This window comes from bacterium, from assembly GCA_035528375.1.
Taxonomy (GTDB): domain Bacteria; phylum RBG-13-66-14; class RBG-13-66-14; order RBG-13-66-14; family RBG-13-66-14; genus RBG-13-66-14.
Genome location: DATKYS010000118.1, coordinates 1 through 57,671 on the forward strand (window position 1 = coordinate 1; position 57,671 = coordinate 57,671).

Consider the following 57,671-nt stretch of genomic DNA (forward strand, 5'->3'; position numbering starts at 1 on the left):
CAATCCCATCCAGGAAGCCGAGAGCATCCGCCATGCCACCTCGGTGCAACAGGCCAGCGACTCAAACGCGTTCACCGTGAGCGTTTCCCACACGGACCCGAAGATGGTGTCCAGGCTGGCGAACACCATCGCCGAGGTCTACGTGGATGAAAATCTGCGCTGGAAACAGGAGCGCGCCCGAAAGGCCCGGGAGTTCATCGGGCAGCAGATCGAAGTGGCCGAAGTCAAGCTGCGGCTGACGGAGGACCTCCTGAGGGAGTACAAGGAAGAGCTGGGCATCGTTTCCTTCACCGAAGAGGCGAGGAACTTGATTCAACGTTTGAGCGGTGTCGAAGAGAGCAAGAACAACCTGGAACGGGAACTCGCCGAGCTCCAGGAACAGCAAAGAACCGCCGAGAACTACCTGAATCAAGGCGAGGTAAACCTCGACACGCTGACTGCCATCAGTTCCTGGCCCGAATTCCAAACGGACCAGATGTTGAAGGAGATCATCCGGACAACCGGGGAGCTCACGATCGAGAAAGAGCAGTTGAAGCAAACCTCCGGTCAACTCAACCCCAGGCTGGCCGAGATTGATGGGGAGTTGGGCGCCCTCGAAGATGACATAGAGAGGCGGCTCGCCTACATCATCACCGCCGGCGCCCTCGGCATATCTATCGAAGGCGTCAAATCCAAACTCGTAGAAACGTCGAGCACCATCTCGGAGTTGACTTCGGAGCTTTCCACCATGCCGCGGGAGGAGATGGAACTCTCCATCCGGGAGCGAAAGAGCGAAGTCGCGTCGAAAATCCACTCACTGCTCCTCGAGCGATACGAGGAGGCGCGCATCAACGAGAGCATGGAAACGGGTGACGTCCGCATCATTGACCGGGCGATACGGCCCACGGCGCCGGTAAGCCCCAACCACGCGTCGGATCTTCTCCTCGGCTTGGCCGTCGGCCTCGTCATCGGAATCGGCCTGGCCATGATCGTCGAAATGAACGACACGACGGTGAAATCGGCCGATGAAGTCACCAGTCTGACCGGGCTCACAGCGATCGGCACGATCCCGAAAGCGACCGAGGAGTTCGAAGAGCTCGGTGAAGGTCGCCTGATCGTCTTGGAAAATCCGCGTTCCCCCATCGCCGAAACGTACCGCATCATTCGAACGAACATCCAATACTTCAGCATCGACAAGCAAATCCGCGTTCTTTCCATCACGAGTCCCAGCAAGGGTGAGGGGAAGACCACGACCACGGCGAACCTGGGTGTATCCATCGCCCAGCAGGGTTATAAAACCCTCCTGGTGGACACCGATCTGCGCAAGGCGAAAATGCACCGTTTCTTCAACATCCCCAACACACCCGGTTTCACCGAGCTCATTCTCGGGGACAGAACCGACGAGGAAGTCATCCGACCCACCCGGGTCGAAAACCTCTTCATCCTCCCCTCGGGGCACCCGCCGCCGAATCCCTCCGAACTCCTGTCCAGCCGCCGGACACAGGATATCCTCGAACGATTCCGTCAGGAGTACGAGAAGGTGATTCTGGACACATCCCCCGTCCTGGCGGTGACCGATCCCGCCATCCTGGGAACCCTGGTTGACGGAACCATCCTGGTCATCGAAGCCGAGACGAGCGAGGCCGAGGCCGTCAAGGAAGCGGTGAGCCTCCTGAAAAACGCGCGGGCTCAGATCCTGGGCTTCGTTTTGAACAAGGTGGATCTCACCAGAACGTACAAATCGCACAGGTACTACCACTATTACCACCACGACGACGAAGCGGAGCGGTCTAAAGGTTCGATTTGGAAACGTTTCCGGGGCAAAAAGTAACCCTTTTCACCGCGCTGACGAGTCGAGATCCCGGCGATCTGGCTCGTCACATTGTGGAAACACCGAACGCCCAGGAATGGCTGAAGGAGGAGCGACTCGCCCCGCTGGCGGATTGGAGGCTGGGCGGCGGGGGTTTGGCACGGGGCTTGCAAAATAACATGCTGATCCCCCTGAAGGAAGAAAGGCGTCGAGAGGCCCGCTGGGAGTTGGTCCAAACCGCCCCGCTCCTGGACCTTCTGTCGGAGACGGCGGCGCTGCAACCGCTGGCCCTCAAGGGTTTGGATTTCCGCGCGCGGCTGTACCCGCCCGCCACCCGACCGGCGGTGGACCTGGATCTCTACCTCGAGCGCAGAAAGACAGCCCGGTTCGCCGAGGCGGCGGAAAAAACGGGCTGGAGACTGGCCACCCGGGGGCGGCTGGGGCGCCGGCTCTGGCGGCGCTGGAATCACCTGATCTGGGGCAAGGACCAAACCATCTTAGAAGTCCACCATGACCTCACCGCGCCCGGGAGATACAACGCCCGGTACAGGTTCGGCGAAGAGCCTACACCTCTGGACCTGTACGGGGTCACGCTCTGGGTGCCATCGAGGGAGGACGCGGCGCTCTTCTGCATGGTCCACCTCTGCGGGAACCACTTCTTCGATCCCCACCTCCTGTCGGTGTACGATATCTGGCTGTTGTGTCCCGGTCTGGATTGGGGTAAACTTTACACGCTGGCGCGCAAGGCGGGATTGGAACGGACGGTCTCCTTCGCCCTGGCCTACCTGAGGTGCTACCCGACGATGAGGAGGCTCGTCCCACCCGGAGAACCGCTCAGGCCGGGAAGAAGCGGGATGAATTTTTTCAGGCAGAGGGCGGGAGGGGTGCGGACACGATCCAGGCTGCTGGGCCTCTACCTCGCGGACCCGCGGATCCGTTCACTGACCTACATCCTCGGCCACCTCGGGGAGAGGCTCGATATTTTCTGATGAAAACCTACGATCCCGACGCGGTGCCCGTAAAAGCGGGGCTGATACCCTCCCAGAATGTGGACGGCGAAATTTTCGCCATCACCCCAGAAGACGGGGTACTCCACAACTTCAACGAGGTGGGGAGTTTCATCTGGAACCTGATTGACGACGAAAAAAGCGTGAGAGAAATTGCAAGTAAGGTGTTGTCGGAGTACGAAGTCGCTCCAGACGCGCTAAAACAGGACATGATAGAATTCTTTTCACAATTGCACAAAAAAGGCCTTATCGAGTACCGCCGGTGAAAAAACAAGTGACACAAACCGAGAATATAAACGCTTTCGATAAGCTGCTGTGGAAAGCGATTCGGTACCACATACCATACATCGTGACGTTCGAACTCACTTACAGCTGCAATCAGAAGTGCGTGCACTGTTACCTGACCCATGATGACCCCTATCAGAAAGAGATGCCCGTCGAGGAATGGTTGAGGGCAATCGGAGAGTTGAAGGAGCTCGGAACTTTCTATGTATCCGTCACGGGCGGTGAACCGACTCTCTACCCGGGATTTTGGGAGATAATCGAGGAGCTTCACAGGCAAAACATGCTCATCCGCGTTTTCACCAACGCGACGACATTTACAAAGGACGACATTGACCATTTAATTCGATGCGGCGTGCAATATGTAGATATATCCATTCATGGATCAGATCGTGATACCCACGAAGAAATTACCGGTGTGCCGGGTAGTTACGACCGTACGGTCAATGCAATAAAGCAATTGAAAGCCGCTGGAATTCATGTGATGTTGAAGGGCAGCCTGTTAAAAAGCAATTATAAAAAAGTCAACAATTTAAATAGGCTGATGCTGTCTTTAGGAGGATATCCACATATCTCACATAACATTACACCGGACAACAACGGGGGTCAGCAACCACTTGAATATGCAATTTCCGAAGTTGAATTCTGTTATGTTTTTGATAATTTTTATAAAACCGATTACGACTTGCCCGATGTAGAGGAAGATCACATACCTTTGGCTATAAGGTGTACGGCTGGTTTCTCAACGATGACGATAACCCCGAATGGAACCGTTATCCCCTGCGTTCAGTTCAGGGCTCCCCTGGGGAACATCCAAAGAAACAGCTTGAGAAGGATATGGCATCATTCCCCTTTGTGCCAGTATTTAAGCGGATTAACACGCCTGTCGCCCTCTGAATGTACCGGGTGCAAATTTATAACCTTTTGTATTCGATGTCCCGGTCTATCGTTCATCGAAACGGGGAGTCTGTGGAAACCATCACCCAACGCCTGTAGAGCTGCCGAGCACTACTTCAACGCCTACTACAGAAGTCGAGGAAAAAGGAGCGCAAGTGCTTAAAAAAACGTATACGGCACCCTTCATCTCGAGCAAGCTCATCTTTCAGGAAGCATCGTTGAAGTGTGTGTACGCACAAAGCTCCGTCAGCAAGTGCCAAAAACATACAACAAGCTGCAACTATCCCACTCCTGCGAGTACGTCCGGGTGTTGCTTGATCTGGCCCTTCGATTCTTAGCGGGGAGATTCGACACCTTGGGGCGGCGTTAAGCACCGTCGAATCCCTTGAACCAACGAGGGTTGGATCAAACAAAACCTGAAAGCCGGGCTCATAGCGGAGGCGCTGCGCGCGGGCGGCCCCCGATGGGTGAAGAGCCGTGGCCGATGCCACGGTGAATTGATACCCGACGGGGCCGAGATTCTTCTCGAGCCTTTCGGGGAAACACCTCCGCGGGTCGGCGAGATAGCAGCCTATTTGAATCCCGACGGCCTCGAGGTCGTCCACCGCCTCTGCCACCGGGACGCCGACGGCTGGTGGGGCAACGCGGACACCGTGCTGGCGATGGAACGCGCCGGGAGCCTTATCGGCCGCGTCACGGCCCGCCGGTGGAAAAGCTCCGTCCGCGGCGTGAAACCGATGCCCGCCCGGGCCAGGCTGGCCTGGTTCGTCCACCGGCTCTACCGACGCTCCCACGGTCTGGGCGGCGCCTGGGGGCGGATTACCCTGCAACTCGTCCAACGGCTCAAACCACGACTCTACCCCACCCGATGAGGACATGAACCACAACGAACTCGTGAAAAAACTGACAGGGGGTCCGGCGGTTTTCGGCGTCATCGGACTGGGCTACGTGGGGCTGCCCCTCGCCCTGGAGTTCGCCGAGGCCGGCATCCGCGTCGTCGGCTTCGACATAGACCCGTCAAAAGTAGAGTTTCTCCGAAAAGGCGAGAGCTACATCCAGCAGATACCGGCCGGGCGGATCAAACCGTACGTGGACGGCGGCCTTCTCGACGCGACCGGCGACCTCGGCCGCCTGGGCGAAGTTGACGTCATCGCCATCTGCGTGCCCACGCCGCTCGACGATCACCGGCAGCCGGACCTGAGCTTCATCGAGGCCACGTCCCGGGACGTGGCCCGTCGGCTCGGGAAGGGACAGGTGGTGATTCTCGAGTCCACCACCTACCCCGGCACCACCCGGGAGGTCGTTCTGCCCATCCTCGAGGAGGGATCGGGCCTGAAAGGCGGGTCGGACTTCTTCCTCGCCTTCTCCCCGGAGCGGGAGGACCCGGGCAACAAGGAGTATCGGACCCGGACGATTCCCAAGGTCATCGGCGCGCTGACGCCGGCGGGGCTGGACCTGGTCAAGGGCTTCTACGACCGGGTCTTCGAGCAAACGGTCCCGGTGTCCAGCCTGGAGGTGGCCGAGATGACCAAAATCTTCGAGAACACCTTCCGGGCCGTGAACATCGCCCTGGTCAACGAGCTGAAGATGCTGGCGCTGCGCATGGGGGTCAACCTGCACGAGGTGATAGACGCCGCCTCGACGAAGCCCTTCGGGTTCATGCCCTTCCGCCCGGGGCCGGGCCTCGGGGGACACTGCATCCCCATAGACCCCTTCTACCTCACCTGGAAGGCCCACGAGTACGAGTTCAGCACCCGATTCATCGAGCTGGCCGGCGAGATAAACACGGGGATGCCCCGTTTCGTGGTGGAGCGCACCGCCGAGGCGCTCAACCACGCGGGCAAGCCGCTCCGGGGCTCGAAAATTTTAATCCTCGGCATCTCCTACAAGCCGGACATAGACGACATGCGCGAAAGCCCGGCCGTGCCGGTCATGGAGGGCCTCCTGAAGCGCGGGGCGGAGGTGGATTACCACGACCCGTACATCAGGAAGATGCCCGCCACGCGCCAGACCAAACTGCGCCTGGAGAGCATCCCCCTGAAGAATTACTCCGAGCTCGCGGCCTACGACGCCGTGGTCGTCGTGACCAACCACTCCGCCTACGATTACCGGGAGGTGGTCCGCCGCGCGGCCCTGGTGGTGGACACGCGGAACGCCACCGCGGGAATCCCCAACGATGGGAACGTGTGGCTGGCCTAGGATTTTTCACATCGCAGACTGATAAAGCGGCGAGAAGGGCGGTCTTGCGGGGGGGACCCCCTTTTTGTATCATCACCTGGATAATACGGCCTCAACCGCCGCGCGGTCGTTGAGAAGGACATGGAGATACTCGCCGTCATCCCCGCCCGGGGCTCATCCAAGGGCCTGGAGCGGAAGAACCTCGCTCCCCTGGGAGGGAGGCCGCTGTTGGCCTACACGGCCGACTGCGTCCTGGGGGCCGTCCATTCACTCCGGGCGGTCCTGTCCACCGAGGACGACGAAATAGCGAGCCTGGGACGCCGCCTGGGCCTCGAGGTTCCCTTCCGGCGCCCCGTCGAGCTGGCGGGAGACGCATCCACCTCCCTGGAGGTCCTCCAGCACGCCCTGGCAGGCCTGCACGCCGACGAGGGGTACGCCCCGGAATGGGTGGTGCTTCTGCAGCCGACCTCGCCGCTGCGGACCGCCGCCCATCTGGACGCCTCGCTGGACCTGCTTCTTTCCGGGGGGTTCGATTCCCTGATTTCGCTGACCCCCATGCGTCAGAACCCGGCCTGGGCTTACCGCATCACCGACGGGCTGGCCGAGCCCATCGAGCGGGAACGACCCGACCGCCGGCAGGGGTTGCCCGATTTTTACTACCCCAACGGGGCGATTTACGCGACCTCCCCGGAGCTTTTAGCCGCCGACCGCATCCTCGGCGACCGCTGCGCCGCCTTCGTGATGGAGCCCCGGGAGTCGGTGGACGTGGACGACTCCTGGGACATGGCGGTGGCCGAGGCCGGTCTCATCCACGCCAAAAGAGCCCCGAGATGGTAGCCGCCTTCCGTGTGGGTGGGCGCCTGTTGACGTCGGGCGAACCGGTGTACATCGTCGCCGAGGGTGGGGTGAACCACGACGGCGACCCGGAGAAGGCCCTTGAACTGGCGGCCGCCGCCGGGGAGTGCGGCGCCGACGCGGTCAAGTTCCAACTCTTCACCCCCGAGAACCTCGTCGCCGCCGATGCGCCCCTGGCGCGCTACCAGAGGCATAACGCCGGCGGGAACGACCAGTTGGCCATGCTCGAGCGATTGAAACTCTCCGAGCGGGACTTCGCCCGGGTGAAATCCCGCTGCGACGGACTGGGCCTGGATTTCACCCTCTCGGCCTTCTCCGCGGGGGACGTGCGCGCCGCCGCGGAGCTGGGCGTGCCGGTGCTGAAAATCGGCTCCGGCGAGCTCACCGATCCTTTCGTGCTGGACGCCGCGCGGGATACCGGCCTCCCGCTCATGGTCTCCACGGGGATGGCGAATCTGGAAGACGTCGCCTGGGCCGTGAACCGCCTGGGGAAGGCGGAAATTCTCCTCCTCCACTGCACCAGCGCGTACCCCGCCCCGGCGGAGGAGCTGAACCTGCGCGCCCTGACCGCCCTGCGCGAACGCTTCGACCGTCCCGTGGGCCTCTCCGACCACAGCCCGGGCACCCTGGCCGCATGCCTGGCCGTGGCCCTGGGCGCCTGCGCCGTGGAGAAACACTTCACCCTGGACACGGGCGCCGCGGGTCCCGACCACGCGGCCAGCCTGGACCCGACCGGTTTTCGGGAACTAGTCCGCGGGATACGCAACGCGGAGCGCATCCTGGGCGATGGAGAGAAACGCTCCACCCCCTCGGAAGAGGACACCCGGTCGGTCTCGCGGAAGGGCCTCCGAACGACCCGGAGGCTGGAGGCGGGTCACCGCCTGGCCCCGGGTGATTTAACCGCCAAGCGGCCGGCGGTGGGCCTGGACCCCCGCGGGGTCGAACGCCTGTACGGGAGAAAACTGAAAGGGACGCTGGAGCCGGATCAACCCCTGACCAAAGACGATCTGGAATAATCGAAGCCTTTTAAAGAGGGGTGAGCGTGGAGTACGAAATCTACGATACCGCGCCCGATTCGCTGCCCACCGAGGCCATCCGGAAGAGGAGCGTGGCCTCGATCCACCGGCGCTTCGGAAACGCGGACCTCGCCGGTTGGACCATCGCCAACCTGGGGCTGGCCTCGGGGGAAAGGGTCATAGACATCGGCTGCGGGGTGGGGCAAATAACGATCCCGCTCGCCCGGGCGGTGGCGCCGGACGGCCACGCCAAGGGGATAGACAACGAGCCGGACTACGCGGCGGCCTGGGACGCTCTCGAAAAGGACGACCTGCCCGTCTCCTTCGACCTCTGGCGGTGGGAGGCTCCCTGGCCCTGGCCCGACGGCTCCTACGACGCGGCGGTGTCCAACTTCACCCTCACCATCCTGCCCGATCTCGACCTCGCCCTGAGGGAAATCGGGCGTATCCTCCGCCCCAACGGTCGGTTGCTCGTCACCGGTTCCGCCCCCGACGACCAGGCCGAGTTCATGCAGATGCACTGGGAGCTGGTGGGGGAGCACCCCACCGCCGAGATGGCCGCCCGGGGGAGGGACTTGACCGCCGAGGTCCTGCCGCTTTTGGACGAAAGCCTCGGCCCCGGCAAACGGATCGAATTCGCCAACGACCTGAGCTTCCCCCGGCCCCAGGACGTGGCCGAGTTTTACGCGACCGGGAAGCTCTACGGGCTCCTGGCCACCGATTCCCGCACGCGCGACGATCTCTTGGACCTGATTTTCCACGCCGCCGAGGCGCACATCGCCAAGTTCGGCACCTACGTCGTCAAGCGAAGGCTCCTGGGCGGGCTCTACATCAAGAAGCCCTGACTTGACGCACCGGCGGATAGCCATCCTCACCGGTTGCCGCTCCGATTACGGCCTGCTCCGCCCCTTCATCCGGCGGGTGAAGGGGGAACCGGGGGCGGAGCTGGTACTCTATGCGGCGGCCGGTCACCTCTCGCCCTCCCGCGGGATGACGGTGGAGGAGATACGCCGGGACGGGTTCGAGCCGGTGACCCTGGCCCCCGTGGTCGAGGATGACGACACTCCGGCGGGCATGGCGGAGCTGGCCTCCCGGGTGACCGGGGAGCTGGCGCGCCTGTGGATCCGCGACCGGCCGGACTGGCTCGTTGTGCTGGGGGACCGGGTCGAGGTGCTGGGCGCCGCCGTTGCTGCTTGGTACTGCCGCGTCCCCCTGGCCCAGTTCCACGCCGGGGACCTGTCACTGGTGGACGACGGGCCCCGGCACGCCGTCAGCCGTCTGGCCCATCTTCTATTCCCCGCCACCCGGTCCGCGGCCCAGAGGCTGCTCGGATGGGGGGAGGAGGCCTGGAGGGTGCACCCGGTGGGCTCCCTGGCGGCCGACCACGCCCTTTCCAGCCCACCCCTCGGCCCCGGGAAGCTCCGCGCCCTGGGCGAACGGGTGGGCCTGAACCTGGACGGCGATTTCCTGGTGCTGGTATACCACCCCCTCCCCGGGGAGCCGGAGAAGACGGCTAAGGGGCTTGCGGCGTGCCTGAAGGCGCTGGACGCCGCCTCGCTCCCCGCCCTCGTCCTCCACCCCAACGCCGACGCCGGGGGACGGCCGATCGCCCTGGAACTGGAACGGTGGGTGGGACGTGGGCCGCACCGCGCTCTCCAGGCCAGCCTGGCGCCGGAGTCGTTCACCGAAATCCTGCGCCGGACGCGGGCCCTCGTGGGCAACTCCTCGGCGGGGCTCATCGAGTGCTCCGTCCTGGGAACGCCGGCAGTCAACGTAGGACCAAGACAGATGGGTCGCGAGCGCGGGGCCAACGTCCTCGACGCCGACGCGGACTCGGGAGAAGTGCGGGCGGCGCTCGAAAAAATCCTCGCCGAGGCGGGCATCCGCGAACGGCTCCTACGGCAGCCCTCCCCTTACGGTGACGGCGGTGCGGCGCCCAGGGCGCTCAAGAAAATATTGGAAACACCGACCGACGATACCCTCCTGGATAAATCGCTGAGGTGAAAACCCGAGAGGTGCGCGATGGCCGGAAAGGAGACAACGGGGGGCGGAACAGGGGATTTAAACCCCTCGTCGAACCCCTTGCCCGTGAACAACCTCTTCCTATCCCCCACCGACGGGCTGCGTCGGGCGATGGAGGTGATAGACGCCGGACGGTTGGGGATGGCGCTGGTGGTGGATACCGACGGCCGGTTGCTGGGCACGCTCACCGACGGCGACGTTCGGCGCCACCTGCTCGGGGGAGGCGGCCGGGACGAGAGTGTGGAAAAGCTGTACTGCCGCAAGCCGCTGACGGCGACGACGGGGTACGACCGCGCCGGGCTCGCCCGGATCGCCCGGGAACGCGGAATCAAGCTCATCCCCTTCATCGAGGACGGACGGCCTACGCGGCTCCTGACCCCGGACGATAGGTCGGGGAAGGACCGGCCGGCGATACTGGGCGGCGCTCCGGCATTCCGGGAGCCCATACCGGTGGCCAGACCCACCCTGCCCAAGTTCGGGGAGATTTCCGACGAGCTGGAGCGCGTGCTCGCGAGCGGGATCATAACGAACGGTCCGCAGGTGGAGGCCTTCGAGCGGGAAGCGGCGGAGTGGATGGGGACGGAGCCGGAGAAGGTGGTCGCGGTCTCGAGCTGCACCACGGGGCTGGTCCTGGCACTCTCACGCATCGAAGCGCCCGGCGAGGTGGTGATGCCCAGCTTCACCTACTTCGCCACGGGGCTCGCGGCGACGTGGAACGCGCTGACACCGGTGTTCGTGGACGCAAGGCCGGACGACTTCAACGTGGACGCGGGGGCGGTGGAAAGGGCCGTCGTGGATAAAACGAACGGCGTGCCGAACGGCGCGCCGTTGGCCATCGTCGGCGTGTACGTCTTCGGCTGCCCGCCACCGGTCGTCGAACTGCGCAAGCTGGCCGACGCTCACGGGATACCGCTGATCCTCGACGCCGCACACGCCTTCGGCGCCGGACAGGACGGTACGCCGGCCGGGCGCTTCGGTGACATCGAAGTCTTCTCCCTCTCGCCCACCAAACCGGTCACCTCCGGGGAGGGCGGCCTGATCGTCTGTCGCGAAGAGGCGACCGCCGCCGACCTCAGGCGTCGCCGGAACCTCGGCCTCCTGGACTCGGCCACCGATCCCACCCGGGGCTTGAACGGCAGGATGAGCGAGTTCAACGCCGTGCTGGGAAGGGCCTCCCTGCGACACCTGGAGGAAAACCTCCAGACGCGCCACCGGCTGGTCCAGGTCTACCGCGACGAACTGGGGGACACACCCGGCCTGGGGTTCCAGAAGCTGCCGTCGGGCGCCGTCTCGACCTTCAAGGACCTCGCCCTCGTCGTGGATTCCGACACGTTGGGGATGACTCGCGACGACCTCGCCGAGGGGCTCGCCGCGGAGAACATCGGCACCAAGAAGTATTTCTCGCCGCCGCTGCACCTCCAGCGCCGCTTCGCCGGCCTATCCCGGACACAGGGACCGTTGAAGGTCACCGAGAAACTCGCGGACGGCGTGCTCTGTCTCCCACTCTACTCCCACCAGGAGGAGGAGGACGTCCGGCGGGTGGCCGCGGCGTTGAAACGTCTCGTTGCGCACGGGGAAGAGGTCAACCGACGGCTGACCGAGTTACGTAGAGAATGGGAGTAACCATCAGCCTCTTTGAGCCGGAAGCCGGGAGACCGCTTTCGGCCGTTTTTTCCCCCAGGGACCCGTATTCCGGGGAACCCTACGATTGAGGTCGGGATTGCCCACGGGTAAAGTCAAGGCGAGCCACCTCTGGAGCGACACGTTTTGGATGTCCACCGCCGGTCTGGTCAGCGCCGGTCTGAGCATCCTGCGCGCCCTCCTTCTGCCGAAAATCATCGCCAATCCGGCACATTACGGGCTGTTCCTCGTCATCAATCTCATCGTGGGCTACGGGGCCTACGCCCATCTCGGCGTGACGCTGGGCATCTACCGCCAGATTCCCTACCTGCGGGGGGCGGGGACCCCGGAGGAGGAAATCGCCGACCTACGAAACGCCTCCCTGGGCTTCATACTCCTGATGGGTCTCGTGGCCGTCATTGCCGCCTTCCTCCTCGGCTGGACCCAGATAGAAGAAGGCACGCTCCTCGGATTCGCCATCCTTGGCGCAGGAGCGGCCCTGGTCCCCATACGGAATCTGACGGCCATTTTAACGAACTTCTACCAGGCCGAGGGGCGGTTCCGCTTCCTGGCCATCCTGGAATTCTTCTACTTCCTGTCGTCCGTCGGCCTCAGCCTTCTGGGGGCGCAGCTCTACGGGGTTCTCGGCGCCGCCGGGGCCCTGATAATCGTGGAAATCGTCTTCGTCGTCATCTACTGGAGCCGAACCGGCTACCCCCGTCGGCTGCGGTTGGTTCCCCGTCTCGACTGGGCGAAAATTTTCCGGGTGATGCGCGTCGGGCTGCCGCTGACCATCGTCGTATTCCTCCGTTTTTGCCTGGAAAGCGTGGACAAGCTGTTCATCGCCCGGTTCATCGGCGGGGTGGACCGGGGTTTTTTAAACCTCGCCGCCACCATCGGTATGCTCGTCATCCTGGTCCCGGGCAAGCTCGGCGTCGTCCTCAACCCGGAACTGGCCCGCAGCACCGGCGCCGGAGAAATCGGTGAGCTCCGGCGTCGTCTGGTAAGCTACACCGAGGCGGCCGCCTACGTCGGCGCCCTGGTGGCCGGACTGGCGGTCATGGGTTCGCGGACGGTTTTGGCGGCCTGGCTGCCGAATTACGCCCCGTCCCTGGCGCTCATAGACCTCTACGCGCCCCGGATGGCCTTCTACGCCATCATTACCATCGCCGGAAACACCCTCATCAATCTCCTCATCGAACGCCGGCGCGTCGGGCTGTGGATCGGGATGCAGATCGGCATCCTGCTCCTGGCCGTCTGTGGTTGCACCCTGGCCCTGTTCCGCTTCGGCTCCAGCTGGTCCATCGTGCTGGCGAGCACGGGCGCCATCATCGTGAACTCCCTCATCATCAACCACTTCGCCGCGAAAGAGGTGGGGATGAATCTGCGGGAGCGGCTGGGCTTCCTCCTGCGACTCCTCCTGCCTTTGGGCTACGTCGGCGCGCTCGTGGAAGGGTTGAAGTTTGGATTGACCTACATCGAACACTGGCCGCCCTTTTTACGCCTGATGGCCGGAACCGGTGCCTTTCTCGTCCTCGCGCTGCCCCTCATCGTTTACGGTGAGCACCGGTTGGGGCTTTTCAAGATGCTGAAGACCCGGCTCCGTGAACGCCTCTTTCAATCCCGCGGTGAGTTGGATGATTAGGGCGCCATCTCTTCTGGGTCTGGCCGGATACGTCTCCCCGAAGGCACTCGAGCGGGAGATTGACCGCCAGAGGCGCATAAATCGCGAACCGACCGTGACGGACCTTCTCCCGGGCGTGCTCGGCGCGTCGTTGTTGAAGGTCTGCCGGGACAAAGGCGTCACCGTGACGACCTCCGAGGCGATTCTGGGGCGGGAGGGAATACGACGGGTGGACGCCGAGTCCAAGGAGCTCACCGACCGCGCGCTCGAGACCCTCGGTCGGGACGACGTGACGCGGGTCATCTGGCACCTCTTCTACTGGTACCGCCTGCGCCGGGCATGCCTCGGCGCAGCGATTCTGGACTCGGCGCTGACGGAGAGCTTTTACGCGACGACCCTTCTGGGCGGGGAAGAGCTCCTGGCCGGGGTTCTCGACGAGGTTTGCCGGGGTAAAGGCGTCCGCCTCACCGCGCCCGGCATGGTCCCCACTTCCTTCACCCGCCGCCTGCGGACCTCCCGGGTCGGCGCTGGACCGAGCATCACACTGAACGAAGGGCTGGCCCGCTGGCTCAAGCTGGCGGTGTCGCTCCTGCGTTCCTTAGGTAAAAGAGAGAGCCCCACCCCCGTGGATGGCCTGATTCTGACGACCCTTCCCTCCGAAAGGGCGACCTGGCGGTCCGTATTGGATGGGATACCCGAAGGGTTGCGGGTCGGGCTGGCGACGACATACCGGGTGAGGCCCCGCGATCTCCCTCCCGCCGTCCGCCGGTACAGCCTCGACGTGCGGGTCCGGTCGAAACGCCTCGACGAATGGATAGGGACCTACCGGAGTTACTGGCGGATCGGACCGGAGTTGCCCCAAATCCTGCCCCGCCTGCCGTGGAGGGGGCTGGACCTGGGCGAGTACACCCGGGGCTGGCTCACGAGCGTGATTCGGCAGCTCTTCTGGAGGTTGATTCCCCGGGCGTCGGCCCTCGAGGAACTGATCGAAGCGGTGAGGCCGCGGCTGCTCGTCAGCCTTACGGAGCGCAACGATCTCGTCAACCTCGCCTTCCGGATGGCCGCCGCGAGGGGGATTCCCACCCTGGCGATCGAATCCCACGACATGGTCTGGGACTCGCCGCTCTTCGGACGGGTGGAAGCGGACAGGCTGGCGGTGAGCGGCGCATACTCCGAAAACATTTACGCCAAGAACGGGGTCCCCCGGGAGAAGATGGTCGTCACCGGTCAACCCTCCTTCGACGGGCTGGTCCGGTACCGTGAAAAAGAGCCCGTTAAAAAAGAGACCGATGAACGCCTGCTGGTCGTCATCACCCAGCCGCCCGACGTCGCACTCACCGATGACACGCGCCGAGAGATGCTGCGGGGGGCGTTCCTCGCCGCTCGGGAGATACCCCGGCTTCGGGTTTTAGTCAAACCGCACCCCCGCGAAAACCTCGGGGACCTGCGCCTGATTTTGAGTGAACTTGGGGCGCCCCGGGATGCGCTCCTGCCGAAGAAGCTGGATCTATACGGTCTGCTCGCCTCCTCGGACGTCATCCTCACGGCCTTCTCCACCGTGGGCGTGGAGGCGATCATGCTGGGGCGGCCGGTGGTGGTCTTCAGGACCGGTGAAGAGCCCCCGGTGCTGCCCTACGTGGATTCAGAGGCGGTCCTGGGGGCCAAAGACGCGGAGCAGATAGCGGAAAGGATAAAACTGGTAATCGAAGGTGAAGTCATCCATAAGCTGGCCCAAGGCCGCGACGAATACATCGCCCGCCACGAGTGCGCGGCGGACGGAGGCTCCGGGGCCAGGGTGGTCCGGCTCATCCTCGAGATGCTGAACGGAGAAGGTCGTGCCGGGATATAGGGTGCTTTGCATTTCGATACTGATGCCCTACCCACCGGTGGGCGGGGGGGAGAGTAAATTTTTCCACCTCCTGCGCGAGGTTTCCAGGTTCCACGAGGTGGACCTCCTCCTCTTCCCACACGTCGCGCCCGAGCAAGGGGACATTGAAGGTTTACGCCCCCATGCCCGTAGTATCAGAATCGAACCGTTCCGACACCGACCGGACTGCCGGGATAAACTACGCTCCCTCGTAAGTCCATTCCCCCTCCCCTTCTCCTTCTTCCGCAATTCACTCATCCGGGATGCAGTGAAGCGGGCTCTGAGTGATGGAATATATGATCTCCTGCACGTGGAGGGGTGTTTTCTCGGATACTCTATCGTGGGCCTGAGAACGCCGCCGCGGCTGATCGTCCCGCACGACGCCTATTACAGAAATTATATGGAGAACCTTAAAATGGCTCCCTGGCGCAAAAAGCCGCCCATTGCCATTGACTTTCTGAAGTTCCGACGTATCGAGCCGCGTCTGTACGGCTATTACGACGCCGTGGGGATGTGTACCAACCTGGATGCCCAGGCCGTGAAGAAACTGAACCCCGCCCTTCACGTGGGCGTCGTCTCCAACGGTGCCGACCCCTGTGCCACGGCTCCCGAACCGCATGCCGAGGAATTCCCCAGCCTCGTTTTCAGCGGCTCATTCGATTACCCCCCCAACGAACTGGCCGCGCTGAGGCTCATGGGGAGGATTGCCCCCCAGCTACGCAGGAGGTGGCCGAAGCTCGCGGTTTTCATCGTCGGAAACCGCCCCACCCGACGCATGAAGAGGGCCGCCGCCGGTAATCCCGGGAACGTCATCACCGGTCGGGTGGAATCGGTGTCGGAGTGGATTGCCCGGGGATCGGTGTACTGCAGCCCTCTATCGTACGGCGTGGGTTTCAAGAACAAGGTGCCGGAGGCCTGGGCCGCCGCCAGACCCCTCGTGGCCACGCCCAAGACCATGGAGGGAATCGAGTTCATCCCCGGTCGGGACGCCCTGGTGGCTGAAACCGATGCCGATTTGGTCCGCGCCTGTGCTATGCTTCTGGATGATGCGGACATGCGAAGGAATATCGGGGAATGGGGCAGGAAACGGGTTGACGAACGGTACAACTGGCCGCTTCTGGCCAAAGATCTCCTCGAGCTGTACGACTACGTAGCCGCCCAACCGGCCAATACGAGATGAATTTTTCGCAACCGGGGATATTCCAAAGGTCCAACGAGAGATGGCTGGAATACGCCCGTCGGCACCGCGATCTCACCGCGTGCGCACTGCTGGCGACGGCGTATCTGGTCGTCTGCGTATTTTTACGACTGCCCTACTACTACGTCTGCCTGGGTATAGTGGGCGTCATCGCCCTGGGCATCTCCCTGAAGTACCCCTTCACCGCGTTTCTCGGTTACATATTCCTCGTCAACTTCCTCCCCTACGGCTACATCGAGTCGAATACCTTCACCCTGGCCAAAATCGGGGGGGTTCTTCTCGTCGCCGTGACCCTCGCCGTAACGGCGATCAGGACACCGGAGTATGGGCAGCGGCTCAAACGGGCCTTCGACAAGCGGGGCATCGTGGTCCTCATCCTGATAGCGGCCGGCGCCTTCTCGACCATCATCAGCCACAACCCCCAGTCGGCCTTCGTCGAGCAGCACTTTCAATTCCTGGTCCTCTTCGTCCTGACGCGCGTGTACGTGGACACGGAGAAACGGTTATGGTGGTTGCTCGTGATCATCCTCCTGGCCCGAGGCATGGATGGCGCGCTGGGGCTGTACCAGTACATCACGGTACCGGAGGCCGGTAGAATCGCGGGAAATTTTCTCGATCCAAACGAGTACGCCTGCTACTCTGTGGTTGCGCTTCCCATCGCGGTTTATCTCGCCCAATACCGGAAGAGCAAAGTAACCTGGGCCTTTTTTATCGCGCTGGGCCTCCTCACGTTCATCGCAGTCATCATCTCCTTCTCCCGCGCCGGTTTCGTAACTCTGGCGCTCATCCTCCTAGTCATCTTCTTCATACCGGTGATAAAACTGAGAAACCGCTTGATTCTGCTGCTCCTCACCGTCGTGCTCATCATCGCGTTCATCCCTTTCGAATACTGGTCGCGGATCGAAACCCTGAACTCCCTCTTCGGGGATGAGGGCACGGATCAGTCCGTGATAATTAGAAAAAGACAGGTGGACACCTCCATCCGCCTGTTTTTGGAAAATCCGATCCTCGGTGTGGGGTACATGCGGTACCGAACCGCCCCCGAGAAGCTGCTGGGCGGTTACATCATCAAACGAGGCCGCACCGGGGAACACTCGACGATGCTCCAGGTCCTCGTCGAGTTCGGCCTGATAGGATTCATCCCCTTCGTCGTTCTGATTATCCTCTCCTTCTGGTCGGGTATTCGCGCGGTGAAACTCGCCAAGCTGGCCGGTGACCAGGGGATTCGACTCCTGTCCACGGCAACGACGCTCTCCTTCACCTCTTTTATAATATTCAGTTTCATGCTGGGAACTTACACCAAATATCTGTATCTCTATCTCGTGCTGCCCATGGTGGCTTACGATATAGCGATCGAAAAGCTGTCGGGCCCGTTGGCGGAGCGGGAGGTCTTACGAAGAGGACATCGGTAGAAGCTTGGCGTGAGCATCCTTCGATTCTTCACGTCATCGGACCCTGGTATATGGCCGGCGCGGAGAAGCAGCTCTCCAACGTCGCCAGCCGCGCGGCGAAGGCGGGGTGGAGGGTGGAGATACTGGTTCTCGGCGACCAATGGGAAGAAACGCTCCTCCCGATAGCCGAGCCCTGCCCCGTGACGACCCTGCCGAACCGTCCCCGGGGGTTGGCCCGGCTCCGGGCCCTGGCACAGAAGTTGGAACGGGAAGACTGGCCGCTCGTGGCGGGCCAGCTCTTCTCGGGAAACCTCTACGCCGTGGCCGCGGCCCGCAAGACGGGGAGGAAGGCGCTCGTCTTCGAGGGGGGGCTGGAGCCCTGGAAGCGCTGGTATCACCTGACTGCCTGCCGGTGGTACTGGAGGAGGGCGGAGCTGATCGAGGTCAACTCCCGGGCGGTGGGGGAAATGGTTCTCTCGCGGGGCGGTCCGGAGCCCAAGCTCCGAATCATCTACAACGGCATAGAAGCCGGGCGACCAGTGACCGATGACGAGCGCAGGGAAGCCAGGCGGAAGCTCGGGGTGAGCTCGGGACCGGTGGTGGTGATGGTGGCCAACCTCCGGCACCCCAAGGACCCCCAGACCCTGGTGAAAGCGACCGCTCGCTTGAAAAACGCATACCCCGGAATCCGGACCCTCCTCGCCGGAAAAGGCCACCTCCGCCCCGCGGTCGAGGAGCTCGTACGAGAGCTGGGACTCGGGGAAGAGGTGCGGCTTCTCGGTCGGACCTACGACGTGATGTGCGTGCTGGCCGCGGCGGACGTTTTCTGCCATTCGAGCCTCTCCGAGGGACTTCCCAACGCGGTGATCGAGGCTCAGGCCGCCGGAATCCCCTGTGTCGTTTCGAGGGCCGGGGGGAGCACGGAACTCATTACGGATGGCGACCGGGGGTTGGTTTTTGAGATAGGTGACGTGGACGGCTGCGCCGCGGCCATCTCCCGCTTGCTGGAAGACCCCGGGGAGGCCCGACGGATGGCCGAAAATTCCCGCGACTGGGTCGTCCGGGAGCTCTCCTTCGAGCGGAACCTGGAACTGCACCGCCGTCTGTACGAGGAAGCCCTGGGCATCTCGTAAAAATGCGTCTTTTTCTCATCACCCCCCACCTCATCGCCGGCGGCGCCGAACGGGACACCATCGCGCTGGCGGGCGGGCTCGTACACCGCGGGCACCGGGTGACCCTGGTCTCGCACGGCGGCGCGCTCTCCCCCGAGGCCAAAGACTGCGGAGTGGAGGTCGTGGAGCTGCGGACGCACAGCCGCACGCCACGGGGCCTCGCGCGGCTGTCCCGGGAACTGGCGGCGTTGATCGCCGAGAGGGGCTGCGACCTGGTCCACACCCAGGCGATTCTGCCGGCGGTCGCGGCGCGGAGGGGCCTCGGGCGAGGGGTGCCGGTCCTGGTGACCATCCACAACCTCCACCGGCGCTGGTCCTACCCCCTGGCGGCGGGGCTGCTCCGGTGGGCCGCCGACCGGGTGCTGTTCGTATCCGATTACGAGCGGCGGAATTTTCGGCGGTGCGGTTTTCCCGACAATCTCGCCCTGACCGTGCAGACCGGCCTGCCGGACGCGTTCTTCGACATCGAGCCCGAGCGGACCGGGGATCGCTTCACCTTCCTGATGCCGGCCCGCATTGACGGACGGAAGGGGCACGACGACCTCCTGCGGGCCGTATCCATTTGCGGAGACGCCCCCTTCGATGTGTGGATCGCCGGCGACGGCCCCGCCCGGCGTTCCCTGGAACGGATGGCCGCCCGTCTCGGCGTGACCGGCCGGGTCAAGTTCCTCGGCTTCCAGCGGGATATGCCGGCGCTGCTCGAGCGCGTGAACGCCCTGGTCCTTCCCAGCCTGCGCGAGTCGCTGCCGCTTTCCCTGCGCGAGGGTTTCGCCGCCGGGCTCCCGGCGGTCGCCACCGCCGTGGGCGGGATTCCCGAGCTCGTCGAGCACGGCCGGACGGGATTGTTGGTCCCCCGCCGCGACCACCGGAGGCTGGCCCGGGCGATGAGATGCCTCGCCGTCAGACCGGGCCTGGTGGACAGCATGGGCGAAACCGCCCGGCGGACCGCCGAACGTCGCTGGAGGTTGAAGGGATACCTGGATCAGCTGGAAATGGTGTACCGGGAACTGCTGGAGGGTCGGTGAGCCTTTACGAGTGGGCGCTTCTGGTCGGAGGGGTGGTGCTTCTATCCCTGGCGAATTACCGCTTTTACTTCGGTGGCCGGCGTTTTAGTTACGTGCTATTCGTTCTGGCCTCGGCGTTCTTCGTCGGCAGCTTCCTCCTGGCCGGGCTGGTGCGGGAGGATTACAACGCCGCGCTGACGCTGATGCTCATCTACCTCGCGGTCTACGTCGTCGAGCGGGTCGGCTTTATCCTGCTCACGGGCTTTCTGCGCAAGCGCGCCGCGAAGGGTCACGAGGACGAGGGGGACCAGACCGGCCAGAGCGGCGATTAACCAGGGTCCGGTCGAAGACAGCCCCTCCACGGACACACCGCAATCGAAGGTGTTAAACAGGGCGGTGAAGAGCACCGCGGCCGGCCAGAAGCTCCCCGCCGCCCAGGTCAGCATCCCCGCCAGACCGGCCGACACGACGCCGCGGGTCGTGGGCACGACGGCGAGCACCGCCAGCGCCCCCCAGATGATTCTCCCCATGAAACCGCCCGAGTCGAGAAAAACGGGCAGAAAGCGGTAGGCGAAATAGGCCACTCCCGCCGCGGCCACCGCATTGGAGACCCAGACCCAGACATCCGCCCAGCCTGCGGGAGCTTTCAGCTCGGGGAAGAGGAAGAACACCGCGACGGCGACCGCGCCCGCGACGAGAAGCTGCCGGTAGAGGCTCGCCCCCGATTCGGCGGGAATCCGATTGAGTCTGATCCAGACCAGGGGCGCGACGATGCCGACCGCGACGAAGGCGATCAGCCGGTAAAAAAGCTCGTAGGCCACGTTGGCTCCGCCCAGCCAGTGGGTCGCGGCCAGGAGAACGTAGGCGGTCACCAGGCCCAGGGCGTAAAAAAGACGTATCCTCGACGACATGACGTCACCTCGGCTTCACAAAATTATATGGGTCATCCTCCTGCTGGTCAAGCCGGCCGGGGCGGATGCCTGGTCCGAGGCCCAGTCCGCCGCCGGCTCCGGGGATTACGCGGAGGCGGTCGGTATTCTGACCCGGGCCGTGGACGCGGGTGAGGTCCGCCCGGACAATCTGGGCCGGTGCGAGACCCAGATTTTCCTCTGGCGCCGGGAGCTGGGCGAGGGGCGGCAGGCTCTGGAGAGGCTTTTCGAGCTGCCCGATCGGGCGACGGGCGGACTGGACTCCGCCGCCCTGGCCCTGGGGGATTATTTCGCGCAGGCCCCCGCCGACCTCCATCTCTGGTTCGAGGCCGCGGAGAGCCGCGCCGCATGGAACGTCGTGGCGGACGTGCTGGCGAAGCGCCTCCTGGAAAAAAACGCCTTCGAAGCCGCCGCCCGGGTGGCCGGTTCCCAGCCCACCCGGTGCCGGAGCGTGCTCGACGACCTGACCCGCCGACCGGAAATCGCCGCGCTCGCCCTGGCCTCTTACGGGGGAGACCCCTACGGCTTCGACCTAGGCACCTGGAAGGTCTGGCTCCGCCTGACCGAATCCGCCCGGGGACCCGAGGTCGCGGTAACCGAGGCCCTGCGGAAGGTCGCGCTCGACCCGTACCGGGTGGATTTTCGCTGCGAGGCGAGTGAGCGGCTGCGCGGTCTGGGCCGCGCCGACGAGGCCCTCGGGCTCTGGGAGGGCCGGGACGGCTCCCGGGACGACCGGGTGTACGTCGAGCGGGGGGAGTGTCTCTACGCCCTGGGGCGCGTGGAAGAGGCGCTGGAAAACTGGCGGGCCAAGCTGGATCGGGCCGACCTGAGGCCGGGTGACGTGCGGACGGTGGCGCGAATTTTCTCCGACCACGGGCTCAACGAAGAGGCGCTCCGGTTGCTGGAAAACCCGCCCACCGGCGATTTGGCGGATTACAGTCGGGACGTCGTCCGGCTCCTCTTCGCCCTCGGGCGCTACCGGGATGCCGCCGAAACCTGTGTCGAGGCCATTTCCCGGGAGGGTCCCGGCTCATGGGCCGTCGGGTTTTTCGGAAATTTCGGTGCGACGGAAGAGACGGCGCTCGTCGCCCTGGACACCCTCGAGGGCCGCGATGAGCCGGTGTTCGGCCGCATCCGCCTGGGCATCGCCCTCTCGCCCTGGGCGCTGGGCACCGTGGAGGACGGTCCCGGGCCCCTGCCCCACCCCTGGGCACAGGGAAGACCGAGGCTAGTGCTGGATGAACGTGCCCATCGGATCGTCGAGGACGAAATCCGCTCCTTGACCGCCTTCTTCGCCGAGCACGCCGACATCACCCCCTGGCTGACCGGCGCGGGCGGAATCCTCCCCCTCGAGGTGGTGAAAGCCCTGGGACAGGTCGGGCTCCCGGAAGCGGCGCTGGAATCCGCCCTGCGACTGGCCTCCCTGGAGGGACTGACCGCCGACGCCCGGGGAGCGCTCGCGTCCGCCGGCCTGTCCTTCGCCTGCGCCTCCAACCTGAGCGCCCGCGGTATCGAGCCGGATAAAATCCTCGCCCTGAACCCCGCCGACCGTGAACTGACGTGGCGAACGGCCCTCTTCCTCCTGCGCGGCGGCCGGCCCGCCGAGGCGGAGGAACTGCTTGAGGAACTGACCGAAGGATACGGTTACGGTCCCGACGAGGAACAGCTCCTCGCCGCCCGCATCGAGGCCGCCCTACTCCGGGGCGAGCCGGAACGGGCCTGGAAGCTCTCCGGACGGACACCGGACGACCTCGTCGAGCCGACCGACCCGGAGCTCCACTACCAGTTGACACTTCTCCAACTCACGCGCCTGGCGGAAAGGCTCGAGGGGGACCCGTCCTTCGATCCGGCGCCGGTCATGGATTGGGTCCGGCGGTATATCGCGCGGAACGGGGACGACCCGCGGGCCACGGACCTCTTACGCCTGCTCCTGGCCTCGGGCTTCGCCGAGAGTTTTGAGGAAAAGGGGGCGTTCACCGACCTGGTGGAGGCCTATCTGGCCGGCATCCGGTGTGATTCGTCCGCGGAGGGACGTTGCCTTCGGGAAGCCCTGGCCGCCGGCGGTCCGCTGGGGGACGAGGCGGCCGTCCAACTGGCCGACCTCCTGGCCGGGGAGGGGGATTACGCCTCGGCCCGCGACGTTCTCGCGGACGTCATCGCCGCCGCCACCGAGGGCACGGGCGATCGGGCGTTGGCTCTGGCGGCCTGGCTCGACGCCGATTTTCTCGAGGACACCGAGGGCGCGACGGGTGACCTGACCGCGCTGATCAGCGACTACCCCGGGTCGGTGCTGCTTGAGTACGCCCGCCGCGGCCTGGCCGTCCTGAACCGATGACTGAGCGCAACGGCGCGTCGCTCCGACGTCTCGACGAGATTTACCGGAGCTGCGCCCTCTGCCCCCGGGCATGCGGGGTGGACCGGACGGCGGGGGAGAGGGGGTCCTGCGGCGTGGGACCGGTGCCGCCGGTCACCTCCGCCGGTCCCCACTTCGGAGAGGAGCCGGAGCTGGTCGGGGGCGGCGGTTCGGGGACCATCTTCTTCGGCGGCTGCAACCTCCACTGCCTCTTCTGCCAGAACGCCGACATCAGCCAGCGCGCGGTGGGGAGACCCGCGGGGCCCGAGGAACTGGCCCGATTGATGCTCACCCTGGAGGGGATGGACTGCCAGAACGTGAACCTGGTGACGCCGACCCACCTCGCCCCCCCGCTGGCCCGGGCGGTGAGCCTCGCCCGGGGGATGGGCCTGCGGGTGCCGCTGGTCTGGAACTGCGGGGGGTACGAGAGTCGGGAGGTCATCGCCCTGCTGGACGGTTTGGTTGAGATTTACATGCCCGACTTCAAGTACGGCCCCGACGCTCCCGCCGGGGAGCTCTCGGGGGCGCCGGACTACTTCGAGAAATGCTCCGAGGTTCTTTGCGAGATGCAGCGCCAGGTGGGGGTCCTGGAGACCGACGACCGCGGCGTAGCCCGGAAGGGGCTTTTAATCCGCCACCTGGTCCTCCCGGGCGGACTGGCCGACTCCCGGGGCGTCCTGCGGTTCATCGCCGAACTATCCACCGAAAGCTACGTCAACGTCATGGACCAGTACCGCCCCTGCCACCGGGTGGGTGAGTACGGGGGCCTGAACCGGCGGCCGACCGCCGGCGAGGTGGAGGATGTCCGGGGGTACGCGCGGGGGCTGGGTCTTCACCGCGGATTTTGAAGACGCACCAAACCGGTCAAAAAAGAGGCCCCACGGTCTCCCCTTTTTATGACCTCCCAGGTGTTTTTTCTTCTTTCTTAAAAAAGGGAGGCCCCACGGCCTCCCCTCATTCAATCAAAACCGGCGGATCACTGCGCGAAGACGCTCTTGAGGCTGCCCCAGGTTACCTCAGCCACACCCGATACGTTGTCGGTGAGGAAGTTCATCATGTTCTTGAACATGTTGACCGTAACGGGCGTTTGTGACATACGCCACCATTCGGCGGCGTCACGGTTGCCGTTCCAGTACACCACGATGCCGCCTAGGGGCGGAACCACCTCCGTGACGAGGATTTTCGCCGGTCCCACGCCGTGGTCGCCGGTAACGGTGACGGCCACCGCGTACGTCACCGGCAGCTTCGGTTCGGCCATGTCGTGGTCGGAGGCATAGGCTATGATATCGTAGGTTCCGTCGTAAAAACCGGCCTCGCCGTCGGCGACCCAGTTGTTCGGATTGGTGACGGTGAACTGTTCGCAGAAGGGGCAGTCGCCGTAGATTGCGGAGCCGACCAGTTCGGCCATCAGCGGGTCGTTGGGGCTGCCCAGGGAATCCTCCCCGGTCACCACCAGGAAGTTGCCCTCGCCGACCCACTTCTGCATGACCTGGTACTCGCTTTCCAGGATGGCCCGGTTGTCGTTGTACCAGAGGATGATGTCGTAATCCAAGAGGAATCTTAAATCCGCCGATTTATTCATAATCCAGTTGTTGTGCCAGTGATCGAAACTGATGCCCATGTCGGTGAGGACCTGCTCCACACTGTCCAGATTGTTGTTGTCGTCGGGCATGCCGTAATCGGGGGAGGAGTCGTCCAGGAGTAAAAGATTGTAAGCCGACGCACCGAGGACCATCGCGAAGCAAAGAGTGATAGCGGTAAGTTTCATCTCTCGTCCCCCCGATCAGAGGTTACTTTTTGTTGAAAAAATCTAATCCCGAGAAAAACAGAACATACCGGAGATATTGTACACCAACCAGGGTTACGGTGTAAACACTCCCTTAATCCCGCCCCAGCTCATCTCCTGAACGGGCACCAGGGCGACGAAGTAATCCATCATGTTCCGGAACATGTTGACCGTCTCGGGCGACTGGGTAAAACGCCACCACTCGATGGAATCCCAGTTTCCGTTCCAGTAGACGATTATCCCCCCGTTGCCCACGCCCTCGGTGAGCAGAATCTTCGCCGGTCCCATGACGTGACCGGTGAATGAGGTGGCGATTTTTCGCGTGCCGGGCGCCGGCTGGGCCCAGTCGTGGTCCGCGCCATCGGGGAGGATGTCGTAGCTACCGGAGAAATAACCCCAATCCCCGTCCATGATGAAGTTGTCCGATTCACCGACGGTGAAGGAATCGCAGAAGGGGTAGTCACCGCAGGTCGAAGAGCCCACCAGTTGGGCCATGATGGGGTCGTTGGGGTTCCCCAGGGAGTCGTAGCCGGTGACGATGAGGATGTTGCCCTCCTCGACCCAGGCGTGAACCGCGTCGTACTCGGTCTGGTCTATGGCCCGGTTGTCGTTGTACCAGATAATGATCCGGTAGTCGTTCAGAAAATCGAGATCGGCGGTGATACCCGGATAGCGGAGTCGGTCGTTCCACTCGTGGTCGAAGGGGATGCCCATGTTTGTTAAAATATTCTCAACTCGGTCCAGATTGACGATGTTTGGATACCCATCAGGTCCGTCCTGGATGTTGTCGTCTACAAGCAGGACATCCACCGCCCCCGCCGCGGTGAAACCGAGGAAGAGCAACGCTAGAAGCATCCGTTTCATGACTCGCCCCCTTCCCTCAGCCTCCGGCAGACCGTTTCCACCCCTGAAACCGCCGGGGCGCGTCGGGAAACCTGGTTGATTCCTCCAAGCCATTTTAAATATAGCACCGGAGTTCCTCTGCGTCAAGAAAATGTACGGCTTGACTAATCGGGGCGCCCCATGCAGAATCCGAACAGATGGACGAGACTCGGTCTTTACTTCTCAGATGCCCCGCCAAGGTCAACCTCGGTCTCGCCGTTCTCGGTCGGCGCGACGACGGCTACCACGACGTGGAAACAATCCTGGCGGCCATCTCCCTGGGGGACAACCTGACCGTGCACCGGGCGGACCGGCTCTCACTCGCGGTACACGGTCAGCCGGGCGTCCCGACCGACCGGCGCAACCTGGTTTGGCGGGCCGCCGAAGCCTTCGCCGCGGCCACCGGAACCACGCCGGATACGCGGATCGAGATATCCAAGCATATCCCCCCCGGAAGCGGGCTGGGTGGCGGATCCAGCGACACCGCGGGGACCCTGGCGGCCCTGAACCGGCTCCACGGCGACCCCCTCGACCGGGAGCGGCTGCACGGGCTGGCCGCCGGGCTTGGGGCCGACGTGCCGTTCTTTCTGGAGGGGGGAATCGCGTTGGCCGAGGGGCGCGGCGAGCGGTTGACGAGGCTCGCGCAAAAGAAAATCCACATCGTCCTGGCCTTCCCCAAGGCCGCCGTTTCGACGGCCTGGGCCTACAAGCAGCTCACGGAGGAGGATTTCGCAAAACTCCCCCGGGAGGAAATCGAGGGCTGGCTCTCGGGCGGAGCCTCGCCGCCGGAGCTGCCCAACGCATTCTCCACCAAAATCATCCGCTTCTTCCACGAAATCGGCCGCACTCTGGACGCCCTCCGCGCCAGCGGCCTGAAACCGGTCAGCCTGTCCGGCTCCGGGGCCTGCTGCTTCGGCGTCGCCCGGGATGAAAAAGAGGCTTTTCAGCTCACCAGCGAGCTGGAATCGAGAGGAATAGCCTCGATTCCGACGGAAGTTATTGACAAAGGCGTCTCGATGGTCGAAAATAAAATAGCCTGAAGCTTTGTCACCCACGAGGAGGCAAATTGTGGAAATCACCGAGGTGAGGGTCAGCCTGCGCGATGAGGAAAAGCTAAAGGCTTACGCCTCCATCGTATTCGACAACTGTTTCATCGTCAAAGACCTGCGCGTCATTGACGGCAACGACCGTCTCTGGGTGGCCATGCCGAACAAGAAGCGCCGCGATGGTACGCGTCGCGACGTCTGCCACCCCCTGAACGCCGAGACGCGGTCCAAGATCGAGGAAGCGGTTTTGGCGAAGTACGATGAGCTCATGCGGGAGGGCCTCTACGACAGTTCCCCCGAAGCCGGAGGAACCGAGGTCCCCTCCGAGGTCCCCTCCGAGGTCCCCTCCGAGGACCCCTCCGAGGACCCCCCCGAGGAGTTCGAAGAAGGCGAAGCATAGCCTCAGCGTTCACGCACGGAACGAACGACCGTTCAACGGCAGCCGTCCGACGCACCAGCCCCGCACCCGGCCGTCGGGGAAGGGGTGATCCGGAATAGCCCTGGGGCGTCGACAAGCGGTAAGTCAACGGCCTTTGGAGCCGTCATCGTAGGTTCGAATCCTACCGCCCCAGCCAGGGGATTGGAAAATCGTCCCGATCGGGATAGAAAAAGCCGTGCCGAACGGCTTTTTCCACTTCTTTAAAATCCCCCCGACCACGACAATACGTAAAAAACCGGGGCCGCCGACCCCGGTAAACCTCGTTCGCGCCCATACCCTACCTGTGACGCGTCGGCCCGAAAGCCATAGTCGGGCACTCATGAGGACAACAAATCTTTTTCGCGCCTGTACTCTTTTTATCGGACCCAACCCGGAACCCGGACCCGAAAGATAAGCTCAGGGGAAACGGGTCAGGACGACGCCGGTCAGGGCGTCCACCACGAACTCGGTGAAAGCGGCCTCGTCGTCGGGGTTCATCCGCACGGCGAGCCTCTGAAAGATCCGGTAGGTGACGTTGTTGAGCCAGGGGTCACCGAGATTCTCCGGGTCGCCCTGGTGCACGAGGAAGATGCGGAAAAGCTCCCACCGGCTCTTTTCCTTATCACTCCGGTCGTCGGAGGCCCACGCGGCCTCCAGAGCGGCGGGGGAATCCACGGCGGGACGGCCCAGGGCGAGTCTCGCCGAACCCAGGGGCCAGTTCGCGAAATCGTCGGCGGGCAAATCCGGGGGGGAATCCTCCTGAACCGCCGGTTGGGCCCCCGTGCTGAGCGCCACGCGCAGAATCCGCTTCAGCCCGTTGGAGTAGAAGGCGACCACCCATTCCCGGCTCCGGCCCCCCGAGGGCTCATCGCCGGAGGCGGCGGCGTAGGCAATTGCGTCGTGGGACCAGCCGCGTCCCAGCGGTTCGGCAAGATCGAGGGCCTCCAGGACGGTCCAGTCGTCCTTCGCGTAGAGCTCGACCAGCCCGCCGGTCGCCCGTTCAAAGAACCCGCGGAACCCGTCCTTCCACGCCAGCTCGCCCGCGGTTCCGTCCGACACCAGCTCGACCTCGGCCACGTCCTCCCGCACCCCGGTCACCTCGAGGAGGCTGCCCGGCGGCAGCGGGGTCTCACCGGTGGAGGTTTTCAACATGGAGGAGATGCCCGGCTTGAGCTGAACCACGTCGCCGACCCGGGGTGGCTGGAGGTGGGGGGGCGGGGCGGTGCGCTGGCACTGAAAAATCTCACCGAAGACGACCAGAAGAAGAAAGCCGACGCCGACGACACTCAGGATGGACCACATCAGTAACCTCTGACTCCGACTCGCCATCGCCGCACCGGCCTTTTCACTTAACGCGGGGTTTCGACATCCGTACATATATTACCCCAGATGACCGGGTAAGGCAAGTTGTAATGAAAAGGGAACTTATCCCTTCCTAACGCGTGGGGCGCGGAACAAAGCGATTCGGTGTAACGTATAAGCGGAATGTAAGCGCGTATTCAACACGGTACCGCGGGACTTGCGCGCAAGGCCCGCGGGGGAGGTACATCCATGCGGTACACGCTCTTTTTAACCCTTCTCACGATCTTTCTCGTGCAGCCCGGATGCGCCGGGGAAGAGACCCCGTCGGTCGAGCTGGCGCTGAGCGACACCGATTCCGCGGCGGTCGAGTCCAACGACGCGCGCATCACCGCCGAGCGCGGCAACGCCATCACCGAGGCCACCCGGATCGCCGCCCCCTCCGTCGTCACCATCTCGACCATCACCCGCATCACCGAGCGCGTGTACGACCCGGGGAGCGACCCTTTCTTCAACGACCCCTTCTTCGAGGAATTCTTCGGGCGCCATTTCGGTCCCTCCCGCTCCGAGGGGCCCTCCTACCGGGAGCGTGAGATCCCCGGCATGGGCTCCGGCTTCATCATCTCACCCGACGGATACGTCCTCACCGCGGAGCACGTGGTCCACTCCGCCGACGAGATAGAGATCACCCTCTCCGACGGGCGGAGCTTCCCCGGCGAGGTCGTCGGCCGTGATCCCTACACCGACACCGCCGTGGTCCGCATCACCGGCGGCGAGAATCTGCCGATCGCCCTCCTGGGCGACTCGGACCACCTGGAGGTCGGCCAGTGGGCCATCGCCATCGGCAACCCCTTCGGCTTCATCGTGAAGGACCCGCAACCGACGGTGACCGTGGGTGTGGTCAGCGCCACGAACCGCACCATGCGCTACCAGCTCGCCACCGGCGAGGTGCGGGTCTTCGAGGGTCTGATCCAGACCGACGCCGCCATCAACCCGGGCAACTCCGGCGGCGCCCTGGTCAACTCCCTCGGCGAGGTGATAGGCATCAACTCCTCGATTCTCTCCACCTCGGGGGGCAACCAGGGCATCGGCTTCGCCATCCCCATCAACGCCGCCCGGGAGGTGGCCCAGGAGATAATCCGCTACGGCGGCGTCCGCCGTTCCTACATCGGCTTCTACCTCCAGGACGTGACCCCCAGCATCGCCCAGGCAATGGGGCTCCGCTCGACGGACGGCGCCCTCGTCACCCAGGTGGACAAGGGCTCCCCGGCGGAGGAGGCGGGTCTGGAGCCCGGCGACATCGTCCTTTCGTACAACACCGAGCCGATAACCGGGGTGGACGGGTTCAACGAGCAGTTCCAGCGGAGCGCCCCGGGGGACGACGTGGTACTGGTCGTTCAGCGCGAGGGTAGGCAGTACCGCGTGGCCCTGGTCATCGCCGAGCGGGACGAGGAGACGTAACGTTAAAGGCCGGGATTTGAGGTGAAAAGGCGGGTGGAACGACCCGCCTTTTTTCACTGCGGATGGAAAATCTACTTCTCCTTGGCCCTCACCGTCTTGTATGGTAGGATAGGGGTGAGTCGTTTAAAAAGACCGCCCATGATCCACCGGTACGAAATCCCCGAAATCCGGAAAATCTTCTCCGACGAGGGCCGGTTCAACACCTGGCTGGAGGTGGAGCTGGCGGCGGCGGCGGCCATGGCCGAGCTGGGGCTCGTTCCGGCGGAGGCCGTCCGCGTCTGCCGGGAGAGGGCCCGGATAGACCCGAAGCGGATCGAAGAGATCGAGAAAATCACCCGTCACGACGTCATCGCCTTCCTGGAGCACCTCGAGGAGACCGTCGGTCCCGAGGCCCGGCACCTGCACCTGGGGATGACCTCCTCCGACGTGCTGGATACCGCCCTCGCCCTCCAGATAAACCGTGCGCACCGCGTGCTCCTGGACGATCTGGAACAGCTCCTCTCGGCGGTGCGCGAACAAGCCTTGAAGTACAAAGACACCCCGTGCATCGGTCGCAGCCACGGCGTCCACGCCGAACCGACCACCTTCGGCCTCAAGCTCGCCGTCTCCTACGCCCAGTTCAAGCGTGACCACGAGCGGCTCTCCGCGACGGCCGAGGGCCTGCGCGTCGGCCAGATATCCGGGGCGGTCGGCACCTACACCTCGCTCTCCCCGGAAATCGAGGAGCGTACGTGCGCCAAGCTGGGCCTCAAGCCGGCGCCGATCTCCACCCAGATTCTGCAGCGGGACCGCCACGCGGCCTACCTCTCGGCCCTGGCGATTCTGGGGGCGGACCTGGAGCGTCTGGCCCTCGAAATCCGACACCTGCAGAGAACCGAGGTCGCCGAGGCCTTCGAGCCCTTCACCAAGGGGCAGAAGGGCTCCTCGGCCATGCCCCACAAACGGAACCCCATCATCACCGAGCGCGTCGCCGGCATGGCGCGCCTGCTGCGCTCAAACGCCCACGCCGCCCTGGAGAACGTCGCCCTCTGGCACGAGCGGGACATCAGCCACTCCTCCGTGGAGCGGGTGATAATCCCCGACGGCTTCCACCTGGCGGTGTACATGCTGCGCAAGATGGTCTTCGTCGTGCGGGGCCTGGTGGTGGACGAAAAGCGCATGGCGGAGAACCTCGCCCTCACCGGTGGGCTGACGGCCAGCTCCGGCCTGCTGGTCGAGCTGATTCGGGCCGGCCTCGAGCGCAAGGCGGCCTACGAGCTCGTCCAGAGGCACGCCCTGGCCGCCTGGGAGGGGAGGGGCGATTTCAGGACCGCCGTCGAAAGTGACCCCGTAGTCGCCGAAAACCTCGACCGGGAGGTCGTCGAACGCTGCTTCGAACAAAAACCGAGATTCATTGACGTGACTTACCGTCGTCTGGGTATAATAGGGGACTGACTGGAGCTTTATCTTATTCCGAGAAGGGGACCACCATGGCCGAAGAGCGCGTTCTTTACGAGGGCAAGGCCAAGATAACCTACGCCACCGAAGACCCCAACGTCGTGCGCCTCTACTACAAAGACTCGGCCACCGCCTTCGACGGCAAGAAAAAGGGCACCATCAAGGACAAGGGGCCCATCAACAACGCCATCACCGAGGTGTTCTTCAAGCTCCTGGAAGAGGCCGGCGTGGCCACCCACTACATTGACCGCCCGTCGGATCGTGATATGCGCGTCAAGATGCTGCGCATGATACCCCTGGAGATCGTGGTGCGCAACGTGACCGCGGGCTCGCTCTCGAAAAGGATGGGCATCCCAGAGGGCACCGCCCTTTCGAGCACCATCCTCGAGTACTACTACAAGGACGACTCCCTGGGCGACCCGATGCTGTGCGAGAGCCACGTCCACGCGCTCGAAATCTGCTCCAAGGAAAACCTCGCAAAAATCGCCAAGACGGCGTTCAAGGTCAACGAGGTGCTCACCCCCTTCCTCTCCCAGCGGGACATCAAGCTGATAGACTTCAAGCTCGAGTTCGGCTACGACTCCGAGGGCAAAATCCTCCTGGGGGATGAGATAAGCCCCGACTCCTGCCGCTTCTGGGACGCCAAGACCAACGAGAAGATGGACAAGGACCGCTTCCGGCGAGACCTGGGACAGGTGGAAGATTTCTACGCCGAGCTTCTGCGGCGCATCACCTCGTGAGCTGACGGTGGATGAAACGAGGGGTCGTGGGGACCCCGGATAAAACTGCCAACCATAAAGGGACGCCTGCGCGGCGTCCCCTTTTTCATATCAACGGCGACCGGCTTCACGCGGTATCAGAGGGCCAGGGCCTCGTTCAGAAGGCGCTCGAACTCGGCCGAATCGGCGACCACGGCCATCCGGCGACGCAGCTCCCCCGCTCCCTCCACCCCGCGGAGGTAGTGCAGGGCGAAGCGCCGCACCCGGAACATCGCCCGCTTCTCGCCGTAGAAATCGCAGAGCAGCCGCCCGTGCCTGCGCGTCCACCCGACCCGCTCCGGCCAGTCCGCCTCGGGTCCGACCTCCTCCCCCCCCAGCACCTGCGCCATGCGCCGCGCCTGCCAGGGCTCACCGATGAGCGCCCGACCCGCCATCACCGCGTGGCACCCCGTGGATTCCAGCATACGGCGCGCGTCCTCGGGGTTCTTCACGTCGCCGTTGCCGATGACGGGACAACGCACCGCTCCCACGAGCTCGGCGATGGCCGACCAGTCGGAGACGCCGGAGAAACCATCCTCCCACGTGCGGGGATGGAGCGTGAGGGCGGTGATTCCCAGCCCGTCCAGCTCCGTCGCCAGGCGCAGGAAAATCCTCGGGTCCGAGGCGAAGCCCAGGCGCAGCTTGGCGGTGACCGGTAGAGAGGTGGACTCCAGGGTCGCCGACGCAATCTCGACGGCCAGCGGCAGGTCGCGCATGAGTGCCACCCCGTTCCCCGATCGCACGACCTTCTTCGCCGGGCAGCCGAAGTTCAGGTCGAGGGCGTCGTAGCCGCAGAGCTCGACGAACCGGGCAGCGTAGGCGAAGGCTTCCGGGAGGTGGCCGAAGAGCTGGCAGACCACCGGCACGCCCAGGTCGGGGTGCAGGCGGGGGAGGGGGCGGGGCGGATCTCCGGGCCGCCCGGGTTCCGGGGTCAGCATGGCCCGCGTCTTACGGCCCCCCCGGAAAAGCCCGTCGGCGGTGGTCATCTCCGTCCAGAAGGCGCTAATCCCCTCCCCGGCGAGGAGACGGTACCAGGGTACGTCGCTGGTGCCGGCCAGGGGGGCGGAGACGAGCCCGCCGGTAATCCGCTCCCGGAATGTTTTTACGAGGTCCGGTTTGGACATGGGCGTTAAATGGAGGGCAAGGTCCGGGCCCCTTGCCTGTTCAGTACATCGGATTGAATTCGTCTACCCGCCGACGAGCCACCGGATGCTCCGTCCCAGGAACGCCAGCGCCTCGGTCTCGGAGGAGATGTTCTCCCAGGCGAAGGAGAGGAAGACCGAGCGGTGATTCCCGCTCTCGGAGGCCACGCCGCAGACGTCGCCGCGGGTGCGGTTCGTGAAAAGGACCTGCGCCCCGGCGGAGGCGGTGAAGCCGTCGCTCCAGTTCCCCACGATTTGCCTGTCACCGAAGAGGGACAGGGAGAGACCGGCGTTCAGCTCCCCCTCGGGCTCGGCGATGGCCACGAGGGTCTTGGCGTCGGCGCGCCAGTCCTTGACCCCCAACGCCTCCTCCAGGGAACCCGACGAGGCCGTCCCGCTCCGGGAGACCTGGCCCAGGTAGTTCTGGCTCACGAGGAGGAGCCGACCGCCGTCGTCCAGGTACCGCCGCAGCGCCCGGCGGTCGCTCTCGCTCAGGCAGACCTTGAGCGCGTCCAGGCCGGTGAAGTAGATGACCAGCCGGTAAGGTTCCAGCTCGGCGTAGGTGGGGCCGCTGGAGTTGTGGCTGACCACGCGGGTGTCGTAGTTCACCCCGAGCGCGTCCAGCGCCGCGGTGTACCGTTCGTGGACGTCCACCCCGTAGGGGTTGCCGTTGTTCACGCCGTCGTCGTCGTCCACCAGGAGCACCGGCCCGACATCCAGCCCCGAAAGGTCCGGCGGGCCCTTGGGCTCGACGGTGACCGGCGTCTCGACCACCGCGGTCCGCGCCGAGATTTCGAGCACGGCCCGCAGCGGGTCGCGGGCCAGGTAGGCCTTGTACGACCCGGCCGTGGCCGCGGGGTAAACCAGGAAGACGGCGTCCGCGCCGGACTGGTAAAAATTCCCCCCGACGACGTGCCCCACGGGACCGCCCAGACGTCCCCCGCTGTCGAGGTGCGCCGCGCGCGCGATGAGCCCCAGGCTGGCCTCCCCGGCGGTCAGCGAGTCGGACACCTGCACCGTGCACTCCTCGTCCAGGTAGAGCACGACGTAGGTCACGTCCTCCTGGGCGTAGCAGCGGACGTTGGTCACGCGCGCCCCGAAGGCCGCGACCGCCAGCGCGAGAAAGATGAAAACCGCTCTTTTCACCGACTCCCCTTTTTCCAACCATTCTACCAGAAAGGAGACAAGGGGTTTAAACCCCTTGTCCTTTGTCAAGGGCTGATTCGGTCCCGCCTACGCCACGACCCCCAGGTCGCCGGAGCCGTAAACCGATTCCAGGCGCCGTTTGAGCCGGGGGTGTTTTTCCAGCTCCGGGTCGTCCTCGAGCAGGCGCCGGGCCGCTTCCCGGGCCTCCTCGAGCATCCTCCGGTCGGTGACCAGCGTGGCCAGGGCCACGTCGGGCAGACCGTGCTGCCGCGTCCCGAGGAGCTCACCTGGGCCGCGCAGCTCGAGGTCCAGCTCGGCCAGGCGGAAGCCGTCGTCGGTCTCGGTCATCGCCCGCAGGCGCCGTTTGGCCGCGTCGGTCAGCCCCCTCCCCGAGACGAGGTAACAGCGGGCGGAGTGCGGGCTTCTCGCCACCCGGCCCCGGAGCTGGTGCAGCTGCGACAGGCCGAACTGCTGGGCCTCCTCCACCACCATCACCGTGGCGTTGGGCACGTCTATCCCCACCTCCACCACCGTGGTGGCGACCAAGACGTCCAGTTTGCCGGTGGCGAAGGAGCGCATCGTCCTCTCCTTCTCCAAAGAATCCAGGCGACCGTGGACCAGCCCGAGCCTCAACTCGGCCAGGGGGCCCTCCCGGAGTTCGTCGTAGCGCGCGGTGGCGGCGGCGAGGCCTTTTTCCAAAGATTCCTCCACCAGCGGGCAGACGACGAAGGCCTGACGCCCGCGGGCGGCCTCCTCCCGGATGAAATCGAAGGCCTCCCGGGCGTTCCTCCCCGAGAGCCACCGGGTCTCCACGGGGCGGCGACCGGGGGGGAGCTCGTCAATGACCGAGGAATCCAGGTCGCCGTAAACGGTGAGCGCCAGGGAGCGGGGGATGGGTGTGGCCGTCATCACCAGGACGTTGGTCGAGGGCGGGCAGAGCCTGCCGCGTTGGGCCACGCCGAAGCGGTGCTGCTCGTCAACCACGGCCAGACCCAGGCGGGGGAAAACGACTCCCTCCTGGATGAGCGCGGTGGTACCGATGGTTACGCCGGGCTCGCCGGCAGCAATCGCCTCGAGTGCCGGCCTCCGGGCGCGGTCCTTCACGCCGCCCGTGACGAGATGGCAGGGCACGCCGAGCGGATCGAGAACGCGGCGGAAGGTGCGGTGGTGCTGTCGGGCGAGCACCTCGGTGGGCGCCATGAGCGCCGCCTGCCACCCGGCTTCCACCGCCAGGAGCATCGCCAGGAGGGCCACGACCGTCTTCCCCGACCCAACGTCGCCCTGGAGGAGACGGTTCATGGGTCTCGACTGGGCCAGGTCGTGGCGGATGCGTTCCAGGACGCGTTTCTGCGCTCCGGTGAGCTCGAAGCCCAGCTTGTCGAGGGCGCGGCGGACCAACTCGCCCCCGGCCTCGATCCTGCCGCCCGAGGTTTTATCAAGGCGCATCCGCTCGCGCAGGACCGCCAACTGCAAGAGGAACAGGCCGTCGAAGGCCAGGCGCCGGCGGGCTCTCTCGGGGGCGTCGAGGTCGGGCGGGTAGTGGAGGTGCTCGAACGCCTCGGCCAGCCCCGGCAGCCCCCGGGGCGCCCACACCTCTTCGGGAACGTGGTCCTGGAGTTTCGGCAGGTACCGGTCGAGAACGCGGCGGACGAGCGTGCGGAGGTAGCGCTGACCGAGCCCCTCCGTCAGGCCGTAGGTGGGCACGATGCGTCCGAAGGCCAGGGGGTCCTCGCCCGCGTCCAGGAACTCGAAATCGGGGTTGATGAGAGCGCCGCCGTCCTGAGGGCTGACCTTGCCGAAGGCCACCAGGCGGCGGCCGGGCCTGAGCTTTTCCGCCAGGTACAGCGCGTTGAACCAGGTGAGGACGAGGCTCCCGCCCTCTCCGGTCAAAATCGCGCTCAGGCGCGGTTTTCGACCCCTGAAACCGCGGATGAGCTCCACGCTCCTGAGCTCGCCGACCACGGTGACCTCCTCCCCCGCCCGCAGCCGGTCCAGCGGGACCAGGCGCGACCGGTCCTGGTAACCGCGGGGCTCGCAGGCGAAGAGATCGTCCACGGTGAAGAGGCCGAGCCTCTTCAGGCGCTCGTACCGGGCGGGACCGACGCCCTTCTCGTAGAGCAGGGGACGCCCGGCCAGATCGTCCACACTCCACCCATCTTTCGGCAGGGGAGGTTCGGACGGCTTCGGGCACGCCTTTTGCTTCAGATATTCACGCCATTCCCGGGTGAATTTACGCAGGCGGTCCGCCCGCCGGTCGGCGGGCAGGGAATCCAGACCGAGGACGAGATCCCGGCAACGCCCCAGGGCGTCGGAGTCCGATTCCAACTCGTCCAGCCAGCCCAGGAGCCGCGCCCCCAGGTCCGGCATCCGGTCGGCCAGGGCGTATCCGCTCCGCTCGAGGGCCTCCAACGGGCGGGCTATCCGGCGGGCGACGCTTTCAAGTCCGGTCTCCACGCTCCCTAGTCTACCAACCCCGGCGCATCCCGACAATGTTTCTAATAAATTGACAGTCGGGATTTTTTCCGCTAGATTGTTGGTGGATTGGTACATTTTACGGCGTAGACCCTTTTGACATTTTTTATTTCAGACAAAGGAGCCCGTAAATGAAGAAGCTGATGTTGGTCCTCATCCTCCTGACGCTGCCCCTGGCTGCGCTGGCCGAGTCCTGGACCGTCATGGTATGGCTCAACAACCAGAACAACCTGAAAACCTACGGCTGGGACGACGTCAACGAGATGGAGGACTGCAACTACAGCGCCTACCCCGACGGGGTGGACGTTATCGTGATGGTTGGATGGGACCCCGACAACCAAACCAAGCTTTTCCACATAGAAACCGACCCCGGCGGCTACGCCTCGGGCGGCTACGGGGACATCGTCTCCACTGAGATCACCGGCCACGGCATCTGGACCGGCAACGTGGCCAACATGGACGATCCCCAAATCTTCGAGAACTTCATCCAGTGGGTCACCGACAACTACCCCGCCGACAACTACCTCCTCGACGCCTGGGACCACGGCAGCGGCATCTTCCTGGAGGACGAGACCAAGGACTGGATAGACCGCGGGATGTGCAGCAACCTGAAAATCTGGCAGATCGAGGAGGCCCTGGAGAACGTCGGCGAGTTCATAGACGTCATCGGCTTCGACGTCTGTCTGGGCGGGCAGATAGAGAACGGCTACCAGTATCTGGGCGACGTGGGCATCTGCATCTGCAGCGAGGACTCGGAACCCGGCGACGGGTGGGATTACCAGGCGTTCAACATTTTCGAGGAGGACTCGAGCGTCACCCCGGAGGAGATAGCCGCCCGCATCGTCAACGATTACCTGGACTTCTACGGTTCCGGCGTGACCCAGGCCGCCCAGAACGTGAAGAACTGGTCCACCGTCATGGAAGGCGATTGGGCGGACCTCTGCCAGTCGCTCTTCGACAACTGCTACACCTACCAGGACCGGATAACCGTCGCCCGGAACTCCGCCGACTACTGGAACACGCCCGACGACCGCGACCTGTACCAGTTCGTGGAAGCCCTGGCGGGAGACGGTTCCCTGCCCGGCGATCTGCACACCAAGGCCGCGCAGGTCGTCGCCGACCTCGAGGACTACGTTCTCGCCGGCGGGATGCACAACCCCATTGACTCCGGCGACGGGATGGCCGTCTACTTCCCCGCGAACGGATCGGACCACCCGAACTGGGCCACCTACACCACCCTCATCAACTTCTCCGACACGCTGTGGGACGAATTTTTGGAAATGTACGCCGATCCCTACCCCGTGCAGCCGGTTTCCATCGCCTTCGATTCCGTCGTCTACGACGATTCCGCAGGCGGCAACGGCGACGGAAAGCTCGACCCCGGCGAGGCGATTGAAGCGACCATAACCCTGCTCAACGACGGCACGGACACCGCGACGAGCGTCGCCGCCACCCTCATCATTGATGACGCCTACTTCACCGTCACGGATGCGTCCGGCGACTTCGGCCCCATCCCCCCCGGTGGAACCGCCTCCGACACGTTCAGGTTCAGCATCGGCAGCTTCTGCCCCGACCACTACTACACCTACGCCGACCTGGCCATCACCGCCGACGGCGGCTACGCCACCGAGGCCACCTTCGGCATCGTCGTCGGGGTGGGCTTCGAGGACGACGTGGAGTCGGGCGAGGACTTCTGGACCCACGGCGGCACCGGCGACCAGTGGCACGTCTCCACCGAGGACGCGCACTCCCCCACCCACTCCTGGAAGTGCGGAGACACCGGCTCCGGCGGCTACGGCAACGGCCAGAATTCCTGGATCAAGACCTGCCCCATCTTCGTGGACGCGGACCACGACGAGCTGAGCTTCTGGACCAGATACGACATGGAATCGGGCTACGACTTCGTCTACCTCGACGTTTCGGTGGACGGGGGTGCCTGGGTCCAGAAGGACGTCTTCAGCGGGACGAACCTGGAATGGACCAGGAAGAGTTACGATTTCTCCCCCTACACGGACGATATCGTCGAGGTGCGGTTCCGCTTCTCCTCCGACGGCGGTCTTACCTTAGAGGGCTTCTACTTTGACGACGTCTGTGTGGAAGAGCAGACCTCGGACATCGGCTCCGTGGCCTTCTCCGGCGAGGCCGTGGACGAGGGGATCCTGCTCGCCTGGAGACCGGACAACCCGGCGGAAATCACGGGGGTGAACGTACTCCGCGAGGAAAAGGATGGCTACGTCCGGCTGAACGAAACTCCCCTGACCGGCGGACGCTACCTGGACCTCGATGTCTCACCCGGTTCGAGCTACCGCTACGAGCTGGAGGCGCTGGGCGCCGACGGCTCCAGGAACTTGTACGGCCCCATCGAGGTGGCCGGTTCGGGCGCCGGGGCGCGGGTCACGAGACTGGAGCCGTGCTACCCCTGCCCGGCCGTAACCTTCACCACGGTTCCCTTCACCCTGGCCACCGACGGGTCCGTCCGGATAGACGTGTACGACCTGGCCGGCCGCCTGGTACAGACCGTCGCCCGCGGTGAATTCGCGGCGGGTCGCCACGAGGTCTCCTGGGGGACCGACGGCGTCGCCAACGGCGTTTACCTGATCCGCCTGGCGGGCGGAGGGACGACGGCGACGCAGCGGGTAGTCGTCTCCCGGTAAGCGATTCCCCTACGCAAACGAGGGGGACCCGCGGGTCCCCCTTTCCGCTGCGAAGTTTTTTCCACCTCGCCTCTTCCGGCGAATTGACACGACGGGTGGGCCTTGGTAAGCTAGCGCCTCCCAAGGCCGAATACTAAAAAAACATCCGGGGTGAGAAAATGAAGGTCGCTCTCTTCGTGGACGGCGTCAACATGTTCTACGCCCAGAAGAAGCTGGGCTGGCACCTGGACTATAAACGCATCCTCCACTACTTCATCCCCGATCCCGAGGACCTGTACAACGCCTTTTACTACACCGGCGTGCAGAACCCCACCGAAGCCAAGGAGGAAAACTTCCTCAACGCGCTGACCATGATGGGTTACACCGTGCGGCGCAAGAAGGTGAAGGTCATCTTCGACCTGGATTCCGGGGAGGAGATACGCAAGGCCAACCTTGACACCGAGATGGTCGTGGACATGTTCAACACGGTGGAGAACTACCAGCGCGCGATCATCTTCTCGGGCGACTCCGACTTCGAGCGGGCCCTGGAGCTGTTGCGCACCCGGGGCAAGGAGGTCATCGTCGTCTCGACCCGCGGGATGGTGGCCATCGAGCTCATCAACTCGGCGGACCGCTACTACGACCTGCAGTACCTGCGCGAGGAGTTCGAGAAGCTGCCGGGCACCTAGCCGGTCCGACCCGTGAACGGCCATAAAAGAAAGGCGCTTCGGCGCCTTTTTCGCTGGCGGCCCGCGAAGGACCCCGGACACAAAACGACTCGCCTTCACGGGGTCGGTGTCCGCTCACATCAGAGTATCCACCTGCGGCGGATGTTGCGCAGGCTCAGGAGGAAGAGGAGGGTACAGAAGCCGGCCAGGGCGGTGAAATCCAACCAGAGTGGGATGTAGGCCGCACCGCCCAGGCCGTCGCGCAGGGCGTCGACCCCATAGGTTACCGGCAGGGTGTAGGAAAGCGGCCGCAGCCAGCCGGGCAGACTGCTGAGCGGGATGAAGAGGCCGCAGAGAAAGACCATGGGGAAGCGCAGGAAGTTTGAGAAGGTTTGGGCCTCGAAGACCTCGCTCACGCTGACGGCGACGAAGAGGCCGACCAGGGCGGAACCGAAGGCGGTGAGGAGCACCGCAGGGACGACGACGAGCCATCGCACCGGACCGACGTCGGCCAGAAGCAGCCCTGCGGTCAACGGGACGGCGGAGTTTAGCACACCGAATAGGACCGCCCCACCCAGCTTGGCCAACATCAGCGTCTCCAAGGTAAGCGGGGCCATGAGCAGGCGGTCGAAGGAGGCGGACCTGCGCTCGAAGGTGATGGTGACGGCCAGCATCGAGGTGGTGCCGAAGAGCACGCTCATCGCCGTGACCCCCGGCAGAAGGTGGGCGATGTCCACATCGCCGCCGGAGCGCAGGAAGAACATGAGCGTCCAGGCCAGGGGGAAGATCAGGCCCCAGCTTATGTTAGGCGGTTTGAAGTAGTAGGCCCGCAGGTCCTTCCGCAGGACCGCCCAGAAAGCTACGGCCTCAGTCACGGCGACCTCCCTTCTCGAGTCGCAGCCGCCCGGCCTCGACGCCGGTGACCCGGACGAAGACCTCCTCCAGGCTCCGGCGTAACCGCTGCGCCTCGAGCAGCCTTCGGCCGTGCTCGGCGAGGAAGGCCGCCAGGGGCGTCAGGTCCATTTCGTCGGTGGAGTGCAGGCAAAGGCGGTTGCCCGCCCTGGACTCCCATTCCAGACCGGGGAACCGCCTGCGCAGTTTCTCCACCAGACCCGCCGGCACGGTGTCCAGCTCCAGCTCCAGGCTGCGGCGCCCCCGCAGCTCCTCCAGTAGCTTGTCCACGGTGTCGCACCGCACGATACGCCCCTCGACGATGAAGGCCACCCGGTCGCAGAGGCGTTCGGCTTCTTCAATGTAGTGTGTGGTGAGGAAGATGGTCGTCCCCATCTGGGAGAGCCCGGAGAGGAGGCGGCGGATTTCACGGGCGTTGGGCACGTCGACGCCGGTGGTGGGCTCGTCTAAAAAGAGCAGCCTCGGCCTGTGGATGAGGGCGGCGGCGATGGCGAGCCGGCGGCCCATCCCGCGGGAGTAACCGGAGAAACGCCGGTCGGCGGCCTTCTCGAGGTCGAAGGCCGCCAGGAGCTCGCCGGCCCTGCGACGCCGCTCTTCACGCTCGACGCCGTAGAGGGCGGCGCAGAACTCCAGGTTGTCACGTCCGGTCAGCTCGGGGTAGAGGCTGCTCGTGTCGGGCACGACGCCGAAAAGGTGCTGGGCGGCCTTGATGCGCCTTGTGTATTCCTCCCCATAATAATGAATGCGCCCGGCGTCGGGTCGCGCCAGGCCGGTGAGCATCTTTATTGTGGTCGTCTTGCCGGCGCCGTTGGGCCCCAGAAAACCGAAGACCTCTCCGGGGAACACGTCGAAATCCGCGCCGTCGACGGCGGTAACGTCGCCGAAGCGTTTGACGAGGCCCCGGACCCGGACTGCGGGGACGTCAGTCATCGGACGGGTTCCGGCTCCACCGACTCGAGACCCGTCCGGGGCGGTCGGCCCGTGTACGGATCCAGCCCCAGGTAGTCCAGCACCTCGCGCAGGGTGAAACCGGGCAGGCTGCACCGGATTCTCGTGGTCGCCTTCCACTTAGGCCCCTCCTGGGAACGGGCCGCGGCCAGCGCCTCCTCGATCAGCGCGCGCTCGCTCTCGGAAAGACCCGCGAAGGGATCGTCCAGGGTCTCCGCCTCCGGCTCCTCTCCGGCGAGGGACTCGCCCTCCAGGCTGCGTTTCTCCTCCGCCTGCGTCAGCTCCGTCTCCAGAATCTCGTAGACGACGCGCTCGGCGAACTGCAGGTACTCGCCCAGTTTGACCTCGGACACCAGGGGGGCGTCCTCCAGGGGGGGAGGACCGAGCTCAATCCGTTCGTCCAGGAGCGCGGCCAGCTCACCCGGTGCGCGGCGCTCGGCCTCCATCTCCGCCGCCCCGACGTCGCGCTCGGCCGTCCGGGGGTCCTGGTAGGCCATCTGTTTCTCGTACTCCAGAACCCAATCCACGTCGTAGGAACGGTCCAGCTCGCGGTCGAAGACGACGTCCACGGCGTCCAGGGAGTCGGAGCCGACCTGCGCGCAGTACCCACGCAGCTTCACCGCCGTGGCGTACCGGAAGCCTTCTTCCATAACGAGGTTCCGATCTAACTGGTCCAGCACCATCTCGCCCAGCCGGTCCCACTCGAAGACGTCCCCCGAAGGGAAAAGGGCGACCAGCTCATCGAGCACCCGGCAGCCGTCGGAGCACTTCCCCTGGTCCAGCAAAAGGGTGCTCCAGAGCAGGAGCAGGTCGTCCTTGTGCTCCCCGTCGTTGTAGGTGTAGGCGAAGGTGACCAGGGTCAAGGCCCCCTCGTAATCGCCCTCCCGGTAAGCCTCCTCGGCCAGGCCCAGCAGGCGCTCCGTCTCGGCGTCGGAGAGGTTCCCGAAGAAGACGGTGGCGGTCACGTCCCCGTAAACCCCCACCGTTTTGACGTTCAACACAACGGCCAGCACCGCGGCCCCCAGTGTGACGACCACCAGAATCACGATGATGAGGGTGCGTTTTCCGGCCATTTTACCCGCGCTTTGACCCGTCGTTTATACCGTTGCATAATCTACCAGACCGGAGGGGGAGGGGTCAACTCGGAAACGGACGGGGGACGGACGCCGATGGGCACCGATGACGGACAGCTCTACGTCGAGGTCGCGCTGAACCTGGAGCTCCGGCGGACCCTCACCTACTCCCTGCCGCCGGGGATGCGGGCCGAACCGGGCGCGCGGGTTCACGTTCCGCTCCGGGGCGCGACAGCCCTGGGTTTCGTCGTGGAAGTCCTTGACCAACCACCGGGGGGAATGGACCCCGCCGCGATCCAGCCCGTGAAAGGGGTGTTGGACGACCGGTCGCTCTTCGACGAAAAGCGGCTCACCCTGGGCCGCTGGCTGGCCGATTACTACTCGGAGCCCCCGGGCGTCACGCTGGACGCCATGCTCCCCGTCGGGTCCCGCACGCGCCGGATGTACGGCTACGGCCCGACCGGGCCGCCACTGGACCTGGGGGGGACCGTCGCCGAAATCTGGAATCGGCTCCAGGACGGCCCCATCAACAGACGCAGGTTGATCCACGGTCTGGGGAAGGGGGCGGGGGCGGAGTTGGACCGCCTGGTCGCCGAGGGCCATCTGCGTACCTGGGACGAGCCGGCGGCGCCGCCGGTCACCGCGAAGGAGGGCCTCGCCGTCCGATTGATCGCCGACCCGCCGGAGCTGGGGGATTTTGGGAAAAAGTCACCCGCCGGGGCCCGCGCCCTGGCGTACCTCATCTCCCACACCGCGGGCCGGGACGCCGTCTGGGCCGCCGACGCCTGCCGGTCGGCCGAGGTCGGCTACTCCACCCTCCACGCCCTGGAAAAGAAAAAACTGGTGGAGCTCTTCCCCGTGGAGCGGTTGGATGAGGGGGACCCCGCCCCGCCGCCGCGCCACCGGCTCACCGACGAGCAGGACCGGGCCCTGGAGAGGATTACCGCCTCGCTGGGCGGCTACAGCGCCTTCCTCCTCGACGGCGTGACCGGCTCCGGGAAGACCGAGGTTTACCTCCGGGCGACGGAGGCGTGCCTGGCCGGGGACCGGAGCGTCATCGTGCTGGTGCCCGAGATAGCCCTGACGGCCCAACTGATGCGCCTGTTCCGCCGGTGGTTCGGGGACGGGGTCGCCCTGTTGCACTCGCGGCAGGGGTTCGCCCAGCGCCGCTCGGAGTGGCTGCGTCTTTACGAGGGAAAGGCCAGGGTGGCCCTGGGGCCGCGCTCCGCCGTGTTCGCCCCGGTGAGGAACCTCGGCCTGGTGGTGATGGACGAGGAGCACGAGGACGCCTACAAGCAGCAGGAGCAGCCCCGGTACCACGCCCGGGAGGTCGCGGCCAAGCGGTGCCGGATCGAGGGGGCGACACTGGTGCTGGGCAGCGCCACCCCCAGCGTCTGGACGGCACAGTTGGTTCTGGAGGAGAGGATCGAGCGGCTCCGGCTCACGGAGCGGGTGGACGGGGCGAGCTTCCCCACGGTCCAACTGGTGGACGTGCGCGGCCGGCCCCGCGACCAGCTCGTGCCGACCGAGCTACTGGAGGCGCTCAACCACGAGATAGGGAAGGGGCGGCAGGCGATAATCCTCCTCAACCGCCGCGGTTTCGCCACACAGGTCCGGTGTGAGACCTGCGGCTACATCCCCCTCTGCCCGGGCTGCGGCATACCCCTTGTGCTCCACGAGCCGGGCGGCGAGCTGCGCTGCCACCACTGCGGGCACCGGGAGGTCAAACCGAAGGCATGCCCCTCCTGCGGCGATCCGGACGCCCTGGGGATATTCGGCGCGGGCACCCAGCGGGTGGAACATGAGCTGGTCCGCCAGCTTCCCTTCGCCCGGGTGGTCCGGCTGGACACGGACGCCGCGACCGGGGCCGCGGGCCACGAGAAGGTGCTCTCCCGCTTCGCCTCCGGTCAGGCCGATATCCTGTTGGGCACGCAGATGGTGGCCAAGGGGCTGCACTTCCCGAAAGTGACGCTGGTGGGCGTCCTGCGGGCCGACGCCGGACTGGCCGTCCCCGATTTCCGCGCCGCCGAGCGAACCTTCAACCTTCTCTCCCAGGTCATCGGCCGGGCCGGACGGGGGGTCTGGCCGGGGAGGGCGATTCTGGCCGCCCACGCGCCCGAGCACTACGCCGTACGGGCCGCGGTTCGGAGCGATTACGACCTCTTCCTCACCGAGGAGCTGAGGCAGCGCCGCATCGGCAACTGGCCCCCCTTCGTCCGCCTGGCTTCGCTCGTATTCTCGGCGGAGAAGCCGGACGCCGCCCTGGCAACGGCGGAGAAAACGAAACACGCCGTCCTGTCCGCATTCGTGGAGAGCGGCTACGACGAGCGGCTGGTGCAGCTCCTCGGCCCGGCCCCGGCGCCGTTGCAGCGGCTGGCGGGGCGCTGGCGGTTCCAGCTTCTGGTCAAGGCCTCAAGCGGGGCGGCGCTCTCCCGGGGGGTGGAGACGGCCTTGCGGACGGGTGGGGGCGGCGGCGCGGTACGGCTGACCGTGGACGTGGACCCGGTATCCCTGATGTAGCGCCTTGACCGGTGGACGAGCCGCCGGTATACTTGGGGCGCGTCCACAGTCCACCGAGGAATTTTGATGAAGAGCCCCTTCGACCGCATCCGAGAGCGTCTGGCGGCAATTATGGCCGCGCCGTCGCGGATATTCGGCATCCGCGGCCTGACCCTCATCGAGCTGATGATCGTCCTGGCCATCATCGCCATCCTCATCGCCATCGCCGTGCCCAACATCATTGACTACATCTCCGACGCCAACCGTACCGCCTGCATCACCAACCAGTCGAACCTAGAGGTCGAGATAGCGCGGTACAAGTCCACCCACCCCGGCGCCCGGATAGGCCCGGCCGGGGCGCGGCTCTCCGACCCCAACGCCCACCCCAACGCCCAGGAGCTGATGGCCAACTCCTCCAACCCGGAAAACATCCGCCGGATGCTCACCTGTCCCGAGGCCGGGCAGGACGGCTCGGCGCCCGGCTACCACTACGCCTATTCCGACGACCAGGGGCACATCGAGTGCGCCATGGACAACGCGGGATTAGTGCGCGCCGAGGGCGCTGACTTCAACCACGACCGCTTCAACGTTGGAGAAGAGTAGCCTTTCTGTGGCTTCACTTCACCCTTTTTCTCTCCCGCTCATACCGTTAATTTTCCCTGCCATGCTCCGGGACAAGAATATCGGGCGCTGACACCCCTCTTTAGCCTGAATCCCGGGCAAAACGACACCCTCGCCTCATCATTAGAATTTCGTGATATTGAGGTCTATAATCCGCGCGAAACGTCCGTGGCAAAAAAAAAAGACGGTCTGACCGCCTCTTAAGATTAAGATTGTCGAAGAGCAGCAACCTCCAAACCGACCGTTTCCACCGCTGATAACCCTCACGAAAACCCGCCCCGCGCGAGGCCGGCCCCTCCGGCGACGCGGGCTGACAATCGAGGAGTAATCATGAGAAGCGCGATTGCGATGCTTTTGATCATCACCGCCGCGGCCCTGGCCATCACCGAGGCCCCGCTCTTTTTCTCCGAGATGCAGAGAGCCGACGCGGACAGGCCCCGGGTCGGCCCCGCGCCGCCCGGAACCGCCGAGTACAACATTGGAGACCACCTCCAGCTCTGGAAGTGGAACCTTTCCGGCTACCCGACTCAGGACCTCGTGGACTGCACCATCCGCGGAAAAAGAGACCACGGCTACGTCGTCGTGGACGACACGGTCTGGGGAAGTCAGGTGAACCAGACCGACGTCAACCAGATTCTCGAGGCCTGGGAGAACTCCTCGGACGGCCCCCGCCCCGGCGACGGCATCTACGAGATAAACACCACGACCTTCGGGCCGTGCCCCGACGAGATTGACGGGGACCCGCGCGTGTTCCCTTTCTACTACGACCTGGACATCTCCGCCGACGGCTTCTGGATGTTCTACGACGAGTACCCCGACGGCGAGTACGAATGGCACTCCAACGAGCGGGAAATCGTCTACCTGAACAGCTCGGACAACGACCCCGGCGGGGACTACATGATAGCCGTCGCCGCCCACGAGTGCCAGCACATGCTCCACTGGTACCAGGACTCCGACGAGCTCGCCTGGGTGGACGAGGGCTGCGCCGAGCTGGCCATGTTCCTCTACGGGCATCCCGACTCCATCAGCGGCTTCAACGGCAACTCGGACAACGACCTGACGGCCTGGAACGGCGCCTGGGCTGACTACATCAAGACCTACCTCTGGACGCTCTACCTCTACGAGCACTACGGCGAGGGCTCCGCCGACCCGGTGGACCTCGTATGGGAGCTGGTCCACGAGCAGGCGAACTCCATCACCGGGGTGAACAACGCCCTGGACACCGTGGACGCCGGGACCACCTTCGAGGATATCCTGCCCGACTGGGTCGCCGCGAACTTCCTCGACCTGGCGGACTCCGACCTCTTCGATGGCCGGTACAGCTATTTCGGCGAAGACTTGCCGCTCTTCACCCCCGCCTCGATCCACAACAACTACCCCGCCTCGGGCTCCAACAGCCTCTCCCGCTACGCCGGGGAGTACGTGCTCTTCGTGGAGCCCGGACGCGGGCCTGAAATCACCGAATGGCTCTACGGAACCTTCGACGGCCACGACGCCTCCGACTTCACCGTGGACGTCCTGCGCATAGACTCGGGCGACGAGTCGGCCACCGAGGTCGCGCGCCTCGACCTGGACTCGGAGAACTGGTCCACCTTCGACGCGCCGGAATTCCCGTACACCCACGACCGGGTGGTGCTCGTGACGACGAGGCCGACCGCGGCGGGGCCCGGAACCTACGACTACCACGCTGACGTGAGCGAAACCGGCGTCGGGGACGCGGAATTCAGCGCCGCGCGCACCGGGGACGGCGTCCTGACCCGGTGGAGCTCGCCAGAGGCGCGGACGGTCGTCCTTCTGCGCGAGGACGGGGCGGAGGAGACAACGGTAGTCCGGCTGGATTCCACCGAGGGTCGCTATCTCGACCGGGAGGCCCCGGATGCCGGCTGTTACTACGTTCTCGAAGTGACGGACCTCTCCGGGCGGCGGACGCGCCTCGGACCGGTGGAGGTGGGTCCCGCCGAGAGCGACCGCGCCGGTCTCACTCTCAGCGCGCCTTACCCCTCGCCCTCCTCCGACCGGGTGACCTTCGAATTCACCGTCCCCGGCGATGGAGCGGCCCGATTCGTCATTTACGACCTCGCCGGTCGCGAGCTGTTCTCGACGGCGGTGACGCCGGCGGAGGGACGCGTGGTGTGGGATTCCTCGGCCGCGGCTCCGGGGGTGTACCTGGCACGGCTCGCCGGTGACGGGTGGACGGTCGGCCGCCGGCTGGTCATCGTCCGCTGAACCGGCGAAGCGCCACTTTAAAAGTAAGGTTCTTCACGGGGATGGCGAAAGTCATCCCCTTTTCGCGCCGGGGACGCCCGGCGACCGGGGCGGCTGTGGTAGAATAAACGTCGAGAAAATCCGACGGCCCCGCACGTCCGAACCGACCCACCACCCGACTCCCGGGAGTCACGCCATGCTCGACCTGTTCCTCTTCTCCGGCAACGCCCACCCCCGTCTGGCCGAGGACGTCGCCGCCTACCTGCACTCGCCGCTGCGCAAGCGGGTTCTGGACCGCTTCGCCGACGGCGAGGTGCGGGTGGAGATAGGCGAGAACGTCCGCGGCCGCGACTGTTTCGTTTTCCAGCCCACCTGCGGCTCGCCCTCGGCCACCGTCAACGACAACCTGATGGAGCTGTTGACGATGGTGGACGCCCTGCGCCGGGCCAGCGCCCGCCGGGTCACCGCCGTCGTCCCCTACTTCGGCTACGCCCGCCAGGACCGCAAGGACAAGCCCCGCGTACCGATAACGGCCAAGCTGGTGGCCAACCTCCTGACGCGGGCCGGGCTGGACCGCCTTTTGACCCTGGACCTCCACGCCGGCCAGATCCAGGGCTACTTCGACATCCCGGTGGACAACCTCCTGCCGCGCCCCCTCTTCCTGCGCGAGCTGCACAACTTCGACCCCGCCGAGCTGGTCATCGTCGCCCCCGACGCCGGATCGGCCAAGATCAACCGCTCCTACGCCGACCGGCTGGACTGCGGCTTCGCCATCGTGGACAAGAGCCGCTACTCCACCGACGCCTCCAAGGCCCTGACCCTCATCGGCGAGGTCGAGGAAAAGCACTGCTTCATCATTGACGACATCGTGTCCACGGGCGGGACCATGGTCAACGCCGCGCGGCTTTTATCCGAGCGGGGGGCCAAGAGCGTGCGCGCCGCGGTGACCCACGGCGTCTTCTCCGGGAAGGCCTACGAGAAGCTCGCCGATTCGGTCTTCACCGAGTTCATCGTCACCGACTCCATTCCCCTGCGACCCGGCGCGCCCGGAATCATCCGGACCATCAGCGTGGCCAAGCTCATGGGGGAGGCCATCCGCCGGACGCACTACGACCTCTCGATCAGCGTCCTTTTCATTTAACTCTATGCGCAAAAGACTGATTCTCACGGCCGCCGCGCTTCTCATGGCGGCGGCCTGCTCAGACATAGACCTGGCGCCCTTCTGGAGCGAGTACGAGCTGCCGGAAGGCCCGGCGCTGGGCCTGCGCGACATCGCGGCCACCCCGACGGGAGAGGTGTGGGTCGTGGGCCAGGTTGGGGAGGCGTGGTACTGCGACGGGGACTCTTGGATAAACATAAACAGCGGTCATGACGACTACGAGCTGACCGGCGTGGCCCCGGACGAGGGCGGCGGCTGCTGGGCGGTGGGCGCCGACTCCGAGGAGAAGGGTTGCATCCTCCGCTATGACCCCGCCGAAGGATGGAGTGAGGTCGGCCCGCCCGGGACGCCGGCCTTCCTCGCCGACGTGGCCGCGAGAAGCGATGGCTCGGTGGTAACAGTGGGCTCCGAGGGCCAGGTCTGGCGGCGGCGGACGGACTGGGAATTGGTCTGGAGTGACGCCGACTACATCTGGCGGGCGGTGGACGTTCACGCCTCCGGCGAGGCGCTCGTTGTCGGCGTGAGAATTTCCACGGGCAACGGCGCCTACCTGCATTTCAACTACACCGACGACGATTATACCGTTGAAGATATAGACGGTGGGCGGCTGGAGGATTGCGCCCTGACGGATTCCGACGCCGGCTGGGCCGTGGACGCCGACGGCTGCATCTACCGTTACGATGCCGGGACGATGGATACGGTCGCCGACACCGGCGTTCTCCTGCGCGGGCTGGCCGTCGAGCCGGACCGCGACGACGCCCTCTGGCTCTGCGGTCCCGGCGGAACGCTGGTTCACTACGTCAACGGCGAGCTGGAGTACCCCGATTCACACACCGATGAGAACCTGCACGACCTGGTGCTGGTCAACGCCGACGAGGGTTGGGCCGCGGCCCAGACACTCCTTTTGGAGTACCGCTGATGCGCGACCTCGTCATAGACTTCAACTACCCCGAGGGGGCCCGGTGGCCCCCGGCCGACGAGCGCATCCGCCTCGACGACCTCCCCCCGACGGGAGGTTTCGGCCTCTTCCGCGCGGTGCGCGCCGCGGCTAGGTATCCGCACTACCGGCGCGTCTACCTCGCGTGCAAGGACCAGCGCCACGTGAAAACCTGGCTCCTCCTCGCTGCCCTTTCCCTGGCCGAGGAGGTCTGGTATGTCATGCTCTTCACGCCGGTTCAGCGGATCACCAAGGGCGGGCTCCTCTGGACGCTGCCCTTTTTTCGGAAAATCCCGTCCCGCGTGGCGGCGCGGGAATTCACCCGACGTCTCCGGGCGACCGTCCCCCGCGGCGCACCGCTCAAGACGGGGGGCGTCCTCCTGCTGGCCCACTCGTACCCGCCCTCCGCGGGGGGAATCCAGACCTCGATGGTCCACGCCGCCGAGGGTTTTACCGAACGCGGCCTCCCCGTCCGCGTGCTTGACTGTTACCGCACGGGCTGGCGTTCCTACGACGCGGACAGCCCGGTGCCCATCCGGCGCGTCTACACCGGGAGGCGCTTCCGGCTGGGAGAGTGCCGTAGATTGGCGCGCCGTGCCGCCGAGGCCGCCCGCCCCCTCCCCGGCCGGCCGCCGTCCCGGGAAGTGGTAGGGACGATCGGAAAATTCCTCACCGCCTGCCCCGCGTGGAAGGCCGCCGAGTTTCTGGGAAATTTCGAGGCCGCCTGCCGGCTCATCTCCGAGGGCTCGCCGGACACCATCCACGTAGGGTACTGCCACCCGGATTCCCTGGCGGCGATGCTTCTGGCGGCGATCGGCGGCTGGCCATACCTCATCTACGCCCACGGCACCGAGACCCTCCGCTTCTCCAAGGATAAGCGCCTGGCACCCTTCTTCGCCAAAGGTTTCCGAGCGGCGGCGGCGGTGCTCGCCAACGCACATTACTGCGCCGAGATAGTGGAGCGGGGCCACGGCGTACCCCCCGACCGGATAGAAATCATCCACCCCGGGGTGGATTTTGGCCACTTCGACGCCCCGCCGCCCGAGGTCCTTCTCGACGAGCTCCGCCGGCGCCACGACATCTCGCCCGTCAACAGGGTGCTCTTCATCGTCGGGCGGGTGATCCCGCTCAAGGGGTTCGACACCGTTCTGCGGGCCCTGCCCCGGGTTCTGGAAGAATTCCCCGAGACCGTGCTCCTCCTGGGCGGCGACGGCTTCTACCTTCCGCGCATTCGCGGGATGGTCGGGGAGCTGGGCTTGACGGACGCGGTGCGCCTCCTGGGGCGGATTCCCGACGACGAGCTGGCGGCCTGTTATCACCTGGCCGACCTGTACGTGATGCCCAGCCGAGACGACCCGCCGGGCTCCTTCGAGGGATTCGGCATCGTTTTCATGGAGGCCGGGGCGGCGGGGACGCCGCAGATCGGCGGCCGGTCCGGGGGGATTCCCGACGCCGTGCGCGACGGGGAGACGGGCCTTCTTTGCGACCCGTGGGACCCGGACGACCTGGCGGAAAAAATCCTCCGCCTCTGGCGTGACCCGGACCTCTTGAAAAAGTTGGGCGAGGGGGCCCGGCGATGGGCCGCGGAGCAGGACTGGGAGCTGGTGATCGGGAGGAAGATGGCCCTGGATGAGCGGATGCGGAAATCGGCGGCCACCGGGGAGTGGACGCCGCCGGGTTAGCGCAGGGCGCCGTCCATGAGGGAACGGTGCTCGATCGAGCCACAGACCGAGACGTCGGGCGGGTCGTCCAGCAGCAGCCTCCACTCGAGGGGGTCAAGCCCCAGGCGCAGACAGAGCTCCCCGAAGGCGCGGTCGTAATCGCCGAACCCGGGCAGCGGCAGCCCCAGGGCCAGCTTAAAGAGCCACACCCGCAGAACGTGGCGGCGGAGCGAATCGCGCTCCAGGCCGCCTTCTTTCAACGCCGCCAGGACGGTGTCCCGGGCCTCGGTCATCCGGGCGGCCGTGTGGCAGATGAGCACCAGATCGGCCCCGGCCCCGAGCGCCATCACCGCCGCCTCGGGAAGCCCGTAGTTCTTCACTATCGCACCCATCTCCAGGTCGTCGGTCACCGCCACGCCGTCGAAGCCTATTTCGCCCCGCAGGGCGTCGTAGGCCGCCGGGGAGAGGCTGGCGGGCAGGTCGGGGTCCAGAGTAGGGACGACCACGTGGCTGACCATCGCCGCCTTGAGCCACTGACCGTCGGTCAAAAGCGCGCGGAAGGGTGGCCACTCGTAAGCCTCGAGGTGCTCCCGGTCCACGCCGATGACCGGCAGGTCGTAGTGGGCGTCCACGGCGGCCTCGCCCTTTCCGGGGAAGTGCTTGGCGCAGACGGCGACGCCGGACGCGAGAATCCCCCGGGCCACGGCGGCGGCGTACTCGCACACCACCTGCGGGTCCGAGGAAAAGGATCGGTCTCCGATGCCCGGGTTGGCCGGGTTCGTCAAAACGTCCACCACCGGGGCCAGGTTCCAGTTGCAACCCACCGCGGCCAGCTCCCGGCCGACGACCTCCCCCACCGTCTCGGCACCCGCGGGGTCCGTCCTCCCCGGCAGCTCGCCCATGGCCGGGATTGCGGTGAAGCCGTCCTTCAGCCGACGGACCCTTCCCCCCTCCTGGTCCACGGCGATGAGAAGGCCGGGCAGGCCCAGTTCCGCAGCCTCCGCCTGCAGGGCGCCGGTCAGCCCCCGGAGCCGGTCGGCGTCGGCGATGTTCCGGGTGAAGAGGATGACCCCGGCGGGCCGGAGCCCGGCGAGCCTCTCCACCGTCGCGTCGTTCAGGTCGAGGCCGTCCACCCCGACCACGAAGAGCTGCCCGACCAGCTCCTCGTCGGAGAGCTCCCCGATGCGCTCTAAAAGCGCGTTCCGCACGTCGTAATGCTCCAGGGCGATTTCCTCGGCGAAGGGGCCGAAACCCAGCCGGTTCGGCAGGAAGGCCAGGACGAGCGCGGCCGCCAGAAGGATCGGTACGGCTGTGAAGAGGACGACCTTCAACGTTCCGCCTTTTTTCGGGTCACGGCGACGCCGTCTCGGAACGCCGTCGCGTTCATACCGATCACACCACCCAACGGGGGTCGGTCGTTCCGCCGCGGCGAAATGACTTCCCTGTAATGAAGAGGGCTCTCACGCCCTCCGGCATCAAATACCGCACCACAGTGTGCCGATGAATCCAAGACGCGCCGTCGCAGACAATCGCAGAAAAAGCGGCCCACCGACCTCAGTGCTTGATGTCCAGCATCTCGACGACGGCATCGGCCCGCTTCACCAGTTCCACCGGCGCCCTGCGGCCGGTGAGGACCAGCTCCAAGGGGAATCCCACACGGAACACCGTCTCGACGTCCGCGAGGGGGATAAAACCGGCCTCCACCGCGTCCAGGAGCCCGTCCAGCACCAGCAGGTCATGGCCCCGGGCCTCGATTAGGTCGAGAGCCGTCCGCCAGCCCTTTTCCGCCGAGCTCCGCCCGCCCTCGCCGAGGTCGCAGGGAAAAACCTCGATTCCCAGCTTGACCGCCGACTCGGCCTCCCCGGACGTTTCCGGCCTCAGAAACCGCACCACCGCCACCCGTCCACCATTACCGCGCCGGCCCATCGCCAGGCCGAAAGCGGCGGCGCTGCCGGTCTCGACCTCGCCGGAATAGATCCTGACCCTGCGATCCGTATCAGCCACTCCATGCTCCTTGAAGCGGGATAAATCCGGTCAGACCTCGTCGCCGTGCTTGGCGGTGATCAGCCGGACGAAGAGGGACACCACCTTCGGGTCGTAGCGCGAGCCGGCCTCGGCCTCGAGCTCGGCCAGGGCCGACCGGGCGGTTTTGGGCTGCTGGTACCGTCGTCCCGAGATCATCGCGTCGTAGGAGTCCGCGACCGCCACCAGGCGTGCGCCGACGTAAACCTCCTCGCCCGCGAGCCCCAGGGTGTAACCCTTCCCGTCCCAGCGCTCGTGATGCTGGCGGACGGTCTTGATGCACTCCTCGTCGAAACCGAGGAGCTTGAGGATGTCCGCGCCGACCTCGGGGTGCGCCTCCACCTGTCTCTGCTCCTCCTCGGAGAGCTGCACCGTGTCCTGGATGGTGGCGTCGGCCAGGGTGGCTATCATGCCGACGTCGTGCAGAATGGCGCCGTAGACGATCTGGTGGATCTCCTGCCGGGGAAGGTCCATCATCTGCGCGAGCTTGGCCACGTAACGGCTGACGCGCTCGGAGTGACCGCGGGTGTAGGGATCGCGGGAGTCTATGGCGGCGATGAGACGGCCGACGGTGTCGCGGTCGTGCTTGTGCAGGCGCTGGAACAGGCGGGCGTTCTCCAGGTGGACGGACACCTGCTTGGAGAGGCTCCAGATGAGGTGCAGATCCTCGGCGTCGTAATCCAGTTGCCCGACCTTGGGCCCCAGGGCCAGGATGCCGAGGAACTCGCGCGTAGAGACGAGCCCGCAGACCATCGTAAAACCCAGCTCGGTCAGCTTCTGCTTCAGGCTGCCCGAGCCGTCCTCGGTCAGGGCGTCCAGCGGCAACGGCTTCTTCGTCGTCAAGAGCTCACGGCGGACGTCCTCGGAGAGAACCTGGGAGTAGGTCAGGTCGAGCTCGTCGGTGATGCCCTTGGCGAGCTTGAGGTTCAGGTGGTCGCCCTCCATCAGGAAGACCGCCGTGCGGCTGACGCCGAGCTGGCCGATGACGATGACCAGGAAGGTGTTCAACAGCTCGTGAACGGCGAATTGGCCGCTGAAATCACGGGCGGCCTGGAACATGGTCTTGAGCTCGAGGGTCTTGCGGGTGAGCTTTTTACCGGCAAGGGTCAGCTCCTCGTCCGCCTGCGTCAGCCGCTCCGAAGCAGCCGCCAGTTCACCGACTAAAGGCTCGACCGAGAGGTGGTAGAGGATGAACCAGTTGAGCTGGCGGCCCAGGAGGGCGAGGGCTTCGACCTCACCCTCGATGATGGGGCTGGGACCGAAACAGATGAACGCGTGGAGACCCTCGCCCGAGCGGATGCGGAGAATGCCCTGCGTGCCCGCCATCTGTAGCGTCTCAAGCTCCTCCGACGAGGGGAACGTACGGCGCCAGCGCGGGAAGAGGAGGAAGTCGCTCTTCGCGCCGCGCAGACGGTCCACGAAATCCCCGTCCACGGGCAGGCGAAAGCCCGGGCCGATGCCGATCCCCTGGCCCGCGACGACCAGGGGCGCGAAAAATCCGTCGCCCGTCTGGTTGAAGAGCGCCATCCACGGGATGCCGAAGACGTCAACGGCGGCGCTGAGGGCCAGCGCGATGGGCTGATCAGAGCTCCTGAGACGGACCAGGATGTCTGAAAACTCGAGCACGTCCTTGGGGGTGGCCAGGGAGCGAAGGGGGACCTCGATGGGGGACTCGGGCACCAGGACTTCGGACGTCGTGGGGGTCAGGTGGGAAAAATGGTCCAGGGCCTCGTCAACCGAGTCGTAAATTTTAAAGTAATCCAGAAGGTCCAGGGATTCCAGCACGCGACGGATGCGGGGGGGGATGAGCGCGAAAACGATGTCGCCGTCCGAGGCCCGGACCTCCTTGGCCACGGAGATAAAGGCGCCCACGCCCGCGCTGGAGATGAACTCGAGCTTATCGAGGATGAAGACGGTGTTGTACACACCCTCGCCCAGGCAGACCTCGAAGAGTTTCTGGATGTCCGTCGAGCCCTCGATGCCGAGCATGCCGGAAATTTCGTAGACGCGGACGCCGTCCGGGGTGGTGCGGTTGAGGGTTATGGAGAGCTCGTGCATGGCCGTGGGTGCCCCGGTTAATAGGAAACGAAATTACGTCCCCGGTAAAACGGACGTGGAGGGGTGGTTATCTTCTTTAATAGCCAATCACAAACCGTGCCAGCTCCGTAGAGGCGTGCCGAGGTGGTGAATCCACGAGCCGCCATCCGGATCGAAACCGCAAAACTACTGCGGGTCGGGGCTTTTCAAGGCGTAGGTCGCACCTTGAACCCCTTCTTCATCTCCAGAACGTTCAGGCCGTCCCGGTTGTAGAAGTTGACCTCGTCCATCAGGTTGTGGATCATCCAGAGGCCCAGCCCTCCGTCGGCCCCCCTGTCAATGAGCTCCCACACGTCGGGCGAGGTGCGACCTCCGGTGCGACCTCCGGTGCGACCCACGTCGTCGGGAGGCCGGAAGGGGGGTCCCGAATCGTAGATGAAGATGATTGCCGCGGATTCCTGTATCTCCAGCTCCACCTTGATGTCGAGCTTCGGGGAGTCTTTGTAGGCGTGCTCGATGACGTTGGCGCAGCCCTCGTAAACCGCCAGGGTTATGTCGTCGCGCACGGTTCCCGGTACGCCGTGCAGGGAAGCCACCCGGTTGACGAACCGCTTGATACCCGCCAGGGCCTCGAGGTCGGATTTCAACCGGATGCTGTACTTGTTGTGCTTCATCCTCGCCGGGTTCACGGGACCCCCGAAACCCGCGTTCGGAGGGTAATTACGGCCCTATCAGCAAGCAATGATAGGGCTTGGCGTAAAAAAAGTCAACGCAGCCGATTTTAAAGCTCACGCTCGATAACTATTTGATATACAACGAATTAGGCTCTATGAACCCCGGGGCGGGTGGGGCTTTATCCCTCTAAAAGGGCTGATGGAGCGGTTTTTTCGTAAATTTTTTCTTGACAAGCCTTGGAAAGCCTGTTTATAGTAGCTTCGTCGGTTGCAGAAAAGCGTAAACGCGCTTTAAACAACGCTTCACATGTAGTGACCCCCGGTTTCAGTTTAAACTGAGCCGGCAAGCAGAAGTTCCATAAAACGAGACAGGCGCGAAAGCGCCGCTACCCCAAGGGGGAAAAATGACCAAGCAAGACCTCATCGATCGCATCGCCAGCCAGACCGGACTCACCAAGCGCCAGGCTGGCCAGGCCCTCAATGCCGTTGTTGACGGCATCAAGGGCGCCATGAAGAAGGGCGAGCGCGTGACCCTCGTCGGCTTCGGCACCTTCTTCGTCGCCCAGCGGAA

46 protein-coding genes, 1 tRNA gene and 1 pseudogene (1 of these 48 running past the window's edge) are annotated in these 57,671 nt (G+C 65.0%); 34 read left to right on the forward strand and 14 right to left on the reverse strand.

Features of this window, described 5'->3' with window-relative positions; translation table 11 throughout:
* The 17 genes from VM054_09270 to VM054_09350 form a co-directional block, all read left to right on the forward strand.
* Nucleotides 1-1,810, forward strand: a 1,810-nt coding sequence (locus VM054_09270; GenBank protein ID HUT99251.1) for a polysaccharide biosynthesis tyrosine autokinase, incomplete at its 5' end; no start/stop codon positions are given.
* Nucleotides 1,811-1,863: 53 nt separating this feature from the next.
* Nucleotides 1,864-2,778 (forward strand): nucleotidyltransferase family protein, encoded by a 915-nt coding sequence (locus VM054_09275; protein ID HUT99252.1) that lies wholly within the window; start codon nt 1,864-1,866, stop codon nt 2,776-2,778.
* Entirely contained in the window at nt 2,778-3,062 is a 285-nt protein-coding gene (locus VM054_09280) for a PqqD family protein (GenBank protein ID HUT99253.1), read from the forward strand. The genes VM054_09275 and VM054_09280 overlap by 1 nt, the downstream gene beginning before the upstream one ends.
* An 83-nt stretch (nt 3,063-3,145) precedes the next feature.
* Complete coding sequence (locus VM054_09285) at nt 3,146-4,138, forward strand: radical SAM protein (protein HUT99254.1); 993 nt, start codon at nt 3,146-3,148, stop codon at nt 4,136-4,138.
* A 304-nt stretch (nt 4,139-4,442) separates the two neighbouring features.
* The gene (locus VM054_09290) at nt 4,443-4,847 is read left to right on the forward strand and encodes a hypothetical protein (protein HUT99255.1); all 405 of its coding nucleotides are present in this window, start codon (nt 4,443-4,445) and stop codon (nt 4,845-4,847) included.
* Nucleotides 4,848-4,851: 4 nt separating this feature from the next.
* Entirely contained in the window at nt 4,852-6,174 is a 1,323-nt protein-coding gene (locus VM054_09295; GenBank protein HUT99256.1) for a nucleotide sugar dehydrogenase, read from the forward strand.
* Between the two features lie 120 nt (nt 6,175-6,294).
* Entirely contained in the window at nt 6,295-6,990 is a 696-nt protein-coding gene (locus VM054_09300; GenBank protein HUT99257.1) for an acylneuraminate cytidylyltransferase family protein, read from the forward strand.
* A complete protein-coding gene (locus VM054_09305; protein HUT99258.1) occupies nt 6,984-8,024 on the forward strand; it encodes an N-acetylneuraminate synthase family protein in 1,041 nt (346 codons plus the stop codon). Before VM054_09300 ends, VM054_09305 begins: the two co-directional genes overlap by 7 nt.
* 26 nt (nt 8,025-8,050) lie before the next feature.
* Nucleotides 8,051-8,869, forward strand: coding sequence for a methyltransferase domain-containing protein (locus tag VM054_09310; protein ID HUT99259.1), 819 nt, complete (start codon nt 8,051-8,053; stop codon nt 8,867-8,869).
* A 1-nt stretch (nt 8,870) separates the two neighbouring features.
* Nucleotides 8,871-10,028: a UDP-N-acetylglucosamine 2-epimerase gene (neuC, locus tag VM054_09315; GenBank protein ID HUT99260.1), complete on the forward strand. Its 1,158-nt coding sequence runs from the start codon at nt 8,871-8,873 to the stop codon at nt 10,026-10,028.
* A gap of 84 nt (nt 10,029-10,112) precedes the next feature.
* Complete coding sequence (locus VM054_09320; GenBank protein ID HUT99261.1) at nt 10,113-11,669, forward strand: aminotransferase class I/II-fold pyridoxal phosphate-dependent enzyme; 1,557 nt, start codon at nt 10,113-10,115, stop codon at nt 11,667-11,669.
* Between the two features lie 97 nt (nt 11,670-11,766).
* Nucleotides 11,767-13,311: a lipopolysaccharide biosynthesis protein gene (locus VM054_09325; GenBank protein HUT99262.1), complete on the forward strand. Its 1,545-nt coding sequence runs from the start codon at nt 11,767-11,769 to the stop codon at nt 13,309-13,311.
* Nucleotides 13,304-15,139: a UDP-N-acetylglucosamine 2-epimerase gene (locus VM054_09330; GenBank protein ID HUT99263.1), complete on the forward strand. Its 1,836-nt coding sequence runs from the start codon at nt 13,304-13,306 to the stop codon at nt 15,137-15,139. Before VM054_09325 ends, VM054_09330 begins: the two co-directional genes overlap by 8 nt.
* Before the next feature lie 22 nt (nt 15,140-15,161).
* Nucleotides 15,162-16,337 (forward strand): glycosyltransferase, encoded by a 1,176-nt coding sequence (locus VM054_09335; GenBank protein HUT99264.1) that lies wholly within the window; start codon nt 15,162-15,164, stop codon nt 16,335-16,337.
* Nucleotides 16,334-17,767 (forward strand): O-antigen ligase family protein, encoded by a 1,434-nt coding sequence (locus VM054_09340; GenBank protein ID HUT99265.1) that lies wholly within the window; start codon nt 16,334-16,336, stop codon nt 17,765-17,767. The genes VM054_09335 and VM054_09340 overlap by 4 nt, the downstream gene beginning before the upstream one ends.
* A 50-nt stretch (nt 17,768-17,817) precedes the next feature.
* Nucleotides 17,818-18,879: a glycosyltransferase gene (locus VM054_09345; GenBank protein ID HUT99266.1), complete on the forward strand. Its 1,062-nt coding sequence runs from the start codon at nt 17,818-17,820 to the stop codon at nt 18,877-18,879.
* A 2-nt stretch (nt 18,880-18,881) separates the two neighbouring features.
* Complete coding sequence (locus tag VM054_09350; GenBank protein ID HUT99267.1) at nt 18,882-19,943, forward strand: glycosyltransferase; 1,062 nt, start codon at nt 18,882-18,884, stop codon at nt 19,941-19,943.
* A 95-nt stretch (nt 19,944-20,038) separates the two neighbouring features.
* Here the strand turns inward: VM054_09350 and VM054_09355 are convergent, their stop codons facing one another.
* Nucleotides 20,039-20,833, reverse strand: a complete 795-nt coding sequence (locus VM054_09355; protein HUT99268.1) for a hypothetical protein — start codon at nt 20,831-20,833, stop codon at nt 20,039-20,041.
* Here VM054_09355 and VM054_09360 point away from each other — a divergent pair.
* Nucleotides 20,832-23,186, forward strand: coding sequence for a hypothetical protein (locus tag VM054_09360; protein ID HUT99269.1), 2,355 nt, complete (start codon nt 20,832-20,834; stop codon nt 23,184-23,186). The two genes, VM054_09355 and VM054_09360, sit on opposite strands and share 2 nt — an antisense overlap.
* Nucleotides 23,183-24,052, forward strand: coding sequence for a radical SAM protein (locus tag VM054_09365; GenBank protein HUT99270.1), 870 nt, complete (start codon nt 23,183-23,185; stop codon nt 24,050-24,052). The genes VM054_09360 and VM054_09365 overlap by 4 nt, the downstream gene beginning before the upstream one ends.
* Nucleotides 24,053-24,180: 128 nt before the next feature.
* On the opposite strand, the gene VM054_09370 is transcribed toward VM054_09365, so the two are convergent.
* Both VM054_09370 and VM054_09375 read right to left on the reverse strand, forming a co-directional pair.
* Nucleotides 24,181-24,972, reverse strand: a complete 792-nt coding sequence (locus VM054_09370) for a hypothetical protein (protein ID HUT99271.1) — start codon at nt 24,970-24,972, stop codon at nt 24,181-24,183.
* Between the two features lie 93 nt (nt 24,973-25,065).
* Nucleotides 25,066-25,854 (reverse strand): hypothetical protein, encoded by a 789-nt coding sequence (locus tag VM054_09375; protein ID HUT99272.1) that lies wholly within the window; start codon nt 25,852-25,854, stop codon nt 25,066-25,068.
* Nucleotides 25,855-26,030: 176 nt separating this feature from the next.
* Between VM054_09375 and ispE the strand changes: the two genes are divergently transcribed.
* The 3 genes and pseudogenes from ispE (at nt 26,031) to VM054_09390 (ending at nt 27,493) form a co-directional block, all read left to right on the forward strand.
* On the forward strand, nt 26,031-26,912 hold the full coding sequence (gene ispE, locus VM054_09380) for a 4-(cytidine 5'-diphospho)-2-C-methyl-D-erythritol kinase (protein ID HUT99273.1): 882 nt from the start codon (nt 26,031-26,033) through the stop codon (nt 26,910-26,912).
* Nucleotides 26,913-26,940: 28 nt separating this feature from the next.
* Nucleotides 26,941-27,180: pseudogene (locus VM054_09385) on the forward strand (SpoVG family protein).
* Between the two features lie 239 nt (nt 27,181-27,419).
* A tRNA-Gln gene (locus tag VM054_09390) sits at nt 27,420-27,493 on the forward strand.
* Nucleotides 27,494-27,753: 260 nt separating this feature from the next.
* On the opposite strand, the gene VM054_09395 is transcribed toward VM054_09390, so the two are convergent.
* Nucleotides 27,754-28,638 carry a hypothetical protein gene (locus tag VM054_09395; protein HUT99274.1) on the reverse strand — a complete coding sequence of 295 codons (885 nt, stop codon included), beginning with the start codon at nt 28,636-28,638 and terminating at the stop codon, nt 27,754-27,756.
* A gap of 249 nt (nt 28,639-28,887) precedes the next feature.
* Here VM054_09395 and VM054_09400 point away from each other — a divergent pair, with 249 nt between their 5' ends.
* From VM054_09400 to purC, 3 genes are all read left to right on the forward strand, one after another.
* On the forward strand, nt 28,888-30,096 hold the full coding sequence (locus VM054_09400; protein HUT99275.1) for a trypsin-like peptidase domain-containing protein: 1,209 nt from the start codon (nt 28,888-28,890) through the stop codon (nt 30,094-30,096).
* Nucleotides 30,097-30,234: 138 nt separating this feature from the next.
* Nucleotides 30,235-31,530, forward strand: coding sequence for an adenylosuccinate lyase (gene purB / locus VM054_09405; protein HUT99276.1), 1,296 nt, complete (start codon nt 30,235-30,237; stop codon nt 31,528-31,530).
* 35 nt (nt 31,531-31,565) lie between these two features.
* The gene (purC, locus tag VM054_09410; protein HUT99277.1) at nt 31,566-32,273 is read left to right on the forward strand and encodes a phosphoribosylaminoimidazolesuccinocarboxamide synthase; all 708 of its coding nucleotides are present in this window, start codon (nt 31,566-31,568) and stop codon (nt 32,271-32,273) included.
* A 116-nt stretch (nt 32,274-32,389) separates the two neighbouring features.
* Here purC and VM054_09415 read toward each other — a convergent pair whose 3' ends face one another.
* From VM054_09415 to recG, 3 genes are all read right to left on the reverse strand, one after another.
* Nucleotides 32,390-33,415, reverse strand: a complete 1,026-nt coding sequence (locus tag VM054_09415) for a tRNA-dihydrouridine synthase (protein HUT99278.1) — start codon at nt 33,413-33,415, stop codon at nt 32,390-32,392.
* A 63-nt stretch (nt 33,416-33,478) separates the two neighbouring features.
* Complete coding sequence (locus VM054_09420) at nt 33,479-34,579, reverse strand: hypothetical protein (protein HUT99279.1); 1,101 nt, start codon at nt 34,577-34,579, stop codon at nt 33,479-33,481.
* Nucleotides 34,580-34,666: 87 nt separating this feature from the next.
* On the reverse strand, nt 34,667-37,033 hold the full coding sequence (gene recG / locus VM054_09425) for an ATP-dependent DNA helicase RecG (protein ID HUT99280.1): 2,367 nt from the start codon (nt 37,031-37,033) through the stop codon (nt 34,667-34,669).
* A gap of 149 nt (nt 37,034-37,182) precedes the next feature.
* Between recG and VM054_09430 the strand changes: the two genes are divergently transcribed.
* Both VM054_09430 and VM054_09435 read left to right on the forward strand, forming a co-directional pair.
* Entirely contained in the window at nt 37,183-39,705 is a 2,523-nt protein-coding gene (locus VM054_09430) for a clostripain-related cysteine peptidase (GenBank protein ID HUT99281.1), read from the forward strand.
* 158 nt (nt 39,706-39,863) lie between these two features.
* Nucleotides 39,864-40,373: an NYN domain-containing protein gene (locus VM054_09435; GenBank protein ID HUT99282.1), complete on the forward strand. Its 510-nt coding sequence runs from the start codon at nt 39,864-39,866 to the stop codon at nt 40,371-40,373.
* 119 nt (nt 40,374-40,492) lie between these two features.
* On the opposite strand, the gene VM054_09440 is transcribed toward VM054_09435, so the two are convergent.
* The 3 genes from VM054_09440 to VM054_09450 are packed head-to-tail and all read right to left on the reverse strand — an operon-like array spanning nt 40,493 to nt 43,285.
* Nucleotides 40,493-41,227 (reverse strand): ABC transporter permease, encoded by a 735-nt coding sequence (locus tag VM054_09440; GenBank protein HUT99283.1) that lies wholly within the window; start codon nt 41,225-41,227, stop codon nt 40,493-40,495.
* On the reverse strand, nt 41,220-42,194 hold the full coding sequence (locus tag VM054_09445; GenBank protein HUT99284.1) for an ABC transporter ATP-binding protein: 975 nt from the start codon (nt 42,192-42,194) through the stop codon (nt 41,220-41,222). The genes VM054_09440 and VM054_09445 overlap by 8 nt, the downstream gene beginning before the upstream one ends.
* Nucleotides 42,191-43,285: a hypothetical protein gene (locus VM054_09450; protein HUT99285.1), complete on the reverse strand. Its 1,095-nt coding sequence runs from the start codon at nt 43,283-43,285 to the stop codon at nt 42,191-42,193. The genes VM054_09445 and VM054_09450 overlap by 4 nt, the downstream gene beginning before the upstream one ends.
* 96 nt (nt 43,286-43,381) lie before the next feature.
* On the opposite strand from VM054_09450, the gene priA reads away from it, so the two are divergent.
* The 6 genes from priA to VM054_09480 all read left to right on the forward strand — a co-directional run bounded on the left by priA (nt 43,382) and on the right by VM054_09480 (nt 52,388).
* Nucleotides 43,382-45,805 carry a primosomal protein N' gene (gene priA, locus VM054_09455; protein ID HUT99286.1) on the forward strand — a complete coding sequence of 808 codons (2,424 nt, stop codon included), beginning with the start codon at nt 43,382-43,384 and terminating at the stop codon, nt 45,803-45,805.
* Nucleotides 45,806-45,871: 66 nt separating this feature from the next.
* Entirely contained in the window at nt 45,872-46,387 is a 516-nt protein-coding gene (locus tag VM054_09460) for a prepilin-type N-terminal cleavage/methylation domain-containing protein (GenBank protein HUT99287.1), read from the forward strand.
* Nucleotides 46,388-46,735: 348 nt separating this feature from the next.
* A complete protein-coding gene (locus tag VM054_09465) occupies nt 46,736-48,631 on the forward strand; it encodes a T9SS type A sorting domain-containing protein (protein HUT99288.1) in 1,896 nt (631 codons plus the stop codon).
* 175 nt (nt 48,632-48,806) lie between these two features.
* Nucleotides 48,807-49,751 carry a ribose-phosphate pyrophosphokinase gene (locus tag VM054_09470; GenBank protein ID HUT99289.1) on the forward strand — a complete coding sequence of 315 codons (945 nt, stop codon included), beginning with the start codon at nt 48,807-48,809 and terminating at the stop codon, nt 49,749-49,751.
* A 4-nt stretch (nt 49,752-49,755) separates the two neighbouring features.
* Nucleotides 49,756-50,688, forward strand: a complete 933-nt coding sequence (locus VM054_09475) for a hypothetical protein (protein ID HUT99290.1) — start codon at nt 49,756-49,758, stop codon at nt 50,686-50,688.
* Nucleotides 50,688-52,388 carry a glycosyltransferase family 4 protein gene (locus VM054_09480; GenBank protein ID HUT99291.1) on the forward strand — a complete coding sequence of 567 codons (1,701 nt, stop codon included), beginning with the start codon at nt 50,688-50,690 and terminating at the stop codon, nt 52,386-52,388. The genes VM054_09475 and VM054_09480 overlap by 1 nt, the downstream gene beginning before the upstream one ends.
* Here VM054_09480 and nagZ read toward each other — a convergent pair.
* From nagZ to VM054_09500, 4 genes are all read right to left on the reverse strand, one after another.
* Nucleotides 52,385-53,698 (reverse strand): beta-N-acetylhexosaminidase, encoded by a 1,314-nt coding sequence (gene nagZ / locus VM054_09485; GenBank protein ID HUT99292.1) that lies wholly within the window; start codon nt 53,696-53,698, stop codon nt 52,385-52,387. The genes VM054_09480 and nagZ overlap by 4 nt on opposite strands.
* Before the next feature lie 223 nt (nt 53,699-53,921).
* Nucleotides 53,922-54,371, reverse strand: a complete 450-nt coding sequence (locus VM054_09490; protein HUT99293.1) for a cob(I)yrinic acid a,c-diamide adenosyltransferase — start codon at nt 54,369-54,371, stop codon at nt 53,922-53,924.
* Nucleotides 54,372-54,401: 30 nt separating this feature from the next.
* Nucleotides 54,402-56,447, reverse strand: a complete 2,046-nt coding sequence (locus VM054_09495) for an HD domain-containing phosphohydrolase (protein ID HUT99294.1) — start codon at nt 56,445-56,447, stop codon at nt 54,402-54,404.
* 185 nt (nt 56,448-56,632) lie between these two features.
* A complete protein-coding gene (locus VM054_09500; protein HUT99295.1) occupies nt 56,633-57,115 on the reverse strand; it encodes an ATP-binding protein in 483 nt (160 codons plus the stop codon).
* A gap of 389 nt (nt 57,116-57,504) precedes the next feature.
* Here VM054_09500 and VM054_09505 point away from each other — a divergent pair, with 389 nt between their 5' ends.
* On the forward strand, nt 57,505-57,671 hold the 5' portion of the coding sequence (locus VM054_09505; protein HUT99296.1) for an HU family DNA-binding protein. The gene runs 106 nt beyond the window's last position; only the first 167 of its 273 coding nucleotides appear in the window; the start codon lies at nt 57,505-57,507; its stop codon lies off the right edge, out of view.

Coding starts and splice junctions, on each gene's coding strand:
- VM054_09415 (HUT99278.1), bottom strand. CDS start 33,415: ATGTCCAAACCGGACCTCGTAAAAACATTCCGGGAGCGGATTACCGGC.
- VM054_09480 (HUT99291.1), top strand. CDS start 50,688: ATGCGCGACCTCGTCATAGACTTCAACTACCCCGAGGGGGCCCGGTGG.
- VM054_09295 (HUT99256.1), top strand. CDS start 4,852: ATGAACCACAACGAACTCGTGAAAAAACTGACAGGGGGTCCGGCGGTT.
- VM054_09345 (HUT99266.1), top strand. CDS start 17,818: ATGGCCGGCGCGGAGAAGCAGCTCTCCAACGTCGCCAGCCGCGCGGCG.
- VM054_09395 (HUT99274.1), bottom strand. CDS start 28,638: ATGTGGTCCATCCTGAGTGTCGTCGGCGTCGGCTTTCTTCTTCTGGTC.
- VM054_09445 (HUT99284.1), bottom strand. CDS start 42,194: ATGACTGACGTCCCCGCAGTCCGGGTCCGGGGCCTCGTCAAACGCTTC.
- VM054_09375 (HUT99272.1), bottom strand. CDS start 25,854: ATGAAACGGATGCTTCTAGCGTTGCTCTTCCTCGGTTTCACCGCGGCG.
- VM054_09400 (HUT99275.1), top strand. CDS start 28,888: ATGCGGTACACGCTCTTTTTAACCCTTCTCACGATCTTTCTCGTGCAG.
- VM054_09330 (HUT99263.1), top strand. CDS start 13,304: ATGATTAGGGCGCCATCTCTTCTGGGTCTGGCCGGATACGTCTCCCCG.
- VM054_09435 (HUT99282.1), top strand. CDS start 39,864: ATGAAGGTCGCTCTCTTCGTGGACGGCGTCAACATGTTCTACGCCCAG.
- VM054_09340 (HUT99265.1), top strand. CDS start 16,334: ATGAATTTTTCGCAACCGGGGATATTCCAAAGGTCCAACGAGAGATGG.
- purB (HUT99276.1), top strand. CDS start 30,235: ATGATCCACCGGTACGAAATCCCCGAAATCCGGAAAATCTTCTCCGAC.
- VM054_09470 (HUT99289.1), top strand. CDS start 48,807: ATGCTCGACCTGTTCCTCTTCTCCGGCAACGCCCACCCCCGTCTGGCC.
- VM054_09465 (HUT99288.1), top strand. CDS start 46,736: ATGAGAAGCGCGATTGCGATGCTTTTGATCATCACCGCCGCGGCCCTG.
- VM054_09495 (HUT99294.1), bottom strand. CDS start 56,447: ATGCACGAGCTCTCCATAACCCTCAACCGCACCACCCCGGACGGCGTC.
- VM054_09305 (HUT99258.1), top strand. CDS start 6,984: ATGGTAGCCGCCTTCCGTGTGGGTGGGCGCCTGTTGACGTCGGGCGAA.
- VM054_09460 (HUT99287.1), top strand. CDS start 45,872: ATGAAGAGCCCCTTCGACCGCATCCGAGAGCGTCTGGCGGCAATTATG.
- VM054_09365 (HUT99270.1), top strand. CDS start 23,183: ATGACTGAGCGCAACGGCGCGTCGCTCCGACGTCTCGACGAGATTTAC.
- VM054_09430 (HUT99281.1), top strand. CDS start 37,183: ATGAAGAAGCTGATGTTGGTCCTCATCCTCCTGACGCTGCCCCTGGCT.
- purC (HUT99277.1), top strand. CDS start 31,566: ATGGCCGAAGAGCGCGTTCTTTACGAGGGCAAGGCCAAGATAACCTAC.
- ispE (HUT99273.1), top strand. CDS start 26,031: ATGGACGAGACTCGGTCTTTACTTCTCAGATGCCCCGCCAAGGTCAAC.
- VM054_09355 (HUT99268.1), bottom strand. CDS start 20,833: ATGTCGTCGAGGATACGTCTTTTTTACGCCCTGGGCCTGGTGACCGCC.
- VM054_09450 (HUT99285.1), bottom strand. CDS start 43,285: ATGGCCGGAAAACGCACCCTCATCATCGTGATTCTGGTGGTCGTCACA.
- VM054_09300 (HUT99257.1), top strand. CDS start 6,295: ATGGAGATACTCGCCGTCATCCCCGCCCGGGGCTCATCCAAGGGCCTG.
- VM054_09360 (HUT99269.1), top strand. CDS start 20,832: ATGACGTCACCTCGGCTTCACAAAATTATATGGGTCATCCTCCTGCTG.
- VM054_09280 (HUT99253.1), top strand. CDS start 2,778: ATGAAAACCTACGATCCCGACGCGGTGCCCGTAAAAGCGGGGCTGATA.
- priA (HUT99286.1), top strand. CDS start 43,382: ATGGGCACCGATGACGGACAGCTCTACGTCGAGGTCGCGCTGAACCTG.
- VM054_09350 (HUT99267.1), top strand. CDS start 18,882: ATGCGTCTTTTTCTCATCACCCCCCACCTCATCGCCGGCGGCGCCGAA.
- VM054_09475 (HUT99290.1), top strand. CDS start 49,756: ATGCGCAAAAGACTGATTCTCACGGCCGCCGCGCTTCTCATGGCGGCG.
- VM054_09335 (HUT99264.1), top strand. CDS start 15,162: ATGCCCTACCCACCGGTGGGCGGGGGGGAGAGTAAATTTTTCCACCTC.
- VM054_09370 (HUT99271.1), bottom strand. CDS start 24,972: ATGAAACTTACCGCTATCACTCTTTGCTTCGCGATGGTCCTCGGTGCG.